The following is a 55,235-nucleotide window of genomic DNA, read 5'->3' on the forward strand; positions in this document are numbered from 1 at the left end:
GGGGCTTTCCTCCGGGCTTTTCCCTTCGGTCTTGCGTTTCCGACTCTATCAGACTCTTTCGTGTCCGATTCCCGGTCGAAGCGGGATCCTGCTTTCCGCTTTCCAGTTCTTCGCTTTCGCGTTTCCCTTTCCGGCGGTTCCAACCCTACCAGACTCTTTTCCGTTCCGTTTCCGGTCCGAATTTGAATTCCGGTGGCCTTGGAGGGGCCTTGCCTTTCGGCGTGTCCACTACATTAGCCGATTTCCTTGGCGACTCATAATCGAGCCGAAAGGGATTGAATTACGGCACGCCGAATTCGCACCCGCCAGGGTGATTCGTAGGTAGTGGTTGGCCGCTCAGGGATGCTCGGATTCGGTCCGATGGACCTCATCGACAGCAGCAACCGTCTCAAGCGGCTCGGGCCACATTAGGCGTCCCTCAAGGGCGAGTCAAGTTGCGCGGCGGCGTGGCACATGGGCCCGGTAGGGGCTCACCGTGGGGTCGCCGTCGATCCAGAAGCGCCAGGGATGTGTGGCGCCGTCGCCGCCCACTCCGGTGCGGGGGCCGTTGCGTACCTGGTCGCGTGGGGGCGGGGTGCCGTGCAGTACGGACAGTGGGCCGCCGGGATGGGCGATGGCGTCGGTGCCGTTCAGTGCTCGATCGACGTCGAGGGCGGTGGCCAGGCGGGCCGGGCCTTTGGCCAGTTCCTTGTCATTGCGGGCCGAGTTTCGACGTTCGCGGGTGAGTTCGGCGCCGACCTGGATGTCGCCGGCGCGGAGCAGGACCCCGCCGGCCCGGCCCTCGGGCCCGCACACCAGGTTGAGGCAGTGCCACATGCCGTAGGTGAAGTAGACGTACGCGTGGCCGGGTGGGCCGAACATGACGCTGTTGCGTGCGGTGCGGCCTCTGAAGGCGTGCGAGCCGGGGTCGATCTCACCGGCGTACGCCTCCACCTCGGTGAGGCGGAGCTCGATGGGTCCGTCCGGCGTGGCTCGCACCAGGGTCCGGCCCAGGAGGTCGGGTGCCACGTCCAGTACGGGGCGGTCGAAGAAGTCGCGTGTCAGCGGCGTACGGTCCAAGCCCTCGATCATGGCGGTCGAGGGTACCGGGAACCGACTACGGTCGTGGCGCGTATCTAGGGGTCAGGACCAAGGAGGAGTAAACATGGGCTTCAAGCGGCTGCTCGCGAGCATGGGTGCCGGTGGCGCTTCGGTGGAGACCGAGCTTTCCGAGCTCAACGTCGTACCGGGTGGGGTCGTCCAGGGTGAGGTGCGGATCCAGGGCGGTTCCGTGGATCAGCAGATCGAGGGACTCTCCGTGGGCCTGCAGGCCCGGGTCGAGGTCGAGGGTCAGGACACGGAGACCAAGCAGGACATCGAGTTCACCAAGCTGCGGCTCGGTGGCGCGTTCGAGGTGCGGGCCGGTGCCGTCCACGTCGTACCCTTCGGGCTCGAAATCCCGTGGGAGACGCCGATCACGATGTTCGCCGGTCAGCACCTGCACGGCATGAACATCGGCGTGACCACGGAGCTGGAGATCGCGCGGGCGCTGGACTCGGGCGACCTGGACCCGATCAATGTGCACCCGCTGCCGGCGCAGCAGGCCATCCTCGACGCCTTCGGCCGGCTCGGCTTCGGCTTCCGCAGCGCCGACATGGAGCGCGGTCACATTCGCGGTACGCGCCAGCGGCTGCCGTTCTACCAGGAGATCGAGTTCTTCCCGCCGCAGCAGTACCGCGGGCTGAACCAGGTGGAGCTCACGTTCGTCGCGGACGACCGCGAGATGGACGTCGTCCTGGAGATGGACAAGAAGCCGGGGCTCTTCAGCGAGGGCAGCGACTCCTACCGCGCGTTCAAGGTGGGGATGCACGACTTCCAGGGGACCGACTGGGCGGCGTACCTCAATCAGTGGCTGGCGCAGGTCGGCGGTCAGCGCAACTGGCTCTAGGGTCGGTGGGAGACCTGCTGACAGCAGTAGAGCGATCAGGAGAGGTGCTGACGTGACCGAGCCGAAGAGGGCGCCGCTGCCGCACGACTTCCATCCGGAGGTGCCGTCGTTCACGGTGGTGAGCGAGGATCTCGCTCCCGGTGCCGTGCTGGCGGACGCTCAGGTGTTCGCGGCCGGGAACACCTCGCCGCAGCTGCGGTGGGAGGGGTTCCCGGCGCAGACCAAGAGTTTCGCCGTGACCTGCTTCGACCCCGATGCCCCCACCGGCAGCGGGTTCTGGCACTGGGTGCTCTTCGACATCCCGGCGACGGTCACGGAGCTGCCGGCCGGCGCGGGCAGCGGGAGGTTCGAAGGGCTGCCCGCCGGCGCCGTCCAGGTCCGTAACGACTACGGCTCGAAGGAGTTCGGCGGTGCCGCTCCGCCGGCCGGGGAGAACCACCGCTACGTGTTCACGGTGTACGCGGTGGACACCGAGAAGCTGGGTGTCGACAGTGATGCGTCGCCCGCGGTCGTCGGTTTCAATCTGCGGTTCCACACGCTGGGCCGTGCTCAGCTGATCGGCGAGTACACCGGTCCCGCGTAGTACCCGGTGAGCCGAGAGTTCCCCTGCTGTTTGCCCTGCCCTGGTCCTGGAGAGATCAGGGCAGGGCATTTTTATTGCGTTGTCCATCACGGCTCGCCCGGCCAGAGTTGATCCGGGCCTGCCAGGGGGCGGCCGGCACACGGGAGGTGGGCGAGATGCGGGACACGCTGGTACTGAATGCGAGCTTCGAGCCGCTGTCGACGGTGACGCTGAATCGTGCGGTGGTGCTGATTCTGCAGGACAAGGCCGTCGTCGAGCAGTCGCATCCCGATCTCCGCATGCGTGGCGCCGCCGTGGACATTCCGGTGCCCCGGGTGATCAGGCTCTGCCGGTACGTACGGGTGCCGTTCCGAAGACATGCCCCCTGGTCCCGGAGGGGTGTGCTGATACGGGACCAGCACCGGTGCGCGTACTGCGGGCGGCGGGCGAGCACCGTCGACCACGTGGTGCCGCGCGCCCAGGGGGGTCAGGACACCTGGCTCAACACGGTGGCGTCCTGTGCCGAGGACAATCACCGCAAGGCGGCCCGGACGCCGGAGCAGGCGGGGATGCCGCTGCTGCGCCAGCCCTTCGTACCGTCTCCCGCGCAGGCGATGCTGCTGGCGATGGGGTCCGGCGACCGGTCGGCGCTGCCGGAGTGGCTGGAGACCACCGCGGCGTAGCCGGCGTACGCATTTCGTCGTGGTGAAGCCCGTCTCCGTGGGGAGGCGGGCTTCGCCGTGTCAGCGGAGCAGCAGCTGGACGATGGCGGCCGTGCCGACCGCGACGATGAGGACGCGCAACACGGTGGGGCTGAGGCGGCGGCCGACCTTGGCGCCGATCTGGCCGCCGAGGGCGGAGCCGACCGCGATCAGTACGACGGCCGTCCAGTCGAAGTCGGCGACGAAGAGGAAGAAGAGCGCGGCGATGCTGTTGACGACGGCGGCCAGGACGTTCTTGACGGCGTTGAGACGCTGCATGGTGTCGTCGAGCAGCATGCCCATCAGGGAGAGGTAGATGATCCCCTGGGCGGCGGTGAAGTAGCCGCCGTAGACGCTGGCGAGCATCAGGCCGACGAACAGCAGCGGTCCGCCGTCGGGGCGGGCGGGGGTGCCACTGTGCTCGCGTCGGCGCTGGACCGCTTTGCTGATGCGTGGTTGCAGGATGACCAGGACGAGGGCCATGGCCACCAGGATCGGCACGATGGTCTCGAAGGCCGTCGAGGGCAGGGCGAGCAGGAGGGTGGCGCCGGTGAGGCCGCCCATGAGAGCGCCGACGGCGAGCTTGAGTACGCGGCTGCGCTGTCCCTTGAGTTCTTCGCGGTAGCCGATGGCGCCGCTGACGGAACCGGGTATCAGGCCGAGGGCGTTGGAGACGGTGGCCGTGACCGGTGGAAGGCCGGTGGCGAGCAGCACGGGGAAGGTGATCAGCGTTCCCGAGCCGACGATCGTGTTGATCGTTCCTGCGCTGATGCCCGCGACGAAGACGGCGAGCATCTCCCAGATGTTCATTGCGTACCCCCCGTGCATGATCGGTGCTTGGTGCATTGATCATGCACGGGGCGTGTACGCGTCAGTCGACCGGGGGCTGTTCCCGGCGTTCCTTGCTCGTGTCGAAACCGGGGAGGCCGTTGCCGAGGTTGCCGAAGGCGCCGCTGAGGCCCTTGAGGGCGTCGCCGATCTCGCTGGGCACGATCCAGAGCTTGTTGGCGTCGCCCTCGGCGATCTTCGGGAGCATCTGGAGGTACTGGTACGAGAGGAGCTTCTGGTCCGGGTCGCCGGCGTGGATCGACTCGAAGACCGTACGGATCGCCTGGGCCTCGCCCTCGGCGCGCAGGGCCGATGCCCTGGCCTCACCCTCGGCGCGCAGGATCGCGGACTGCTTCTCGCCCTCCGCGGTGAGGATCGCGGACTGGCGTGTTCCTTCGGCCTGGAGGATCGCGGCGCGCTTGTCACGGTCGGCGCGCATCTGCTTCTCCATCGAGTCCTGGATGGAGGTGGGCGGCTCGATCGCCTTGAGCTCGACGCGGTTGACGCGGATGCCCCACTTGCCGGTGGCCTCGTCGAGGACGCCGCGCAGGGCCGCGTTGATGTCCTCGCGGGAGGTCAGGGTCCGCTCCAGGTCCATGCCACCGATGATGTTGCGGAGGGTGGTGACGGTGAGCTGCTCGATCGCCTGGATGTAGCTGGCGACTTCGTAGGTCGCGGCCCGCGCGTCGGTCACCTGGTAGTAGATGACGGTGTCGATGTTGACGACCAGGTTGTCCTGGGTGATCACCGGCTGGGGCGGGAACGGCACGACCTGTTCACGGAGGTCGATGCGGTTGCGGATGGAGTCGATGAATGGAACGACGATGTTCAGGCCTGCGTTGAGCGTGCGGGTGTAACGGCCGAAGCGCTCCACGATGGCGGCGCTGGCCTGCGGGATGACCTGGATCGTCTTGATCAGGGCGATGAAGACGAGCACCACCAGAATGATCAGAACGATGATGATCGGTTGCATCGTGTTCCTCGTTGCCCTTCGGTTGCCGACGGATCGCGATGATCGAGGTCGAGTTCGCGGGAGGGGCCGGAAGCTGTGCCGGCCCCGATCTCATGATGATCGACTTCGAGTCTGACAGAACTCGCTCTGCCTTGTGGGTGGTTCGGTCACATGACGACTGCCGTTGCTCCGTCGATGTCGACGACATCGACCTGTTGGCCGGGATCGAAGCTCTGGCCCTCGTCGAGTGCGCGGGCGGACCAGATCTCGCCGGCCAGCTTGATCCGGCCGCCGCTGCTGTCGACCCGCTCCAGGACGACTGCCTGACGGCCTTTCAGCGCATCGATGCCGGTGGCGAGTTGGGGCCTGTCGGTACGGTGTCTGGCGGCGATCGGACGGACCACCGCGATGAGTGCCACGGAGACCACGACGAACACCAGCACCTGGGCCACGATGCCGCCGCCTAGTGCCGCGACGACAGCCGCCGCGACCGCACCGACGGCGAACATGCCGAACTCGGGCATCGCAGTCATGACGAGTGGGATGCCCAGTCCCACCGCGCCGATCAGCCACCACACCCACGCATCGATGTCCACGGGGTCATGGTAGAACCGCGAACGCCCTCGCGGACAGGGCGCAAGCCGGCCGCTGCGCCCATTGCGGCCGGGAGTCCGCTTCGGTGGCGGTTACGAGAGCGGCAGTCCGTGGGCCGTGTAGCGGTCGCCGGTGTGCTCGACGACGAGCGGCAGTCCGAAGCAGAGGGAGAGGTTGCGGGAGCTGAGTTCGGTCTCCATGGGGCCCGCGGCGAGCACCTTGCCCTGGCGGATCATCAGGACGTGGGTGAACCCGGGGGCGATCTCCTCGACATGGTGGGTGACCATGATCATGGAAGGGGCGTACGGATCGCGGGCCAGCCGGCCGAGGCGGCGCACCAGGTCCTCGCGGCCGCCGAGGTCGAGTCCCGCCGCCGGCTCGTCGAGGAGCAGCAGTTCGGGGTCGGTCATCATGGCGCGGGCGATCAGGGTGCGCTTGCGCTCGCCCTCGGACAGGGTGCCGAACTTGCGGTCGAGGTACTCGGTCATGCCGAGCCGGTCGAGGAAGGCGCGGGCGCGCTCCTCGTCGACGGCCTCGTAGTTCTCGTGCCAGGTGGCGGTCATGCCGTACGCGGCGGTGAGCACCGTCTGCAGGACGGTCTGGCGCCGGGGCAGCTTCTCGGCCATGGCGACGCCCGCGATGCCGATGCGGGGGCGGAGCTCGAAGACATCGGTGCCGACGCCGCCGAGCTGCTCGCCGAGGACCTTGGCGGTACCGGTGCTTGGGAAGAGGTAGCTGGAGGCGATGTTGAGGAGGGTGGTCTTGCCGGCGCCGTTGGGGCCGAGGATGACCCAGCGCTCCCCCTCCTTGACCGACCAGGAGACGTCGTCCACCAGAGCGCGTCCGTCGCGGACCACGGATACGTCCACCAGCTCCAGTACATCGCTCATGGCGCGTTGTCTCCCCATGCAGTGTCGAGATCGTCGGTACCTGTGGGCACAGCTCCCAGGGAAATCTACGCCACCGCGCGAGTGCTCCCGGCGCTGGGCCCGAGTGACGACAGCCCCCGGGCCCGTTCCCTAGGGTGTTCCCATGCTTTCGGAACCACGCTCAGGACTGTTGGCCGCTTGGGGAAACGCACTTCTGGCGGGACTGGTGTCGCCGGACGAGGCGGCGCTCGCCATTGTCGGGGAGGACGCGGTGCACCGCGTCGAGGGACTGCCGGGCGAGGCGGGGCCGGTCGGGCTCACGCTGGCGCTCGGGCGGCTGCGGGGTCTGGGGGTGACGGGTTTCCGGGTGGCGCTGCCGGCGCCGGGCCATCCGCTGGGGCTGAGCGGTCCGCCGGATTTCAACGCGCGGGCGTTGGAGGCCGAGGAGGCGGTGGTGGCCTTCGGTGCGCCGTACGGGCTGGTTCCCGAGGTGCGTGAGGTGGGGCCGGCCGGGGATCTGCGCATCGAGGTGGTGTGGCGTTGTCTGGCGGTGCGGGAGGCGCCGCCGGCCGATGTGCCGTCGCTGGGCGAGGCGGAGCGGGAGCTCGCCGAGGCGTTGCGGGACGCCACGGCGGTGCTGTCGCGGTTGGACGTGGCCGGTTCGGGGCCGGTGGCCGATGCCGCGGTGGACGCCTACCGGGCGCGGGCGGAGCGGGGGCGCGAGGTGCTGGCTCCGGGGTATCCGCCGCGGGCGGTGCGGGTGCTGGAGCTGGCGCAACGGGTGGGGCTGCTGATCTCGGTGGCGTACGAGAACGGGCACGGCGGGGCGGTGAGCGCCTCGGAGATCGCGGCCCGGGGCGAGGCGCTGAGGCCGGTGGAGCGGGTGGCCCGGCGGGCGCAGGTCGCCGCGTACAACGCGTACGTGGAGGAGCGCGAGCGGGAGCGGTAGTTCTTTGGGCGGGCGGATGACGGGGGCCGCCGGACGGGCTCGATGCGCCCGTCCGGCGAGGTGTGACCGTGGAGCCGGCTACGTATGACCGTGCAGCCGGTCAGCCGGCCGCGGGGTCGGTCAGCCGGTGGCGGGGTCGGTCAGCCGTTCAGGCCGAGGTTGCCGAAGGCCGGATTGAGCAGGCCGATCACGTTGACCGTGTTGCCGACCACGTTGACCGGGACGTCCACCGGGACCTGGATCACGTTGCCGCTGACCACGCCCGGGGAGTGGGCCGCGACGCCGTCGGCGCCCGCGCCGTGTCCGGTGGCGGAGGCGGCGCCCGCGCCGGCGGCGATGATCCCACCGGCGATCATGGTGACGGCAGCGGCCTTCTTCAGGTTCTTCACTTCAGGATCCTCCTAGCGTGGCTGCGGCCGGCCGCCGCAGCACCCTGGAGAACGCCCCGGGGCCGAGCAGGTTGCGCCGTCCGGGTGACATACACCCGACAGTATGAATCTCAGCCCGGAGGAAGACGGTCCGCTTCGTCGCCGGTCAGCCCGCCGCCCCGTGTCGTACCGCCCACAGGGCCGCCTGGGTCCGGTCCGAGAGGTCCAGCTTCATCAGGATGTTCGAGACGTGTGTCTTGACGGTCTTCTCGGAGAGGACCAGCGCTCGCGCGATCTCGCGGTTGGAGCGGCCGTCGGCGATCAGGCCGAGCACCTCCCGCTCCCGTTCGGTGAGGGTGCTCCCCCGGCCCGTGCCGCTGCCTGAGTCCTCCTGGGCGAGCAGCGCCCCCGCGACCTCCGGCTGGAGCAGGACGTGGCCCGCGTACACCGAGCGGATCGCGCCGGCCAGGGCGTCGGGGTCGACGTCCTTGTACACGTAACCGAAGGCTCCGGCGCGCAGGGCGGGGACCACGGTGCGCTGCTCGGTGAAGCTGGTGACGATGAGGACCTTGGCCGGGTTCTCCAGCTCGCGCAGCCTGCGCAGCGCCTCGATGCCGTCGGTGCCGGGCATCTTGATGTCCATCAGGACGACATCGGGGCGGAGCTCCTCGGTCCTGGCCACCCCCTCGGCGCCGTCGGCCGCCTCGCCGACCACCTCTATGTCGTCCTGGATCTCCAGGAACGTACGCAGACCGCGGCGGACCACCTGATGGTCGTCGACCAGCAGCACCCTGATGATCTTGTCAGCCACCGGGTACCTCCATCTCGATCGTGGTGCCCTTGCCGGGCGCCGATTCAACGATGAGCCTTCCGCCGACGCCGTTCGCGCGGTCCCGCATCGACACCAGGCCCAGATGCCGGCCCGCCTGCCGGGTCGCCGCGGGCTCGAAGCCGCAGCCGTCGTCGGTGATCCGCAGCCGCGTGCCGCTGCCGTGCCGGGCCAGCGTGACCTCGACGTGCTCCGCCCCGGAGTGGCGCAGTGCGTTGTGCAGGGCTTCCTGGGAGACCCTCAGCAGCGCCTCCTCCTGGGCGGCGGGCAGGGCCCGTATGCCCAGGCTCCCGAAGGTGACCCGGGCGGTGTGGGCCCGGTCCAGGACCTGGATCTGGGTACGGAGGGTGGCGACGAGGCCATCCTCATCGAGCGCGGCGGGGCGCAGCTCGACGACGGCGGCGCGCAGTTCGTCCACGGCTTCCGCGGCGAGCGCGGCGACCTGCTGGAGCTCGCCCTTGGCGCGGGCCGGGTCGCGGTCCACCAGGGCGGCGGCGGCCTGGGCCGTCAGCCGCAGCGAGAAGAGCTTCTGGCTCACCGCGTCGTGCAGCTCGTGGGCGAGCCGGGAGCGCTCCTCGGCGATGGTGAGCTCGCGGCTGCGTTCGTAGAGCCGGGCGTTGGTGAGTGCGATGGCCGCGTGCTGGGCGAGGATCGACAGCAGTTCCTCGTCCTCGGCGGTGAAGCCGCAGCTGCCCTCGGGTTTGGGGCAGCGTTTGTTGGCGAGGAAGAGCGCGCCGATGGTCTCCTCGCCGTCCCTGATGGGCATGCCGAGGAAGTCGGACATGTCGGGGTGGGCAGCCGGCCAGCCCTCGAAGCGGGGGTCCTTGCGGACGTCGGCGAGGCGTTCGAGCTTCGCCTCGTGGAGCATCGACGCGAGGATGCCGTGCTGTCTGGGCAGCGGGCCGATGGCTTTCCACTGCTCGTCACTGACACCGTCGACGACGAACTGGGCGAAGCCGCCGTGGTCGTCGGGGACGCCCAGCGCGGCGTACTCGGCGTCCAGCAGCTCGCGGGCCGAGGCGACGATCTTCTTCAGGACGTCGCGCACTTCGAGATGCCGGCTCATGGCGAGCAGCGCGGCGCTCACGGCGGCGAGACCCGACGGTGGGCGATGGCTCATGGCCTCACCGTACCGGCGTGGTTCGAACGCCGTATCGGCCTGTGGACGGCCGCCGGTTAGGGCGCAGGGACTAGGTCCATGCGCCGACCGGGGCGCAGGGGACCGGGACCGGATCCGTCCGTCTGCCGGCGACAACGGCCCTGTACGGGCGACAACGGCCTCGTACACGGGAGCGGCCCTGTGTGCGGGAGCGACGGGAGCGGCCCCGTACACAAGGGTGGCGACCGCGTCAGGCACCCTCGACCGCCCCGGAATCTCACACTCCGAATTGCTTGAGCAACGGTTGGTGAGGTTGCCGTCCGCCCGGTGTGAGGCCGCGCATAGGACCCACGTCACTTACGAAGCCTGCTAGTGGACACATAAGCACCACATCAGTGGTTATGAGCGCGGGCCGACACGTTCGAGCGGGGCCCGGTCCACTAGCCGGGTTCGTACGTCACACCTTTGCCACCAGATTTTGCTGGCGCTAAGAATTGCACTCGTCCCCGACGGGGATGCGAGACCGCTTCCCGTCTTCGTCCTCCGTGAGGACTCCCGCGATACGAAGAGGTACGTCTGCATGTCCGCGTCCAGCACCCCCGGCCGTCGTCGTCGCCTGAACAAGACCCAGAAGCTCTCCGTCGCGGGAATCTCCGCCATGGCCGTCGCCGCGCTCTCGTTCTCGCTCGTCCCCGCCAACGCCGACCCCAAGCCCGAGGCCGAGACCCCCGTGTCCGCCGCCCCCGTGGTCCTCGCGTCGGCCGCCGGTACTCCGCAGGCCAAGGCCGTGCAGGCCAGCATCATCGAGCAGCACTCCACCGCCGAGAAGCTGGTGAAGGCGGCCGACCTCGCCAAGGCCAAGAAGGCCGCCGCCGCGAAGGCCGAGGCCGCCAAGGTCAAGGCCGCCGAGGCCGCCAAGGTCAAGGCCCGGGCCGAGGCAAAGGCCAAGGCCGCCGCCAAGGTGCGGGCGAAGGCCGTCGCCGCCGAGCGCACCGCGCCGCAGGCCGCCAGCCGCTCCGAGGCCCGTACCCCGGTGTACGCCAACAACCTGAACGGCTGGATCAACGAGGCCCTGGACATCATGCGGGCCAAGGGCATCCCCGGCTCGTACGACGGTCTGCACCGCAACATCATGCGCGAGTCGACCGGCAACCCGAACGCGGTCAACGGCTGGGACGTCAACGCCCAGAACGGCACCCCGTCCTGCGGCCTGCTCCAGGTCATCCAGCCGACGTTCAACGCGTACCACGTCGCGGGCACCTCGTCGAACATCTACGACCCGGTCGCCAACATCACGGCCGCGGCCAACTACGCGGCCGACAAGTACGGCTCGATCGACAACGTCAACAGCGCGTACTGACCGGCGGCGCGCATCGCCGGACGGCATCCGCACACGCCGAAGGGCGGCACCCCGCGCGGGGTGCCGCCCTTCGGCGGTCGTGTGCCGGGGCCCGCGCTACTTGCGCATGACCTCCGGCTCGTGGCGGCGCAGCAGTCGCGCGACCACGACGCCGCAGATGATGCCGAGCACCAGGAGTACCGAGATGTTGATCCCCCACTGGGCGGCCGAGTGCTCCCACAGCGGGTCGAGATCGGTCGGGCTCTTCGGGTCCCACGGCGCCATGAGGTGCGAGAGGTCGAGCGTGGTGCCCGCGCCGGCGATGGCCCAGCGGGACGGCATCAGCCAGGCGAACTGTTCCAGGCCGGGCGAGCCGAACACCTGGAAGAGGATGCCGGTGAAGACGACCTGGACGATCGCGAACATGACCAGCAGCGGCATGGTCTTCTCGGCGGTCTTCACCAGCGAGGAGATCACCAGGCCGAACATCATCGAGGTGAAGCCGAGCGCGATGATCGTCAGGCAGATCTCGACGGCCGGCGGCATGATCAGGCCCTCGGCCGGCAGCTCACGGGTGGCGAAGCCGATGCCGCAGATGATGACGCCCTGGATGGCGGTGATCACGCCGAGGACGATCACCTTGGACATCAGATAGGCGGAGCGGGACAGGCCGGTGGCCCGTTCCCGTTCGTAGATGACGCGTTCCTTGATCAGTTCTCGTACGGAGTTGGCCGCGCCGGAGAAGCACATGCCGACCGCGAGGATCAGCATGATCGTTCCGGCGGCGCTGTTGAACCGGGACGGCGGGTCCGGCGGGGCCAGGCCGAACTTGGCCGGGATGACCACACTGACGACGCCGAGCACGGCGGGCAGGATCACCATCAGGCCCATGAAACCCTTGTCGGACGCGATCACCGAGACGTAGCGGCGCATCAGCGTCCACAGCTGGGCCGACCAGCTCTGCGGCTTCGGCGGGCGCATCTGCTGCGGGGGCGGCATGTGTACGGACTGCGCGGCGACGGCGTCGATGTCCGCGGCGTACATCTGGTAGTGCTGCGATCCGCGCCAGCGGCCCGACCAGTCGTAGTCGCGGTAGTTCTCGAACGCGGAGAAGACATCGGCCCAGGTGGTGTAGCCGAAGAAGTTGAGCGCTTCCTCCGGCGGGCCGAAGTAGGCGACGGAACCGCCCGGCGCCATGACCAGCAGCTTGTCGCAGATCGCCAGCTCGGCGACGGAGTGCGTGACGACCAGGACGGTGCGGCCGTCGTCCGCCAGACCGCGCAGCAGCTGCATGACGTCGCGGTCCATGCCCGGGTCGAGGCCGGAGGTCGGCTCGTCCAGGAATATCAGCGACGGCTTGGTGAGCAGCTCCAGGGCGACGGAGACGCGCTTGCGCTGGCCGCCGGAGAGCGAGGTGACCTTCTTGTCCTTGTGGATGTCGAGCTTGAGCTCGGCGAGGACTTCGAGGATCCGGGCCTGGCGCTCGGCCTCGGTGGTGTCCGCGGGGAAGCGGAGCTTGGCTGCGTACTTGAGCGCCTTGGTGACGGTGAGTTCCTTGTGCAGGATGTCGTCCTGCGGGACCAGACCGATGCGCTGGCGCAGCTCGGCGAACTGCTTGTACAGGTTCCGGTTGTCGTAGAGGACGTCGCCCTGGTTGGCGGGCCGGTAGCCGGTGAGCGCCTTGAGCAGGGTGGACTTGCCGGAGCCGGACGGGCCGATGACCGCGACGAGCGACTTCTCCGGGACGCCGAAGGAGACGTCCTTGAGGATCTGCTTCCCGCCGTCGACCGTCACCGTGAGGTGGCGGGCGGAGAAGGAGACCTCACCGGTGTCGACGAACTCTTCTAGCCGGTCGCCGACCAGCCGGAAGGTCGAGTGACCGACGCCGACGATGTCGTTGGGGCCGATGAGCGCGGAGCCGGACTTGGAGAGCGGCTGACCGTTGACGTACGTGCCGTTGTGGGATCCGAGGTCACGGATCTCGAAGCGGCCGTCGGGGGTCGCGTGGAATTCGGCGTGGTGGCGCGAGACCTGGAGGTCGGAGACCACCAGTTCGTTCTCCAGCGCACGACCGATGCGCATGACGCGACCGAGGTCCAGCTGGTGGAACGTGGTCGGGCTGCGGTCTCCGTACACCGGCGGAGCCCCCGCGGCTCCGCCCGCGCCGGGCATCTGCGCCATGCCCTGCTGTTGCGGGACCCGCGGTTGTGCGGGCTGCTGCTGCGGCACTCCCTGGGGGGCCTGCTGCGGCCAGCCCTGCGGCTGGTGCGGAGCGGGTGCCTGCCCGGCGGGCCAGCCGGCGCCGCCCTGCTGGGGCTGCTGGACCGGTGCCTGCTGGGCACCCGCGCCCTGTCCGCTGTACGCGCCGGCACCCGCCGCGGCGGTGAGGCTCAGCCGCGGGCCGTCAGTGGCATTGCCCAGGTGCACGACCGAGCCGGGGCCGATCTCCAGCTGCTGGATCCGGTTGCCCTGCGTATAGGTTCCGTTGGTGCTGCCGTGGTCCTCGATGAACCAATTCCGGCCCCCCCAGCTGATCGTGGCGTGCCGCCACGACACTCTGGCGTCGTCGATCGTCAGGTCGCCCTGCGGATCGCGACCCAAGGTGTACGACCTGGACGGATCGAGCGTCCAGGTCCTGCCATTCAATTCCAGTACGAGTTCCGGCACTCCGCGCCCCACTAGTTGTCCCCCGAGTTACCCCCATCACAGGGAGTCTAGGGATGCTGAACATCGTGGGGAACTATTCCAGGAGCAGTCCCCGATACGAAAGTCGAGCGGGCTGAAGACCCGGCCTGGACCTGCATCGTTACGGTGCCGACACGAACTGCGGAAGCGGCGCGCGGCCAAAGGGAGCAGGGCGCGGCAAGCGACCCGAGTACGTACGAATCGCCAGCTACCGGAACATTCCGGCCACTCCGCGCCGGCGTTCTCCCGGGCCCGCCGGACACCGGCCGGATCCGGACGCGCGCGGTCCGTCACCACGCGCGGGTGCCGGGCGGGGGTGCGTGTCCGACGCGCTGTCCGGTCCTCGGGACGGACCTCCGGAGCGCCGGGGCGGACCGATACGGTGGAAGCACCATGAGCGCATCTCAGCCACCTCGGTCCTCCTCGTCTCCTGAGTCCCCTGAGTCCCGTACCGAGCCCCCCGAGTCCTCTCGGGGCGCCGGCACCCCCACCCTTCTCGTGAAGATCTTCGGGAAGGACCGCCCCGGTATCACCGCCGGGCTCTTCGACACCCTCGCCGCCTACTCGGTCGACGTCGTCGACATCGAGCAGGTCGTCACCCGTGGCCGCATCGTCCTGTGCGCACTGGTCACCGCCCCGACCGCGGGCGGCACCACCGAGGGCGATCTGCGGGCGACCGTGCACAGCTGGGCCGATTCGCTGAAGCTCCAGGCCGAGATCATCTCCGGTACCGGTGACAACCGGCCGCGTGGTGACGGGCGTTCCCATGTGACGGTGCTCGGGCACCCGCTGACCGCGGAGTCGACCGCTGCCATAGCGGCCACGATCACCTCCACCGGCGGCAACATCGACCGCGTCTTCCGGCTCGCGAAGTACCCGGTCACGGCAGTCGAGTTCGCGGTCTCCGGCACCGCGACCGAGGAGCTGCGCACCGCGCTGGCGACGGAGTCCGCCGGCATCGGCGTCGATGTCGCGGTGGTGTCGGCCGGACTGAGCCGCCGGGCCCAGCGCCTGGTCGTCATGGACGTCGACTCGACGCTCATCCAGGACGAGGTCATCGAGCTCTTCGCCGCCCACGCGGGCTGCGAGGACAAGGTCGCCGAGGTGACCGAGCAGGCGATGCGCGGCGAGCTCGACTTCGAGCAGTCGCTGCACGCGCGGGTGGCACTGCTGGCCGGGCTCGACGTGTCGGTGGTGGACAAGGTGCGCGCCGAGGTGCGGCTGACGCCGGGCGCGCGCACCCTGATCCGTACGCTGAAGCGGCTCGGCTACCAAGTCGGTGTGGTCTCGGGCGGGTTCACCCAGGTCACCGACGATCTGAAGGAACGGCTCGGGCTCGACTTCGCCTCTGCCAACACGCTGGAAGTGGTCGACGGGAAGCTCACCGGCCGGGTCGTCGGCGACATCGTCGACCGGGCCGGCAAGGCCCGGCTGCTGCGCAGCTTCGCCGAGCAGGCCGGGGTGCCGCTGGCGCAGACCGTCGCGATCGGTGACGGTGCCAACGACCTGGACATGCTGAACACCGCCGGGCTCGGCGTGGCCTTCAACGCCAAGCCGGTGGTCCGCGAGGCCGCGCACACCGCGGTGAACGTGCCGTTCCTGGACACCGTGCTGTATCTGCTCGGCATCACCCGCGAGGAGGTCGAGGCCGCCGACGGCCTCGTCGACTGACGCGTTCACACAGGTACGACGCAGGGCCCTGGTGCTCCCGCGCCGGGGCCCTGCGTCGTACGGGAACGACGTCAGTCGTTGGGCGTCCAGTACTCGACCAGCTTGCCCACTCCGTGCTCCACGCCCTTCCAGGAGCCGGTGAACTCGACGACGGCGAACGCGGCGGTGGGGAAGCCGCCGCGGGTCATCCGGGCCAGGGCGTCGCCCCCGGACGACTCCGAGAGGGCGTCGGCGACCGCGTGCATACCGGGGTTGTGGCCGATGACCAGGAGGTTGTGCACATCGTCGGGGGTCTCGTTGATCAGCGCAATCAGCTCACCGAGGGACGCCTCGTACAGCCGGTCCTCGTACACGGTCCTGGGGCGCTGTGGCATCTCGTGGACGGCCAGCTTCCACGTCTCGCGGGTCCGGGCCGCGGTGGAGCAGAGGGCCAGATCGATGGCGATCCCGGAGTCGACGAGTTTGCGGCCCGCGACGGGGGCATCCTTGCGGCCGCGCTCCGCGAGCGGTCGCTCGTGGTCGGAGTCCTGCGACCATTCCGCCTTTGCATGCCTGAGAAGGACGATCCTGCGAGGTGTATCGACGCTCATACACCTCAGCTTCGCATGAAATGTGCCGCCCGGCGCAGGGTGTTGACGGGCTTCCGCGGGGTGCGCGGACGACGTCAGCCGGTCACCAGGGCCATGATTCGCGTGAGCAACCGGCTGATCGCCGGGTCGGTGGCCGCGGCCTGCGCCTCGCCGGATCCCACGATCAGCAGCAGGAGCGCGGCGAACGCGATCGCGGGCAGCGCGATGGCCCACCACGGCAGCCGGACCTCGACGCTGCCGGTGGCCGGGTGGGTGGTCGGGGTGTGTGTTCGGGCCGGCATGTCCGCCTCCGCGGGTCTTCGGTGCTGATACCGCAAACCTACGGATCCGGGGCGGCCGGCCCCATCCGGCGAGCCACCCACTTCACCCTGACCCTGGCCCCCTAGGGGACACGGGGGCCAGCCCCACCATCGGCGGCCGTACGGCTCCGAGGTCGCGTATGCCTCAGGGGGTGCGTACGGCTCCGAGGGCACGACGCCTCAGGGGCCCGGCGCACCGGTCATGACGGACTCGGCAGGGGACGCATACGGCTCAGGGGGACGCGATCGAGGCGATCACCGCGACGATCACGGTGATCAGCAGCATCGCGCCGAGCACCATGAGGAGCTTCTTCTGACCGTTCTGGGGATTCGGGTCGAGCACAGGAGACATGGGGTCAGTCTCGCACTTCAGCATTCGTCCTCGATGGTCCGGTCCCGCCCGGCGAGGATTCCGAACGCCATCTGCGGCACCATGAGGCCCGCCATCAGCGCGATCGGCAGCTCCCAGCCGCCGCTGTGCTGGTAGAGCACACCGATCAGCAGCGGTCCCGGGATCGAGATCAGATAGCCGACGGACTGCGCGAACGCGGACAGCCGGACCACTCCGGCGCCGCTGCGGGACCGCATGCCGATCATGGTCAGGGCGAGCGGGAAGGAGCAGTTCGAGATGCCCAGCAGCAGCGCCCAGGCCCAGGCGCCGCCGGCCGGTGCGAGGTAGAGGCCCGCGTAGCCGAGGAGGCCGCAGCTGCCGAGGAAGACGACGATCGCGCCCTGGTTCTTCATCCGGGTCGCGACCCGCGGGATGACGAAGGCGAGCGGCACGCCCATCGCCATGGTCACGGCGAGCAGCACACCCGCCGTACCGGCCGAGACCCCGGCGTCGCGGAAGATCTGCGGCATCCATCCCATGGTGATGTACGCGGCGGTGGCCTGCAGCCCGAAGAAGCAGGCGAGGGCCCAGGCGGTACGGCTGCGGGTGATCCGCAGGGCGGGGGCGTCCGGCTGCTGTGCGGCCGGCTTCCCCGGGGCGCCGCTGCGGTCCCGTACCAGCGGGATCCAGGGCAGGATCGCGGCGGCGGCGAGCACGGCCCAGACCCCGAGCCCGAGCCGCCAGCTGCCGCCCATCGCACTGGTCATGGGCACGGTCACGGCGGCGGCCAGCGAGGTGCCGAGGGCCAGGGCCATCGAGTAGAGACCGGTCATGGAGCCGACCCGGTCCGGGAACCAGCGCTTGACGATCACCGGCATCAGGACGTTGCTGACGGCGATGCCCATGAGGGCGAGGGCGCTCGCGGCGAGGAAGCCGGCCGTCCCGCCGACGAGCGGCCGGATCACCAGACCGGCGGTGATGGCGGTCATGCCGGCGCAGACGACCGCGCCCGCGCCGAAGCGGCGGGCGAGGCGCGGTGCCATGATGCCGAAGACCGCGAAGCAGAGCGGCGGTACGGAGGTCAGGACACCGGCGACACTGCCGCTCATGTGGAGCCCGTCGCGCACCTCTTCGAGGAGGGCGCCGAGGCTGGTGATGGCGGGGCGGAGGTTGAGCGCGGTGAGGACCAGCCCGACAACGACCAGCCGGAGCAGCCAGGGGGAGGCCCCGTCGGCGGCCGGTGCCGTCCGGGGGGCCCGCGGGGTCTGCACGGCCGCGGATTTCGTGGGGTCGTCCACCGTGGTGGCGGGGGTCAGGGTCCGGGTCTGGGGCCGGCTCTCGTCGTCGGGCATGAGGCCCATCATAGAATCATGGGATGATTGATTGTCCAATCAGGCGGGAGCCGCTCTGAGACGATTCGCTCCGGGCACCGCAACCGCAGCGACTCCCGCCCCCTCACCCCACCTCGTCACCCCCAGCAATTCGACCAAGGAGCACCATGACGCTGACGTCTCCGCGGCGTTCGGCCCTCGCCGACCAGGTGATCGCCCAGTTGAGGAACCAGATCACCTCGGGCGAGTGGCCCGTGGGTTCGCGCATCCCCACCGAGCCCGAGCTGGTGGAGCAGCTGGGGGTGGCCCGCAACACCGTGCGCGAGGCCGTGCGCGCCCTCGCGCACAACGGCCTGCTCGACATCCGGCAGGGTTCGGGCACCTATGTCGTGGCCACCAGCGAGCTGGCCGGGGTGATGCACCGCCGTTTCGCCTCCGCCGATCCGCGCCATGTCGCCGAGCTGCGCTCCACCCTGGAGTCCTCGGCGGCGAGACTGGCGGCCGCCCGGCGTACCGAGCGGGATCTGAAGCAGCTGGACGCGCTGATGGCGCGCCGGGAGGAGACCTGGGCCGAGGGTGACGCCGAGGCGTTCGTCGCGGCGGACGCGACGCTGCATCTGGCCGTGGTCGCCGCCTCGCACAACGACGTGCTGACCGGTCTCTACGCCGACCTGGGCGATCTGCTGCGCGACTATCTCCGCGGCGACATCGGTCGCGAGCTGCGGCCGGAGAACCACATGGACCACGGCAGGCTGGTCGAGGCGATCCGGGCGGGGGACGGGGAGACGGCGGCGGCCGAGGCCGCGAGCCATGCGTTGAGCTGTTCGGTGGACCGGGTATAGGGCGTATCCGGCCGCTGCGAGGTCTCAGGCCGTCGACGGGGCCCGCACCCGGTGCGTGACCCAGACGGCGCCGACTTCCTTCCAGCAGCGGTCGTCGATCCGTACGGTCCGGCCGGGGCCCACCTCGACCGGGGCGGTGTCGGCGTCTATGTCCCACCAGCGGCGGCACTCGGTGTGCAGCTGTACGCGGTCGGTGGAGGGGTACGGGTTGTGGCAGTACGCGACGACCCGGGAGCCCCGGACCGTCGTACGGCATTCGGCTCCGGCGGGGTCGGGAGTGGGAGCGGCGGGGGTGGATGCCCCGGCTCCCATCCGCCCCGCCACGGATATCCCCACCGGGGCGGCGAGTCCGGCGACGGCTATGGAGGCCGCCAGCAGGGCGCAGGTCCGGCGGCGTGTGGCGCGCACGGCGGCCTCCTCCCCGTAGCCTGACCCGAAGTCCGGTTCACCACATTCTGCGGTGGATCGACCGTCTTTTCGACTTGAGCGGGCCGGGGCCGGGGCCGGACGCACATGAGCCGCGTACCACCTGCTCGGAGGTGGTACGCGGCCCTGTCCGTGCCCGTCCCGCGAGGTCAGGCACCCATCATGTGCACGCCACCGTCGACGTGGATGATCTCGCCCGTGGTCTTCGGGAAGAAGTCGGAGAGCAGCGCGACGATGCCGCGTCCGGCCGGCTCCGGGTCCGTCATGTCCCAGGAGAGCGGGGAGCGGGTGTTCCACACGTCGGCGAGCTCGGTGAAGCCCGGGATGGACTTCGCGGCCATGGACTTGAGCGGTCCGGCCGAGACCAGGTTGCAGCGGATGTCGTCCTTGCCCAGGTCACGGGCGAGGTAGCGGGAGGTGGCCTCCAGCGCGGCCTTGGCCGGGCCCATCCAGTCGTACTGCGGCCAGGCGAACTGCGCGTCGAAGGTGAGGCCGACGATCGAGCCGCCGTCGTTCATCAGCGGCTTGCAGGCCATGGCGAGCGACTTCAGCGAGAACGCCGAGACGTGCATCGCGGTGGCGACGGACTCGAACGGGGTGTTGAGGAAGTTGCCGCCGAGCGCGTCCTGCGGCGCGAAGCCGATGGAGTGGACGACGCCGTCGAGCGAACCGAGCTCGTCCCGGACCAGGCCCTCCAGCCGGTCCAGGTGCTCGGTGTCGGTCACGTCCAGCTCGATGACCTTGGCCGGCTTCGGCAGCTTCCTGGCGATGCGCTCCGTCAGCGTGGGGCGGGGGAAGGCGGTCAGGATGACTTCGGCACCCTGCTCCTGGGCCACCTTGGCAGCGTGGAAAGCGATGGACGACTCCATCAGCACACCGGTGATGAGGATGCGCTTGCCGTCGAGAATTCCGCTCATGGTGATCAGTGACCCATGCCCAATCCGCCGTCAACGGGGATGACGGCTCCAGTGATGTACGACGCGTCGTCGGAGGCGAGGAAGCGCACCGCGGCGGCGATCTCCTCGGGCTGCGCGTAGCGGCCGAGCGGCACCTGGGACACGATGCCCTTGCGCTGCTCCTCGGTGAGCACCTGCGTCATGTCGGTGTCGACAAAACCGGGCGCGACGACGTTGAAAGTGATGTTCCGCGAACCGAGTTCACGGGCCAGCGACCGGGCGAAGCCGACCAGACCCGCCTTGGACGCGGCGTAGTTCGCCTGCCCGGCCGAGCCGAGCAGGCCGACGACGGAGGAGATGAGGACGACGCGGCCCTTCTTGGCGCGCAGCATGCCGCGGTTGGCGCGCTTGACGACCCGGAAGGTGCCGGTGAGGTTGGTGTCGACGACGGACGTGAAGTCGTCCTCGGACATCCGCATCAGCAACTGGTCCTTGGTGATACCGGCGTTGGCGACCAGTACCTCGACGGGACCGTGCTTCTCCTCGATCTCCTTGTAGGCCTGCTCCACCTGTTCGGCGTCCGTGATGTCGCAACGGACCGCCAGGCAGCCCGCCTCGGTGAGTTCCCGGGGCGGCTCGCCGGAGCGATAGGTGATCGCGACCTTGTCGCCGTTGTCGGCGAAAGCGCGGGCGATGGCGAGGCCGATGCCCCGGTTTCCTCCGGTGACGAGAACCGAGCGGCTCAACGGATCACCCTTTCCTTGGCGGTCTGGTACGTCGAAAACCTATCGGTACCAGGTGCTCCACGAGGAATCGGCCCCTGACAGCGCCTTCCCCCGGGCACTGTGGGGTTCCTACAGAGGGATACCGGCCGGGCCGCGCCGTGTCCGGACCGCGGCGGTCGGCCTCCGGGATCCCCGGTGTGGGCACCGTCCGGCGTGATTCACTTCCGTGGTGCATCGAGAAGGGAATTTCCTGTGCCCCACGAGGTAGATCAGTCATTCCTGGCCCTCCCGCTGCGGGCCCTCGCCGACGCGGCGCTCGCCCGCGCGCGGGCGCTGGGTGCCGTGCACGCCGACTTCCGTCTGGAGCGGGTGCGCAGCGCGTCCTGGCGGCTGCGCGACGCCCGGCCCGCCGGGTCCTCGGACACCACCGATCTGGGCTACGCGGTACGGGTGGTGCACGGCGGGGCGTGGGGGTTCGCGTCCGGCGTGGACCTGACGATGGACGCCGCGGCGAAGGTGGCCTCGCAGGCCGTGGCCATGGCGAAGCTGTCGGCGAAGGTGATCGCGGCGGCCGGCTCGGACGAGAGGGTCGAGCTGGCGGACGAGCCGGTGCACGGCGAGCGGACCTGGGTCTCGGCGTACGGCATCGACCCCTTCGACGTACCGGCCGAGGAGAAGGCGGGGCTGCTCGCCGAGTGGAGCGGCCGGCTCCTCGGTGCCGAGGGCGTCGCGCATGTGGACGCCTCGCTGATGACCGTCCACGAGAACAAGTTCTACGCGGACACGGCGGGCACCGTCACCACCCAGCAGCGGGTGCGGCTGCATCCGCAGCTCACCGCGGTGGCCGTGGACGCGACGACCGGTGAGTTCGACTCGATGCGGACGATCGCCCCGCCGGCGGGGCGCGGCTGGGAGTACCTGACCGGGACCGGCTGGGACTGGGACGACGAACTGGCCCGGATCCCCGGGCTGCTGGCCGAGAAGATGCGGGCGCCGAGCGTCGAGGCGGGCACGTACGACCTGGTCGTCGACCCGTCCAACCTCTGGCTGACCATCCACGAGTCGATCGGCCACGCCACCGAGCTGGACCGGGCGCTGGGGTACGAGGCGGCGTACGCCGGGACCTCGTTCGCCACCTTCGACCAGCTGGGGAAGCTGACGTACGGCTCCCCCGTGATGAACGTGACCGGTGACCGCACCGCCGAGCACGGGCTCGCGACCGTCGGGTACGACGACGAGGGCGTCGAGGCGCAGTCCTGGGACCTGGTCAGGGACGGGACGTTGGTCGGGTACCAGCTGGACCGGCGGATGGCGAAGCTGACCGGGCTGGGCCGTTCCAACGGCTGCGCGTACGCGGACTCGCCCGGCCATGTCCCCGTCCAGCGGATGGCCAATGTGTCGCTGCGGCCCGATTCGGGCGGGCTGTCCACGGAGGACCTGATCGGCGGGGTGGAGCGCGGTATCTACGTGGTCGGCGACCGGTCCTGGTCGATCGACATGCAGCGCTACAACTTCCAGTTCACCGGTCAGCGGGCGTACCGGATCCGTAAGGGCCGTCTCGCGGAGCAGGTTCGCGACTTCGCGTACCAGGGGGTCACGCCCGAGTTCTGGGGGTCCATGGAGGCCGTGGGCGGACCCTCCACCTATGTGCTGGGAGGGGCTTTCAACTGCGGCAAGGCCCAGCCGGGGCAGGTCGCCGCCGTCTCCCACGGGTGCCCCACGGCGCTGTTCCGGGGTGTGAACATCCTGAACACGACGAACGAGTCGGGGCGCGACTGACGAAGCGGCCGTCGGGGCCGGGAGCTGCCGACCGGGTCGTGCCGGGGCTCGCGGGCCCGGCACGGCCGCTCGTCGCGACCTCGTGAACACCGGGTTCCGGCGGCGTACGACGGCGTATGGTCGGGGACGAAAATTTCCGTGGTGACCGTTCGGGGGACGTCGATGAGTGCTGGACCAGGTCCATGGGGACCGTACGGCGGTGGACCACAGCCGGCGGGAGGGCAGCCCGGGTGGCCGCCCCGGCCGCAGGGCCCGGGAGTGCCGCCGCAGGGCCACCCGCCGCACGGGGGTCCGCAGCCGGCGTGGGGGCCCCAGCCCGGCCGGGGGCCGCAACCGGGCTGGGGGCCGCAGCCCGGACCGCCGCGGCCGCCGTCGCGGATGCGGCGGGCGTTCCGGCTGCTCAACCCGATCGCGGCCGGGCGCCAGGTGTGCAAGCCGTCGCGGCCGGACCGGGTGGACGATCCGGCGGTGCAGAAGATCCAGGTCCTGCGCATGGTGGTCGGTCTCGCCGCGATGGTGTGGATCGCGGTGTCGTACCGGATCACCTCGGGCGCCAAGTCCTTCGCCTATCAGCGGCTCGACCAGACCGTGACGTCCGCGGCCCTGCTGGCGGCCACGTTCCCGGTCGCCGTCGGCGCGTTCGTCCTCGCGAGCCGTTCGCACCACCGGCGCCTGTATCTGCGACGGGCCCTGAAGCCGCTCGGGGCGCTGCTGGCGCTGGGCGGCACGATTCTGTACTTCGTCCTGCTCACCCGCGGCACGCTGACCGGCGGCCCGTTCGGGCAGATGCCCGAGAAGCCGTCCACGGCCGACTACCTGCGCCTCATGTACGAGCTCTTCCTCGTCCTCGTGATGCTGTGGGGATTCGTGTTCGTGATCTACGGTGCCGTGCTGGCGGTGGTGCACGTGTTCCGCACCACCGACATCCACGAGGTGCTGCCCCCGGTCATCGCGATCGTGCTGGTCTGGGAGCTCGCGATCGCTGACCTGTTCTCGAACGCCTACGACGGCGTTCCCGCTCTGGTGCGGGGCGCGGCGGTCTTCGGCGGTCCGCTCTCGGTCACCGCGGTGAGCCTCTGGGAACTGCGGCGTCTCAGGACCCGGCACGGCCTCACCCTGCGCCGGGCGCTCGGCCGCTGACCCGGTCGGCAACCGGGTGGCGGGGCCGGGCCGCTGGATAGTGTGTGTGATCTCAATACGACCCAGGAGGCCGGACGATGAGCCGCTTCAGCAAGCCGCACGAGATCGTCGAGCGGGCGCTCGAACTGTCCACCGCCGACGGCTGTGTGGTCATCGCCGACGAGGAGTCGTCCGCGAATCTGCGCTGGGCCGGCAACGCGCTCACGACGAACGGGGTGACGCGGGGGCGGACCCTGACCGTCATCGCCACGGTCGACGGTGCGCGGGGCACCGCCTCGGGCGTGGTGTCGCGGTCCGCGGTCACCGCCGACGACCTGGAGCCGCTGGTGCGGGCCGCCGAGGCCGCCGCGCGGGGGGCCGGTCCGGCGGAGGACGCGCAGCCGCTGGTCACCGGGGTGCCCACGTCCCCGGACTTCACGGACGCGCCGGCCGAGACGGGCTCGGACGTCTTCGCGGAGTTCGCCCCGGCGCTCGGCGACGCCTTCGCCCGCGCCCGCTCCGGCGGCCGTGAGCTGTACGGCTTCGCCAACCACGAGCTGACCTCGACGTACCTCGGTACGTCGACGGGGCTGCGGCTGCGCCACGACCAGCCGACCGGGAAGCTGGAGCTCAACGCCAAGTCCCCCGACCGCACCCGTTCGTCCTGGGCGGGCCGCTCGACGCGCGACTTCAAGGACGTCGACCCGGCCGGGCTGGACGCCGAACTGGCGCAGCGGCTGCGCTGGGCCGAGCGCCGTGTCGCGCTGCCCGCCGGGCGGTACGAGACGCTGCTGCCGCCTTCCGCCGTCGCGGATCTGCTGATCTACCAGCTGTGGTCGTCGGCCGCGCGGGACGCGGCGGAGGGCCGGACGGTGTTCTCCGCGCCGGGCGGCGGGACGAGGCTCGGCGCGACGCTCTCCGGGCTGCCGCTGACGCTGAGCAGCGATCCGTACGCTTCCGGTCTGGAGGCCGCGCCGTTCGTGATCGCCCACGCGTCCGGGGACAGCTCCTCGGTCTTCGACAACGGGCTGCCGCTGGCCCGGACCGACTGGATCCGGGACGGCAGGCTGGAGCATCTGACGACCACCCGGCACACGGCGGAGCTGACCGGGCAGCCGGTCGCGCCGACCATCGACAACCTGGTGCTGGAGGCCGGCGGTGAGCGGTCCCTGGACGAGATGGTGGCCGCGACGACCGGGCGCGGGCTGCTGCTGACCTGTATGTGGTACATCCGGGAGGTCGACCCGGCGACGCTGCTGCTGACCGGGCTGACCCGCGACGGGGTGTATCTCGTCGAGGACGGCGAGGTCGTCGGCGAGGTGAACAACTTCCGGTTCAACGAGTCGCCGGTGGACCTGCTGTCGCGGGCCACGGAGGCGGGCCGTACCGAGAAGACGCTGCCGCGCGAGTGGAGCGACTGGTTCACCCGGGCCGCGATGCCCGCGCTGCGGATCCCGGACTTCAACATGAGCTCGGTGAGCCCGGGCGTCTGACCCGCCTAGACTGGGCGGGAAAACTTCTTTCCCCATTCACCATGAGGAGCACCGGAACCGTGACGGACATCGTCGACGAGCTGAAGTGGCGCGGGCTGTTCGCCCAGTCCACTGACGAGGACGCACTGCGCAAGGCTCTCGCGGACGGTCCCGTCACCTTCTATTGCGGCTACGACCCCACCGCGGCCAGTCTGCACGTCGGCCACCTGGTGCAGGTGCTCACCATGCGCCGGCTCCAGCAGGCCGGTCTGCGGCCGCTCGCCCTGGTGGGCGGGGCCACCGGTCAGATCGGTGACCCGCGGCCGACCGCGGAGCGCACGCTGAACGATCCGGAGACGATCGCCGGCTGGGTGGCGCGGCTGCGGTCCCAGATCGAGCCGTTCCTGTCCTTCGAGGGCGAGAACGCGGCGGTCATGGTGAACAACCTGGACTGGACCTCGGGCATGTCCGCGATCGAGTTCCTCCGGGACATCGGCAAGCACTTCCGCGTCAACAAGATGCTGACCAAGGAGTCCATCGCCCGGCGGCTGGAGTCCGACGAGGGCATCAGCTACACCGAGTTCAGCTACCAGCTGCTCCAGAGCATGGACTACCTGGAGCTGTACCGGCGCTACGGCTGCACCCTCCAGCAGGGCGGCAGCGACCAGTGGGGCAACCTCACCGCGGGTCTCGACCTGATCCACCGTCTGGAGCCGGGCGCCGAGGTGCACGCGCTGGCGACGCCGCTGATGACGAAGGCGGACGGGACCAAGTTCGGCAAGTCCGAGAGCGGGGCCGTCTGGCTGGACCCGACGATGACGACGCCGTACGCGTTCTACCAGTTCTGGCTGAACGTGGACGACCGGGACATCTCGCGGTACATGCGCGTCCTCAGCTTCCTCGCACCCGCAGAGCTGGAGGAGCTGGAGAAGGTCACCGAGGAGCGGCCGCAGGCCCGGACGGCGCAGCGCGCGCTGGCCGAGGAGCTGACGACGCTGGTGCACGGCGCGGATCAGTGCGCCGCGGTCATCGCGGCGTCGAAGGCGCTCTTCGGTCAGGGTGAGCTCGGCGAGCTGGACGAGGCGACGCTGAGTGCCGCGCTGTCCGAGGTGCCGCACGCGCAGGTCACCGAGCTGGGCCCGCTGGTGGACCTCCTGGTGGAGGTCGGTCTGGCGCCGAGCAAGTCGGGTGCCCGCCGCACGGTGAAGGAGGGCGGTGCGTACGTGAACAACGTCAAGGTCACGGACGGCGAGAGCGCGCCGGCCCGCGAGGAGCTGCTGCACGGGCGCTGGCTGGTGCTGCGCCGGGGCAAGAAGAACCTCGCCGCCGTCGAGGTCACCGGCTGATCCCGGACCGCGTCGACACTGTGGCCGGACACGCGTGACGCGTGTCCGGCCGCAGTTCTCTGTGTGCCCGAGTGGTTCAGGTCTTCTGTTTGGTGCCGCGGATCGAGGCCCACAGCATGTCGCCGACGCCGACCACCACCACCGCACCGATCAGCTGGAGCAGATGGCGGATCCAGTCGATGCCCTTGGTGTCGTTGACACCGATCCAGGTGGCGACGGCATTGCCGAGGACGCTGCCGATGATGCCGAAAATGATCGTCAGCCAGAGTGGGATGTTCTGCTTGCCGGGCAGGATCGCCTTCGCGATCAGACCGAGCACCAGACCCACGATGATTGCCCACAACCAGCCCATGTCGCCTCCTCGTGCGACGCGATGTCGCGCATGTGCGCCCAGTCTCGGCCCGCGCGCCGTGCCCCGCATGCCGGAGTGGGCCGTACGTGGGGCGCGGATACCGATATGTACGAACAGAGTGCGCCCCGGTCTCGAAGCCTCGGGCCGCCGGGCGTACCGTGGTTCGCGGTCCGGTCCGGGGCGCGTCCGGTGCGGGAATGAGGTGTCCCCTGGCCCGCGAGACGCTGGGGGAAGGGTGAGGGAGACGTGATGCGGAAGCAGAGCGGCGGCGAGGTCTTCCGGATCACGGGGGCCCGGCAGGGGCTCGCGGACGATGTGCGCGGCAGACAGCGGCGCTATGTGATCTCGATGTCCGTACGGACGGTTTCGGTGGTCCTGGCCGCGGTGCTGTGGAACGTGGAGCGGTACGTCGCGATCGTGGCGCTCGCGCTCGGGGTGCTGCTTCCGTACGTGGCCGTGGTCATCGCCAACGCGGGCCGGGAGAACACCCCTTCGCTGCCCTCCACCTTCGTACCGGCGCCGATGCGGCCGGTGCTCGACGCGGCGCCGGTGGCCGGTGGAGCGGAACCCGGTCCGGAGGGCGACGAGGCGCGCCGCGGCGGGGCGTCGGCCTGAGCCCGGTTGGGTGCGCACTGCACCGTAGGCTCAAGAAAACCTCAGATCAATCATGAAGTTACGGTGCACCGCACCCCGGTCTGCGTGACATACTTCGTAGGCGCTCCGCATCCCCCGTCGGAGCGACGGACCGACGCCGGGCAGCTCCCCCCGTGGCTGCTCGGCGTCGTTTTTTCTCCGGCCGAGGATGCGTCGGGGCGACCGCGTGAGCCAGGCCTGGCCGAGGGCCCGCATCCGCGCTGACCTAGGGTTGAGTCCGTGAACTCCCCTGAATCCGCGGCCGGGAACACCGCCGCCGCACCGATCTGTTCCGCCAAGGGCTGCCGGGCCGACGCCGTATGGGTGCTCGCCTGGAACAACCCGAAGCTGCACACCCCGGAGCGCCGCAAGACCTGGCTGGCCTGTGAGGAACACCGGGAGCACCTCTCCTCGTTCCTCGATGTCCGGGGATTCCTCAAGGATGTCGTGACGCTGGCGGCGTGGGAGTCCCGCGGACCGGGACCGGACGCTCCCTAGGGCCTGGCCGCCCCTGATCCGGCCTGATCCAGACGAAGGACCCTAGCCGCCGATCGCCGACATCGGCCGGTCCGGTTGCAGGAAGGACGGGTCGTCCAGGCCGGATCCGGCCTTCTTGCCCCACATCGCGAGCGTCCAGATCCGGGCGATCTCCTCGTCCGGCGCTTCCGAGCGCAGGGCGCCGCGCAGGTCGGTCTCCTCGCGGGCGAAGAGGCAGGTGCGCACCTGGCCGTCGGCCGTGAGCCGGGTGCGGTCGCAGGCCCGGCAGAAGGGGCGGGTGACGGAGGCGATGACGCCGACCCGGTGGGGGCCGCCGTCGACGAGCCAGCGCTCGGCGGGGGCGGAGCCGCGCTCCCCGGCGCCCTCCTCGGTGAGGGTGAAGCGGGTGCGCAGCGAGCGCAGTATGTCGCCTGCCGTGATCATGCCGTCGCGCTTCCAGCCGTGCTGGGCGTCGAGCGGCATCTGCTCGATGAAGCGGAGCTCGTACCCGTGCTCGACGGCCCAGGCGAGCAGCTCGGGGGCCTCGTCGTCGTTGAGCCCCGGCATCAGGACGGTGTTGACCTTGACGGGGGTGAGCCCGGCTTCGCGGGCGGCTTCGAGGCCGGCCAGCACGTCGTGGTGGCGGTCGCGGCGGGTGAGGGTCTTGAAGACGTCGGGGCGCAGGGTGTCCAGCGAGACGTTGACCCGGTCGAGCCCGGCGGCCTTGAGGGCGGCGGCGGTGCGGCCCAGGCCGATGCCGTTGGTGGTGAGCGACATCCGGGGGCGCGGGGCGAGGGCGGCGCACCGCTCGACGATGGAGACGAGCCCGGGGCGCAGCAGCGGCTCGCCGCCGGTGAAGCGGACCTCCGTGATGCCGAGCCGGGTGACGGCGATGCCGATCAGCCGGACGATCTCGTCATCGGTGAGCAGATCGGGCTTGGCCAGCCATTGCAGGCCCTCTTCCGGCATGCAGTACGTGCACCGCAGATTGCACCGGTCGGTCAGCGAGACCCGCAGGTCGGTGGCTACTCGGTCGTAGGTGTCGATGAGCACGTGGGCCCCCTCCCCCGATTGCTTACCGGGTGCCGATTCCGCTCTGTGTCCGGCCCTTCCGGCTGACTCTTCCGAGACTACGCGAGAGCTGTGACATCGGCGGGGCCCGTTTGGCACGAGGTGCGGCGCGGCCGTGTCGTAGGACCCTACGACACGGCCGCGGTGCGGGAGGGCGCCCGGGGCGCCGCTCGCTCAGTGTGCTCCGACGCCGGTGAGGGACTTGACCTCCAGCTCGGCGTACTTGCCCTTGTCCGGCTCCTCCTTCGAGAGGAGGGAGCCGACCCAGCCGAGCAGGAAGCCCAGCGGGATCGAGATCAGGCCGGGGTTCTCCAGCGGGAACCAGGCGAAGTCGACGCCCTTGAACATCGACGTCTTCGGGTTGCCGGAGACGACCGGCGAGAACAGCACCAGGATCACCGAGCTCGCCAGGCCGCCGTAGATCGACCAGAGGGCGCCCTGGGTGGTGAACCGCTTCCAGAAGAGGCTGTAGAGGATGGTCGGCAGGTTGGCGGAGGCGGCGACGGCGAATGCCAGTGCCACCAGTCCGGCGACGTTCATGTCGCGGGCGAAGGCGCCCAGGACGATCGCGACCGCGCCGATGAGGACCGTGGCCCAGCGGGCCGCCCGCATCTCCTCCTTCTCGGTGGCCTTTCCCCTGCGGATGACGTTGGCGTAGATGTCGTGCGCGAAGGAGGACGAGGAGGCGAGGGTGAGTCCCGCGACGACGGCGAGGATGGTGGCGAAGGCGACGGCCGAGATCACGGCGAGCAGTACGGCGCCGCCGGTGGTGCCGACCCCGCCGAGGTATTCGGCGAGCTGTGGTGCGGCCGCGTTGCCGGCCGGGTTCTTCGCCTTGATCTCGTCGGGGCCGATGAGGGCCGCGGCGCCGAAGCCGAGGGCGATCGTCATCAGATAGAAGGCGCCGATGATGCCGATGGCCCAGTTGACCGACTTACGGGCGGCCTTGGCGGTCGGCACCGTGTAGAAGCGGATCAGGATGTGCGGCAGGCCGGCGGTGCCGAGGACCAGGGCGATGCCGAGCGAGAGGAAGTCCAGCTTCGAGGTACTGGTGGCACCGTACTTGAGGCCGGGCTCCAGGAACGCCGCTCCGTGGCCGCTCTTCTCGGCGGCCGTGCCCAGCAGGTCGGAGATGTTGAAGTCGAACTTCAGCAGCACCAGGAAGGTCATCAGGATGGCACCGGCGATGAGCAGTACGGCCTTGACCATCTGTACCCAGGTGGTGCCCTTCATTCCGCCGATGGTGACGTAGACGATCATCAGTACGCCGACGAGGGCGACGATGAGGATCTTGCCCGCGTCGCTGGTGATGCCGAGCAGCAGGGAGACCAGGACGCCCGCGCCCGCCATCTGGGCCAGCAGGTAGAAGATCGAGACGACGATGGTGGAGACGCCGGAGGCGGTACGGACCGGGCGCTGGCGCATCCGGTAGGCGAGGACGTCGCCCATCGTGTAGCGGCCGGAGTTGCGCAGCGGTTCGGCGACCAGCAGCAGGGCGACGAGCCAGGCGACGAGGAAGCCGATGGAGTACAGGAAGCCGTCGTAGCCGAAGAGGGCGATGGCCCCGGCGATGCCGAGGAAGGACGCGGCGGACATGTAGTCGCCGGAGACCGCGAGTCCGTTCTGGAAGGCGGTGAACTGGCGGCCGCCCGCGTAGAAGTCGGACGCGCTCCTGGTCTGCCGGCCGGCCCAGACGGTGATGCCCAGGGTCGCGGCGACGAACACGGCGAAGAGCGTGATGATCAGCGGCCGGTGCTCGGTGGTCGAGGAGGTGGCGGCGAGTTGGACGGCGGTGTGCGAGTGGTACGCGGCGCTCATGCGTCGGCCTCCATGCGGGACTTGATGGCCTCGGCCTTCGGGTCGAGCTTCGCGGCGGCGTGCCGGGAGTAGAGCCAGGCGATGAGGAAGGTGGTGACGAACTGGGCGAGGCCGAACACGAAGGCCACGTTGATGTTGCTGTACACCTTGGTGCCCATGAAGCCGCCCGCGTAGTTGGACAGCAGCACGTAGAGCAGGTACCAGAGGACGAACGCGATGGTCAGCGGAAAGGCGAACGAGCGGTAGGCGTGGCGCAGTTCGCCGAACTCCCCGCTCTCCTGCATCGCGACGAACACCTCGGTGGCGGGCTGGGCAGGGGGCGTGTCCGTACTGACCTCGGGCGGCGGTGCATCGGTAGCCACGGAATCTCCTCGCGACGCGGGTGGGTGGTGTCGGTGACGGTGAATCTCGCTGGGAACGCCGGGTGTCGGGTGGTGTCGGTGCACCTCTCCCGACAACGGCACGGAGGGCGCGCCGGAGCGGTTCACCGCGGGGCCGTACTTCTCCCACGCGCCGTTTCCCGCCCGTCCGGCCGAACCCGGCCCCGCGAACTCATTGAAGAGCGGGGATGATCAGCGATAACTTCACTCGTCATGTACGCGACTGGGCACGTCCGGTGTCCGGTCGACCGGCACGGATGATGTGGAGACCCCATGGCTCATCTGGGATCCAGACGGACGCGCGCACTGTCGTTGCCCGTCGGATTGGCACTCACGGCTTCGCTCGGCTTCCTGCCGACGGCGGCCGCCTCTGCCGAACCCATGGACGCACAGCCCACGGCTGCGGTGTCGACGGACGGCCCGAAACTCTCGTACGTGGTCAACACGCGGGGCGGTCACGGGACCGTCAAGCAGGTGAAGAAGGCGATAGCCGCGGCCGGCGGCACGGTGGTGATCGCCTACGACCAGATCGGCGTCATCGTCGTCCACTCGCAGAACCCGGACTTCGCGCAGTCGATCCGCCGGGTCCGGGGCGTCGATTCGGCGGGGGCCACCCGCACCAGCCCCATCGTTCCGCAGGCCACCACGGACACCGGGGTCGAGCAGCCGCTCACCGCCGCGCAGGCGAAGGCCGCGTCGGCGAAGGCGACGGGTGACCAGGACCCGATGGAGCCCCTGCAGTGGGACCTGCCCGCCATCAAGGCGGACCAGGCGCACAAGCGGACGCTGGGCAGCAGCAAGGTCACGGTCGCGGTCATCGACACGGGTGTCGATGACACCCATCCGGACCTGGCGCCGAACTTCGACCGCCGGGCATCGGCGAGCTGCGTCTCCGGGGCGCCGGACACCACGGACGGCGCCTGGCGCTCGAAGCCCGGTGAGAGCAACCACGGCACCCATGTCGCGGGGACCATCGCCGCCGCGAAGAACGGCATCGGGGTGACCGGGGTCGCGCCGGGCGTCAAGGTCGCCGGGATCAAGGTGGCGAACCCGGACGGCTTCTTCTACACCGAGTCGATCGTCTGCGGCTTCGTCTGGGCCGCCGAGCACGGTGTCGATGTCACCAACAACAGCTATTTCACCGACCCGTGGATGTTCAACTGCAAGAACGACCCGGACCAGGGAGCCCTGGTCGACGCGGTCGCCCGTGCCACCCGGTACGCGGAGCGCAGGGGCACGGTCAACATCGCCTCGTCCGGCAACAGCAGCTTCGACCTGGCCTCCGACGCGATCGAGGACACGGGGAGCCCGAACGACAGCACGACCGTCACCCGGACGATCAACCCGCGCGAGTGCCTCGACATCCCGGTGCAGCTGCCGGGCGTCGTGACGGTCTCCGCGACCGGTGCCAAGGGACTGAAGGCCTCCTACTCGAACTACGGGAACGGCGTCATCGACGTGGCGGCCCCGGGCGGTGACTCCACGGCGTACCAGACGCCCGCCCCGCCGGCCACGAGCGGTCTGATCCTGTCCACGCTGCCGAACGGCGAGTACGGCTACAAGGCCGGTACGTCGATGGCCTCCCCGCACGTCGCGGGCGTCGCGGCCCTGATCAGGTCGACGCACCCGCACGCCTCGGCGGCGGCGGTGAAGGCGCTGCTGAGCGCGGAGGCCGACGCCACCGCGTGCGGCGCACCGTACGACATCGACGGTGACGGCACGATCGACGCCGTCTGCGAGGGCGGCAAGAACCGCAACGGCTTCTACGGCGCCGGTGTGGTGAACGCGCTGAACGCGGTCCGCTGGTAGTCGGAACGCGGTGCGGCGGGAGGGCCGGTCCGGAGTCTTCGGCCGGTCCCTCCCGCCGCCTTTCCGGGCCGCTGCCCGTACCGTGCCGGGGGCTCCCCTCCCGTGCCGACCCCGGAGCCCCCTCCCGCCCGGTGGCACTCAGTGCCATAGTGCGGGGATGAACCAGGCACACAGCTCCGGCACCGAACAGGCGTGGGCGGCACTCGGCGGCGACGCCACGCTCCTCACGCACATCGAGCCTCCCTCGCGGGGCGGCCCCGGCGGGCTGCTCCCCGCCCGGCTGCCCGTCATGGAGCTGGCCCGCTCCGCCGTCGCGGTCTGCTCGCTGGCCGCCGCCGAACTGGCCGCGCGCCGCACCGCGCGCCCCGTGCCGCGGGTCCGGATCGACGACGGCGCGGTGGCCACGGCGTTCACCGGCGAGCGCCATCTGCGGATCGACGGGCGCGCGGCGACCACCTTCGCCCCGCTGTCCCGGTTCTGGCGCACGGCCGACGGCTGGGTGCGCACGCACGCCAACTACCCGCACCACCGGGCCCGGTTGCTCGCCACGCTGGGGCTGCCCGCGGACACCCCGGACGACACGGCCGTGGAGACCGCCGCCGCCTCGTTCGCCGGGCGCCGGAGCGACGAGATCGAGCGGACGGTGTACGCGGCGGGCGGCCTGGCCGTGGCCGCCCGTACGCCCGGCCGGTGGGCGGCCGACCCCCGGGGCGCGGCGCTCGCGGGCACGCCACTGGTGGGCAGGGACCGTATCGACGGCGCTCCGGTGCGCCGGACGGCGGCGCTCGCCGGGGAACCGCTGCTGCCCGCCGCCGGGTTGCGCGTGCTGGACCTCACCCGGGTCATCGCCGGGCCGGTCGCCACCCGTACGCTCGCGCTGCTCGGCGCGGACGTCCTGCGGATCGACGCCCCGCGGCTCCCGGAGAGCCAGGACGCGCACTGCGACACCGGTTTCGGGAAGCGGTCGGTGGACCTGGATCTCGGCAGCCGCTCCGGTGCGGCCGCGTTCGACGGGCTGCTGGCCGACGCGGACGTGGTCGTCATCGGCTACCGGCCCGGTTCGGTCGAGCGGTTCGGGCTCACGCCGCAGGCCCTGGCCGCACGCAGGCCGGGGCTGGTGATCGGGCGGCTCTCGGCCTGGGGGCACGGTCCGTAGGCGGGGCAGCGCGGCTTCGACAGTCTGGTCCAGGTGGCCACCGGCATCGCCTCGGCCGAGGCCGCCGGTCCCGGGGGCCCGCCCGGGGCGCTGCCCGCCCAGGCGCTCGACCACGGCACCGGCTATCTGCTGGCCGCCGCCGTGCTGCGGGCGCTGACCGAGCAGCATGACGAGGGCGGCTCCCGGCTGGTCACGCTCTCGCTGGCCCGTACCGCCGGCTGGCTGCTCGACGAGCTGCCGGCCCGCCGGGAGCCGGACGCGGATGCCTCGTACGACCCGGAGAAGTGGCTCAGGGAGACGGACGGCCCGCTGGGCCGGCTGCGGCACGCGGTGCCGCCGGTCGCCTTCGACGGCTCCCCCGCCGACTGGTCGCGCCCGCCCGGCCCACTGGGGGCGGACGCGGCCGTCTGGCTCACGGCTTGATGAGCACCTTCAGCGCGGTGCGCTCGTCCATCGCCCTGTAGCCGGCCGGGACGTCGTCGAGGCCGACGGTCAGGTCGAAGACGGGCGACGGGTCGATCGTGCCGGCCAGGATGTCGGGGAGCAGCTCCGGGATGTACGTGCGCACGGGGGCGACGCCGCCGCGCAGGGCGATGTTCCGGTCGAACATGACGCCGAGGTCCAGGCCGGTGCCGCTGCCGTGCGGCACGCCGACGTAGCCGATGGAGCCGCCGTCGCGGGTGATCCCGACGGCGGTGCGCATCGACTGTTCGGTGCCGACGGCCTCGATCACGGCGTGCGCGCCCTCGCCGCCGAGCAGTTCCCGTACGGCTTCGACGGCCGCCTCGCCGCGCTCGGCGACGACGTCCGTGGCGCCGAAGGTGCGGGCGATGTCCGTGCGTGCCCGGTGGCGGCCGAGCGCGATGATCCGCTCGGCGCCGAGCCGCTTGGCGGCCATGACGCCGCAGAGCCCGACCGCTCCGTCGCCGACGACCGCGACCGTGGAGCCGGGCTTCACGCCCGCGCCGACGGCGGCGTGGTGTCCGGTGCCGAGCACGTCGGACAGGGCGAGGAGCGCGGTGAGCAGGTGGTCGTCGGCGGCCGCGGCGGCGGGGAGCTTGATCAGCGTGCCGTCGGCGAACGGGACGCGCACGGCCTCGCCCTGCCCGCCGTCGGAGCCCACCGAGCCCCAGAATCCGCCCTGCGGGCAGGAGGTCGTCAGCCCCTCGGCGCAGTGGGCGCAGGTGCCGTCGGACCAGACGAACGGGGCGACGACGAGGTCACCGACGGCGAAGCCGGCCACCTCGGAGCCCGCCTCCTCGACGATCCCGGGGAACTCGTGCCCGATGCTCCCCCAGAGCCTTAACGGCCTGGGGGGACCCCCTCGCCCGGCTGCCGGGCGGACTCGCCGCGGTAGGCCCACAGGTCGCTGCCGCAGATGCAGGCCCGCAGGACCCGCAGGACCACATCGGTGGGCTGCTGGATCGCGGGGTCGGGCACCTCCTGCACGCGTATGTCGTGGGGGGCGTGGATGACGGTGGCGCGCGTGCGTGGGGGGTCCTTGCCGGTCTCAGCTGCTGGTACTCCGTTCACGGTACGCCCCGGCGGTGACACCACCCCGTTCAGGCCCTGGTGCGAGCGCTCCGACGGTCAGCAGGAACTGCGCGGCGATGTAAGTGAGCATGACCCAGAAGTCGGGGGCGGGCAGCTGCGGCCAGTCCGCGATGCCGGTGGCGATCAGTGCGTCGGAGAGCAGGAAGAGCGCCCCGCCGGCGGCCGCGTACCGGCCGAGAGTGCCGGCGCGGTACGCCATCGCCGTGAGCAGCAGGCTGTAGCCGGTCATCGGGATCCGCATCTCCGCGGGCAGCCCGGGCCAGAGCAGTGCGACGAAGGTGACCAGGACGACGGCGTACGCGACCCCGGCGGGCAGCGGGCCGCGGGCCCGTCCGAAGAGCCACAGGTAACAGACGTGCCCAACGGCGAAGGAGCCCATCCCGACGAGGAAAGCGGCATCGGCGTCGGCGAGCAGGAACGTGTCGCCGCCCCAGCCGAACAGCAGCGCCGCGACGAGCAGCCGGGGTCCGCGCCGGGCGGCGGCGTACCCCGCCAGCAACGGCATCAGCAGCGGCTTGGCGACGAGGTGGGCGACGGGTACGTCGGCGAGCAGGCCGACGAGGTCGACGGCCGCTGCCAGCAGGAAGGCGATGAACAGCGGTCGTACGAGACGCTCCCGCCGGTCCGGTACGGCGTCCGCGCTCATCCGGTGCGCTCCTGGGCGGGGGCGGCCGGTCCGCCCGGCTGCCAGCCGGGCCCGCGGAAGATCCGCCCGGCCCGCTCGCTCCAGCTGTCCGCGTTCCGCACGTCACGGGCGATGGCGGCGTACTCGTGGGTGGCGACGCGGAGCGGATTGAAGGTGTCGATGTTCTTGGTGAGTCCGAACACGGGCCGCTCGGTCTCGGCGGTGAACGACCCGAAGAGCCGGTCCCACACGATCAGGATGCCGCCGAAGTTCTGGTCCAGGTAGCCGCCCTGCGACGCGTGGTGCACCCGGTGGTGGGAGGGCGTGTTCAGTACGTACTCGAAGGGCCCGGGCAGCTTGTCGATGCGCTCCGTGTGCACCCAGAACTGGTAGACGAGGTTGGCCGACGAGCAGAAGGCGAGCGCCGCCGGATGGACCCCGCACGCGATCATCGGCAGGTAGAACGGCCAGACGGTCAGTGAGGTCCAGGGCTGGCGCAGCGCGGTGGAGAGGTTGAACTTCCGGCTGGAGTGGTGGACCACGTGGCAGGCCCAGAGGATCCGGATGACGTGGTGGCCGCGGTGGGACCAGTAGTAGAAGAAGTCCTGTGCGAGCAGCGTCAGCAGGACGGTCCACCACAGCACGGGGACGCGGAGCGGGGTCAGTTCGTAGACCGCGGTGTAGATCGCGACGATGGGCACTTTCCACAGCAGGTCGAAGACCAGGCTGCCCAGCCCCATGGTGATGCTGGTGGCGGCGTCCTTCGTCTCGTATCCGGCGGCGTCCTCGTCCGGGTGGAAGTGGTGGAGGGCCACTTCCAGAACAGTGAGCAGGACGAAGGCCGGTATGGACCAGAGCACTACATCGGGCAGGTTCGGCGGCATGCGAGCACCGTAGAGCCGCAGGTCGGCCGGGGACTAGACGTTGTTACCAACAAGTATGCGAGACACGGTGTCAGCAGTATTTGGTGACTTCTGCCAAACGCGGGTGGCGCACCCCGTCCAGGGGGCTTCCGTGGTGTGGCAGGCGCTACACCCCCACCGCCCCCAGCAACTCCCCCGCCCCATAGGTCACAGCCATCGCCAGCGCTCCCCCGCCCATGTTCCGCAGCACCGCCGGCCCCACCCTCGCCTCGCCCAGCCGGGCGCTCCACCAGCCCGTCAGGGCCAGCGCGGCCAGTACCGACAGCACCGTCACGAGCAGCCGCAGCGACGCCGGGGGCAGCACGATCGCCAGCAGCGGCAGCAGTGCGCCGACCGTGAAGGCCAGGCAGCTCGCGCCCGCCGCGTGCCAGGGGTTCGCCAGCTCGTTCGGGTCGATACCCAGCTCGACCACCGCGTGCGCGCGCAGCGCATCGCGCTCGGTGAGCTGGAGGGCGGCCTCGTGAGCGACCTCGTGACTCAGGCCCTTGCCCTCCAACAGGCCCGTCAATTCTGCGAGTTCCGCCTCGGGAGCCTCCGCGAGTTCCTGTTTCTCCGTCGCCAGTGCGGCCTTCTCCGAATCGCGCTGGGTGGAGACCGATACGTACTCGCCCGCGGCCATCGACATGGAACCGGCCAGCAGTCCGGCAAGGCCCGCCGTGAGCAGAGCACCGCGGTCACTGGTGGCGCCGGCCACGCCAACGACCAGGCCGGCGGTGGAGACCACCCCGTCGTTGGCGCCGAGGACCGCGGCACGCAGCCAGTTCAGCCGCGTGCCGAGCCCGTTGCCGTGCGGTTCGTCGTGCGCCCGGGTATCCGTCACCCGGGGATGTTCTCACCCCGCCCGGTCACCAGACGCGTACCGACCCGCCCGGGGCGAAGGCGGGGCTGGTCGCGCCTGCCGGGACCTCCTTCAGCGGCTCGGCGATCTCCTCGACCGTCGGCCCGGTCTCCGCCGCGATGCGGTCGAGCACCGCGAGGTCGAAGCCGTAGACGCGGGCCGCGTTGCCGCCGGTCATCGCCGCGACCTCCTCGGGCTCCACTCCCGCGTACGCGATCCGCAGGGCTTCCCTCGTGTACGGGGCGGTGCCCTCGTCGTGCGGGTAGTCGCTGCCCCACATGATCTTGTCGAGGCCGATCCGGTCGCGCAGCGGCACCTCGTGGGGGCGCATGAAGCTGGCGCCGACGTAGCAGTTGTCGCGCCAGACCTCGCCGGGGCTCGCGCCCATCGAGGCTGCCAGGCCCGCACCGAACCTGGATTCGGCGGTGGTCGCCCGGGTCGCCGCCGCGACCAGGCGGCCGTGGTAGTAGTCCAGCATCTCCACGACGCCCGGGATCCAGCCGGATCCCTGTTCGGTGAGGACCAGTTTCAGTCCGGGGTGGCGGCGGAAGGCCCCGCCGAAGATCAGGTGCCACAGCGCCCGGTGGGAGAACCAGGTCGTCTCCACCATGAAGACGGCGCGGGCCGCCGGTTCGTCGCCGAGCGGCGGGGAGGCCGAGCCCCCGTGGTGGTTCACCGGTACGTCCAGCTCCTCGCAGACCGCCCACAGCGGGTCGTACGTCTGCGAGTACAGCTCCGGGACGCCCGAGCCGGGCGGGGCGCCGGGCAGCAGGATGCCGCCGGTGAGCCCCGCCTCCTTGGTGCGGCGGACCTCGCGGACCGCCTCGGCCGGGTCGTTGAGGAGGATCTGCGCGACACCCGCCCGCCGGCCCGGCGCCCGCGCGCAGAAGTCGGCGAGCCAGCGGTTGTGGGCGCGCAGACCGGCCCAGCGCTGTCCGTACTCCTGCTGGGAGGGCGCGGGGGCCATCAGGGAGGCAGAGGGGAAGAAGGGCGGGATGGTGTTGGGGAAGACGACCTCCGCGACGATGCCGTCCGCCTCCAGTTCGGCGAGGCGGCGCTCCGAGTTCCAGTTGCGGTCGGCGGTGTCGGCGAGCAGGTCCTCGTACGGGTTGACGTAGGCCGCGGCCCAGGCGTCGAAGTCGTCGTGGTGCTTCGACTCCAGGTAGGGCTTGTAGTCCAGGAGGTCGGCCCCGGCATGGCAGTCGGCGGAGATGACGGTGTAGCGCTCGCGGGGCATCAGCCGGCCCCCAGGACCGGGAAGTCGTGGCCGGTCAGCCAGTGCCGGCCGGTCTCGCGCGAGCGGGCCCAGGACGCCTCGACCGCCGTCTGGTCTGCGCTCTGGCCGAGGTCCTGCGGGGTGGGGCCGATGCGTTCGGCGATCGGGGCGAGCTTTTCCGTGTCGAAGCCGAACACCTCGGCGGCGGCGAGGCCCAGCATGCGGCGGGTCTCGGCGACGGGGATGTCGTGGAAGGTGTCGCGCAGCCACTGGGCGGTGTTCGGCCAGGTGCCTTCGGGGTGCGGGAAGTCGCTGCCCCACAGGATGTTGTCGACGCCGATCTCGTACCGCTGGGCGAGTTCGCGGCGCTTGGTGTTGGTGGCGCAGATGAAGACCTGGCGGTCCAGGTACTCGTGCGGGGGCCGCTTCAGTTCGGCGAACGGGGAGAGCTTCTTGCCGCCGTGGGCGCCGAGGTAGAGCCGGTCCATGAACCAGAGGAGGTTCGGCAGCCACCAGCAGCCGGACTCGGCGACGCCGAACCGCAGCCCGGGGTGGCGTTCGAAGGCGCCCGACCACAGCAGGAACCAGAGCGGGCGGGACGGCCACCAGGTGACCTCGGAGACGTAGATCCCGAGGTGGTCGCCGTACTCGTGGCGCGGGGCCGCGCCGGAGTGGGTGACGACGGGCATGCCCGTCTCGGCGGCGGCCGCCCACACCGGATCGTAACGCCGGTCGTGGTAGGGGGCCTTGTCCACCCACATGGAGGGGATCATCAGCGCGCCGAGGCCGGATTCCTTCGCCCGGTGGATCTCCGCGACGACCCGGTCGGCCTCGCCGGTGACGGGCAGCAGGGCGACTCCGCAGTGGCGTTCGGGGTTCTGCGAGACGAAGTCGGCGAGCCAGCGGTTGTGGGCCTGCGCGCCCGCCATGCCCAGCTCCGGGTCCTGGTCGCCGGAGAGGCCGAGGCCCACGCCGAACGGGGCGGCGGTCCGGCTGTCCACGGCGTCCGCGTCGGGGAAGACGACCTCGGCGGCCACCCCGTCACCGTCCAGTTCCTTCAGGCGCCGGGCGGCGTCCCAACCGCCCTTCAGGCCCTCCTCGTTGTCGTGGAACCACTTGTCGGCGAAGGCCTCGTTGCGCACACCGAGGCGGGTCATCTCCTCGCGGCGGCGGTCACGCCCGGCGAGGAAGTCGTCGAACTCCCGGTGGAAACGGGGATCGAGATAGGGCCGGTACTCCTCGGTGGGCAGCCCGGCGTGGCAGTCGGAGGAGATGATCAGGTACGGGGCGTCGTCGGACATCGCTCGCTCCTCAGTCGAGTATGAAACTCTCCAGGTACGACGGGTTGGCCCGGTCCAGCATCGACTGCGACCTGGCGCGGATCTGCCGGTCGCTGTGCTCGCTGTCCGGCAGCATCCAGAAGCGGTCGGCGCGGATCCCGTCCACGACGGTCGCCGCGACGTCCTCCACCGGGGTGAACTCCACCTCGTGGCCCGCCTCCCGCATGGCGGACTCCCACTGTCCGAGGCTGTGGTACGGGGTCCTGCGCGGGCGTTCCTTGGCGTACCGCTCCGGCCGGTTGCGGTGCGACTCCCACAGTCCGGTGCGGAGCATGTGCGGGCCGGGGAAGAGCACCGAGGCGCCGACCGCCGCGCCCTCCGCCCGCAGATGCGCGTACAGCGACTCGGTCATCGTGACGACGGCGGACTTGGTGACCGCGTACACGGAGGCGGTCGGCAGCGGGGCGATCCCGCCGTCCCCGGACGAGGTGTTGACGACATGGCCGGGGCCGCCGTCCGCGATCATGCGCGGCACGAACGCCTGGATGCCGTGGAAGACGCCCCAGACGTTGACGGCGAACGCCCACTTCCAGTCGTTCGGCTCGTGCTCCCACATCCGGCCCTCGGCCCCGGAGCCGACCCCTGCGTTGTTGCACAGCACGTGCACGGCGCCGAAGGTGTCGTACGCGGCTTCGGCCAGCGCCTGCACGGAGTCGCGTTCGCCGACGTCGACGACTCTGGCCAGTACCTGCGCACCGTCCTGGCCCAGTTCGCCCGCCGCCTTGCCGAGCGCGCCCTCCTCCACGTCGGCGAGGACGACCTTCAGTCCCTCGGCGGCGAACCTGCGTGCCATCGCGAGGCCGATGCCGCTCGCGGCGCCGGTGACGACGGCGACCTGCCCCTCCTCCAGCCTCATCGGACGCTCCCTTCCGGCGGTCCGTCGTGGATCTGCTGCGGATCGTCGTAGCGCTGGTGGATGTACGGCAGCAGCGCCCCGGCGCTCACCCGGGCCACGGCCCTGCCGCGCTGGTCGCTGGTCTTCTCGCCGATGGTGAGCTCGACCAGCCGGCGTACGGGGAGGTCGGCGACCGGGTCGTACACCGACTCGCGCAGCACCACGTCGCCCGAGATCCGTTCCAGTCTGCGGACCTTCTCGTGGCGGGTGCAGTGGACCAGGACTGGGTCGGAGTCGAAGCCCTCGCCGTCCACCGCGGGCAGGCACTTGAAGTAGAAGTCGAGCTTGGCCGTCGGTGCGGGCAGCGGGAGCGGGCCGTCGACCGCGCCGCGCACCTCGACGAACGCGATGCCGTGCCGGGCGAGCGCGGCGCGGACGACGAGGCCGTCGCGTTCGACGGTCACCTCGCCGAGCTTCTTCGGTTCGCCGAACACCTCACGGCCGCCGGTCAGCGCCCGTTCATGGGTCATCGGCATGACGAGCGGATACCAGCCCTCGTGGCCGTCGTGGACGGCGGCGACGGCGACGGAGCCGGCGCCGAGCGGATAGCCGGGGAGTTCGACCGTACTGATACCGGCCCGGACGAGCGGGCGCTCGGCGGGCTTGAGAGGTGGCGGGAGGACGGCCGCCACCGCGTCGGGGTCGCTCTCCCAGAGGGCCACCACGCCGGTGGACCAGATGTCGGGGAGCTGGGAACGGGCCGTGCGGGCCGCCGTGATCTCGGCCTCGGTGCGCGCGCCGTACCGTACACGTGCCATGTCGTACCACCCTTCTCGGTCGTCCGTGTCTCGCGTTCTCCGCGTCTCGCGTTCTCCGTGCCGGGTTCTGTAACACAGTTACACCGGTGCGGATGAAGGGTAAATAGGCGTGCACGTAACGGAATCCGAGAATCGGGGAGCGCTGTGGCGCGATCGTCGCTGACCCGCGAAGAGGTACTGGACACGGCCGCCGCCCTGCTGAAGCGGCACGGCCCGCAGGCCCTCACCATGCGCGCCCTCGCCGCGGAGCTGGGCACCGCGGTCACGTCGATCTACTGGCACGTCGGCAACCGTGAGTCGCTGCTGGACGCCCTCGTCGAGCGCACCGTGCGGGAGATGGGCACCCTGCGCCCGGCCGGCCGGACCCCGGCGGCCCGCATCGTCTCCGTCGCCCGCGCCCTGCGCCGCGAGCTGCGGGCCAGGCCGCATCTGATCGCGATGGTCCACGAACGGGGGCTCACCGAGCGGATGTTCCTCCCCGCGCAACAGGCTCTTGTCCACGAGGTGCACGCCGCGGGGCTGCGCGGGGCGCGGGCGGCCGCGGCGGTGCGGGCGGTGCAGTTCCAGACCGTCGGCTTCCTGCTCGTCGAGCGCAACCGGGAGCGGTCCCCCGTCCAGTCCCCCGGCGAAGGCGATCTGTGGACCGCCTCCGCCGCGGACGACGACCCGGCGCTGGCCCGCGCCCTGGCCCGGCCCGCCGACCCGGACCGGCTGTTCGCCGATTCCGTACGGGCCCTGGTGGAAGGGCTGCTGGCGGGCCCCGTACGACAGGGGCCGGGCGGCGGAACCGGGACGCGGGGGCGGGGGACGGCCGAATAGGAGACTGTCAGTCGCGGCCCGTATTCTCTGTGACCATGCTCGACGACCGCCAGACCGCAGCACCGTGGCCGACCGCCTACCCGCAGGGGTACGCGGTCGTCGACGTGGAGACCACCGGACTCGCACGGGACGACCGGATAGTGTCCGCCGCCGTCTACCGCCTGGACGCGCAGGGCAACGTCGAGGACCACTGGTACACGCTGGTCAACCCCGAGCGCGATCCCGGCCCGGTCTGGATCCACGGCCTGACCAGTGAGGTGCTCGAAGGCGCCCCGCTCTTCCCGGAGGTCGCGGCCCAGCTCTCCGAGCGGCTCGCGGACCGCGTCCTCGTCGCGCACAACGCGGCCTTCGACTGGTCGATGCTGGCCCGGGAGTACGCCCGGGCCTCGGTCGTCGCCCCCGTCGAGCAGCGGCTGTGCACCATCGCGCTGGCCAAGGAGCTGCGGCTGCCGCTGCCCAACCACAAGCTGGCGTCGCTGGCCGCGCACTTCGGCGTCGTGCAGCAGCACGCCCACCACGCGCTGGACGACGCCCGGGTGCTGGCCGAGGCGTTCCGGCCGAGCCTGCATGCCGCGGCGCGGGGCGGGGTGCGGCTGCCGTTGCTGGAGTGCCGGCCGCTGACCGAGTGGTCGGAATCCCCAGTCACGCCGCGGATCGGCTATCAGCCTTCGTACGGTCAGAACAGCTGGCGCGCCTCGCGCAAGCGCCCCGCGTGCCCGTATCCGAACCCCGGGCGGTACGAGAAGGAGAAGCCCCTGATGCAGGGCATGCGGGTGGCCTTCTCCGGGGACACCTCCGTGGACCGCGAGCTGCTGGAGGACCGGGCCGTGGAGGCCGGGCTGCACGTGGCGACCAGCGTCTCCCGGCTGACCAGCCTGCTGGTCACCAACGACCCGGACGCGGCGACGTCGAAGACGGTCAAGGCGAAGTCGTTCGGCACCCCGATCCTGGACGAGAGCGCCTTCACCCATCTGCTGCGCGATGTGGCACCCGCTTCCGGCCAGGTGCCCGCGCCGTCATCGGAGTGAACCGGCGGCGACTCGCCCGTCCGCGCTCGCCCGCCGCGGTCCCCGCGTCCCACCCTGTGGCGCATGGCACGTTGTGAGGTTTGCGGAAACGACTACGGGATGTCCTTCGAGGTGCACGCGCAGGGCGCGGTGCACGTCTTCGACTGCTTCTCCTGCGCCATCCACCGCATGGCACCCATCTGTGAGCACTGCCGGGTCCAGATCATCGGCCAGGGCGTCGAGGTCGAGGGGCACTGGTTCTGCGGCGGCCACTGCGCCCGCGCCGAGGGGAAGGTGGGCATCATCGACAAAGTCTGAGCGGCGGCCGCCCCGGCCTCTTCCCCGACCCCTGCGCGATGCGCCCCACGGCACAGTTGTACCGTCGTGGGGTGTACCGCTTCCTGTTGACCCGGCAGTGGCTGATCCTCGCCCTCCTCGCCCTCGTCCTGATTCCCACCATGGTCGAGCTGGGCTTCTGGCAGCTGCACCGACATGAGCACAAGGTCGCGCAGAACGCCCTGATCTCCCGCAATCTCAAGGAGCCGCCGGTTCCGGTCGCCTCGCTCACCGCCCCGGGCCACACGGTCCCGCGCTCCGACTACTGGAGGACGGTGACGGCCACCGGCACGTACGACACCGCGCATCAGGTGGTCGTGCGCCGCAGGACCGCCACCGACGGCCGGATCGGCGTCCACGTACTGATCCCGCTCGACCTCAAGGGCGGCGGCACGGTCCTGGTCAACCGGGGCTGGGTGCCCTCCGCCGCGAGTCAGCAGGCCTTCCCCGACGTGCCGGGCGTGCCCGGGGGCGAGGTGACCGTCACCGGGCGGCTCAAGGCCGACGAGACGACGAGCGCCAGCGGCATCAAGGATATCTCGGACCTGCCGGACCGCCAGGTGATGCTGATCAGCAGCGCCCAGGAGGCCGAGCGGCTCGCCCGGCCGGTGCTCGGCGGCTACATCGAGCAGACCGCGCCCGAGTCCGTCGGCGACTCCCCGGAACTGATCGAGGCCCCCGACGACGGCTCGATCGGCCCGCACATGGCGTACGCCGTGCAGTGGTGGCTCTTCGCCGCCGGGGTTCCGGTCGGGTTCGTGGTGCTGGCCCGCAGGGAGAAGCGCGACCGGGTGGAGGCGGCGGCGAAGGCCGCTGCCGGGGAGCAGCAGCCCGCCGGGCCGGAGAAGCCGGAACCCGCCACGGCCTGACGCCGTGTCCGCCGGATGCGGGCTGGGACGTTCCCGGCCGGGTGACCCCCGTGGGCCGGGATTGCTTAACGTGGCCCGGGTTCGGGAACACGCCAGAACGTGACCCCACGCATCGAGGACTACGCCCTCATCGGTGATCTCCAGACGGCCGCCCTGGTCGGCAGAAACGGTTCTGTCGACTGGCTCTGTCTGCCCCGCTTCGACTCGGGCGCCTGCTTCGCCGCCCTGCTCGGCGACGAGGACAACGGCCACTGGCGGATCGCCCCGAAGGGCGCGGAAATCTGTACCCGGCGCGGCTACGCGGGTGAATCCCTCATCCTGGAGACGTTCTGGGAGACCCGCACCGGCACAGTCAAGGTCATCGACTTCATGCCGCAGCGCGACCGGGAACCCGACGTCATGCGGATCGTCGAGGGCATCAGCGGGACCGTCGAGATGGCCTCCGTGATCCGGCTGCGCTTCGACTTCGGCTCGGTCGTGCCGTGGATGCGCCGCTCGCAGGGGCACCGGGTGGCGGTCGCGGGGCCGGACTCGGCCTGGCTGCGCAGCGAGCCGCCGGTCAAGACCTGGGGCCAGCAGTTCTCCACCTGCTCGTCGTTCAGCGTCTCCGCGGGCGAGAAGGTGGCGTTCGTACTGACCTGGCACCCCTCGCACTCGCCCCGCCCCGAGCTGGTCGACCCGCACGAGGCGCTGGAGAACACCCTGTCCGACTGGGCCGAGTGGTCCGCCCGGTGCAAGTACCGGGGGCCCTACCGGGAAGCGGTGATCCGCTCGCTGATCACGCTGAAGGCGCTGACCTTCGGCCCGACCGGCGGCATCGTGGCGGCGCCCACCACCTCGCTGCCGGAGGAGATCGGGGGCGTACGGAACTGGGACTACCGCTTCTGCTGGCTGCGGGACTCCACGCTGACCCTCGGCGCCCTCGTCTCGGCCGGTTATCTGGAGGAGGCGGCCGCCTGGCGGGACTGGCTGCTGCGGGCGGTCGCCGGGGATCCGGCCGACCTCCAGATCATGTACGGACTCGCGGGCGAGCGCAGACTGCCCGAGGCGGAGCTGTCGTGGCTGCGCGGCTACGAGAACTCCGCCCCGGTCCGGATCGGCAACGCCGCGGTCCGCCAGCGTCAGCTCGATGTGTACGGGGAGGTCATCGACTCCTTGCGACTCGCCCGCGAGGCCGGACTGGACGACAAGCCGCACGCCTGGAATCTGCAGCTCAGCCTGCTCGGCTACCTGGAGTCCACCTGGCGCGAGCCGGACGAGGGGCTGTGGGAGATCCGGGGCCAGCGCCGTCACTTCGTGCACTCCAAGGTGATGGCCTGGGTCGCCGCCGACCGCGCCGTACGCACCTTGGAGAACAATCCCTCGCTGGCCGGCGACCCCGACCGGTGGCGGGCGATGCGGGACGCCGTGCACCGGGAGGTGTGCGAGAAGGGGTACGACCCGGAGCGGAACACCTTCACCCAGTCCTACGGCTCACGGAACCTGGACGCCGCGACGCTGCTGATCCCCCGGACCGGTTTCCTGCCGCCGGACGACCCCCGGGTGATCGGTACCGTCGACGCGGTCCGGGCCGAGCTGGGCAGGGACTGCCTGGTCCGCCGCTACAGCACGGACGGCGCCTCGATCGACGGACTGCCCGGCAGCGAAGGGGCCTTCCTGGCGTGCTCGTTCTGGCTGGCCGACGCCCTGCGCCTGACCGGGCGCGGCGAGGAGGCCCGGGACCTCTTCGAACGGCTGCTGGCGCTCCGCAACGACGTGGGGCTGCTCGCCGAGGAGTACGACACCGTCGGCCGCCGCCAGCTGGGCAACTTCCCGCAGGCGTTCAGCCACATCGGCCTCGTGGGCACCGCCATGGCACTGGCCGGGGAGGACACGCTGGAGCCCGACGCGGCAGGATAGGGCCATGGATCTTGGACTGAAGGACCGTGTGTACATCGTCACCGGAGCGACCCGGGGGCTCGGCAACGCCACGGCGCGGGCGCTCACCGACGACGGGGCGCGGGTGATCGTCACCGGCCGGGACGAGAAGCGGGCCGAGGCGGCCGCCGCCGGACTGGGGCCGGACGCGGTCGGCCTCGCCGCCGACAACGCCGACCCCGCGTCCGCGCGGCGCCTGGTGGACGCGGCGCACGAGCGGTTCGGCCGACTGGACGGCATTCTCATCAGCGTCGGCGGGCCGGCCCCCGGTTTCCTCGCCGACAACACCGACGAGCAGTGGCAGTCGGCCTTCGAGTCGGTGTTCCTGGGGGCGGTCCGGCTCGCCAGGGCCGCGGCGGAGGCGCTCGGCGAAGGCGGTGTGATCGGCTTCGTGCTCTCCGGTTCCGTGTACGAGCCGATCGCCGGGCTGACCATCTCCAACGGGCTCCGTCCCGGCCTGGCCGGTTTCGCCAAGTCGCTGGCGGACGAGCTCGGTCCGCGCGGCATCAGGGTGGTGGGCGTGCTGCCGGGCCGGATCGACACGGACCGGGTGCGTGAACTGGATGCCCTCTCGGGCGACGCGGAGGCCGCCCGGACGGCCGGCGCGGCACAGATCCCGCTGCGCCGCTACGGCGCTCCGGAGGAGTTCGGCCGGACCGCGGCGTTCCTGCTCTCGCCCGCGGCCTCGTATCTGACGGGCATCATGGTGCCGGTCGACGGCGGCTCCCGGCACGGCTTCTGAGCCGGGGCCCGGACCCGGTCGCCGGACGGAGACGTCCGGCGGCCGGGAGGGCCACGGCAGCGGCGGTCAGCTCACCCGCTCCGGGCGGTGCCTGACCGCCCTCAGCCGCACCTCGGCCGGCAGCTCGGCCAGCCCCGCCGAATCCCGCGCATGGGCCAGCGCCTCGTCGCTGAGGCGGCCGAGCGCCTCGTCCGGCGCCGCGTGCGGCTCCATCAGCAGGCGGATCCTGGCGTGCGGCGAGCTGCGCCGCCCGGTGAGCGCGACCTGGGCGCGGGCCACCCCGTCCAGCGTCCCCGCCTCACCGGCGAGCACCCCTTCCAGGGCCCGGCCCCGCAGCAGCGCCCCCTCGCCGTCCCCGCTGTCCACCAGGACCTCGGAGAGGCGGGCCCGGCGCAGCTGGGCCAGCAGCCACCACAGGGCGAGCACGACCACGACGGCGAGGACGGCGATGACCGCCGGCCACCACCAGCCCTGGTCGCGCCAGCGGTACCGGTCGGCCGCGCTGATGAGCACATCGCCCTTGCCGTACCAGGGCCACCAGGACGGCACGGCGAGGCCGAGACCGGCGGCGAGCACCGCGCCGCCGCCGCAGATCAGTACCAGCCCGGCGAGGCCGAGCAGTACCCGGTTGACGGTCCTGAGCAACGGGTTCACCCCTTCTTCGCGGGCCGGCGGACATGCACGGACAGGCTCGGCGGCCGGGCCAGCCCCAGTTCCCTGATGCCGGTCCCGAGCACGGTGTCCAGATCGGTCCGTACGTCGTCGAGTTCGCGGAAGTGCGACACGGCGCGCACCACCGCCCTGCCCCGGCCCATCCGGACCCGCACCGACTGCACCCCGGACACCTCGACGGCCCGGTCGCGCAGCACCAGTGCGGCCGCGGACCGGTCGAGTGCGGCGCGTACGCCGGGGCGGTCGCGGCGCATGGGCAGCAGGGCGCGGAGGCCGGGGGTGACGGCGAGCACCAGCAGCCACAGGCCGATCGCGACGGCCGCCGCGGCCGCGCCGAGCAGCCAGGCGCTCTGCAGCGGGCGCTCGGCGAGCTGGTCGGCCAGCGACCGGCGCCAGCGCATCGCCGGGTGGCCGGCCCGCACCGCCGCCACGTCGTAGAGCAGCAGTCCGGTGCCGCCGAGGACCAGCAGTGCGAGGACCGCCGCGGGGATCCGGCGCGCCGACCAGAAGCGGCCCGCCCCGGCGGCGCCCGCCTGCCGGGCGGGCACCGGGTCGTACGCGGCGGAGGAGGCGGACTGGTCGAGTTCGAGCGCGTCCCCCTCTTCGACGGGGCCGGTGGCGGGCAGCCCCGGAGTCGGCCGCTCCGGTCCGTGGGGCTCGGTCACTGGATCCTCCCCTGTGCCGCGGCGCTCGCTCCCGTCGGGTGCAAGCGCTCGACCTGTACGGCCACCTCGGGCACTTCCATCCCCGCCAACGCCCTTACCCGCTCGGCGACATGCCGACGCACGCCGCCGCACTGGCGGCCGATGTCGCAGGGGTATCCGAGCTCCAGGCTCACCCGTACCCGGGCGGTGTCCCGGTGCACCGTGACGGTGGCACGCGGCGGGGCACCGTGCTCCGGCGGCTCGTCGATCGCCTCCTTCGCGGCCTGCGCGGCGATCTTCGCGACCACCCGGTCGGCGATCCGGGTCTCCCCGCGCTCGCCTGCGGCGATCCGGTCCTTCACCCCCGACAACGCCGTCACCGCCGTCGGTCGCCGCGCCCGCGACTCCGGAAGAAGTCGCCGAGCTCCAGGTCGCCCTCCAGGAGGCGACCGGCGACGAAGCCGACCGCCCCGAGTGCGGCCACCAGCAGGAAGGCCCCGAAGCCGCCGAAGTACCCGGCGAATGCGAGCGCCATGCCGGCCACCATGCCGACCACAGCCATACTCATCGTGCGCTCCTCAACTGCCTCTCGCCGGAGGCCTACTGGAGACGTGGCTCCGGCTGGTCCTCGTCGTCGACCTCGTCGGGCAGTTTCACGTCGCTCACCGCGATGTTGACCTCGACGACCTCCAGGCCGGTCATCCGCTCGACCGCCGCGACCACGTTCTCCCGCACGTCACGGGCCACGTCGGAGATCGACACGCCGTACTCGACGACGATCTCCAGGTCGAGCGCGGTCTGCGACTCACCCACCTCCGCCTTCACCCCGCGGGTGACGGACTTGCCGCCACCGGGTACCCGGTCGCGCACCGCTCCGAAGGTGCGTGAGAAGCCGCTGCCCATCGCATGGACGCCGACCACGTCGCGGGTCGCCATTCCCGCGATCTTCTCGACCACGCCGTCGGCGATGGTCGTACGGCCGCGGGTGGCGGGTGCTCCCCCGCCGCGCTTGGTCAGCGGGCTCGATTCCTTGTCGGGGCTCTCGGGGCGGTTCCGCTGCGTGGTGTCGGTCATCGCCATCTTTCCCTTCTGGCCAGATTGAACCTCTTTGCCCACATTAGGTGCGCTTCCTCCGTAGCGCGCCGTGGATGCGGCAGGCTGGGGTAATGACGACGGCTGACGGCCCACGCGGGGCGGACGGATGGACAGCGGCGGTCCGGCAACGGCTCGGCCTCGGCCGGCTGCTTCCGCTGGGCGGTCCGGCGGACGGGGCCTGGATCTCCGAGCGGGCCGCGGTCGCGGTGCTGCGCCGCGCGGTGACGGGGTCCGGCCCCGTGCTCGGGGAGCTGCGGATCTCGGTGGCCGATCCGGACGGGGCGCCGGAGGCGGAGGTGGAACCGCCGCCGAGCGCGCTGCGGCCGGGCCCGCTGCGGATCGAGGCGGCGATGTCGGCCGTTTCCGGTCAGCCGCTGCCCGCCGCGGCCGAGGCGCTGCGCTCGGCACTGCTGACGGCGGCCGGCCGGCGGCTGGGCCTGGTGGTCACGGCGGTGGACGTCCGGGTGACGGAACTGCTCGACGCGGCGCCCGAGCCGCCGGCTCCCGTCCCGGCCGAGGTGCGCGAGGCGGCGGCGGAGGGGGCCGCGGGGTCCGCGGCGGCGGGTGTCGCGGGTGTGGTGACGCTGACCCGGGTGCTGGGGCATGCGGTGCACGCGCGTCCGGGCCATGTGCGGGTCGAGCTGGCGACCGCCGCCGACCACCGGGCGCTCGACGTGGCCCGTGCGGTGCGGGGCGCCGTGGCGGCCGCGGTGGAGGGCGATCCCTCGGTCGCGGTGCTGGTCACGGCGGTGGTGGAGCAGGGCTGAGCGCGGGGCGGGTCCGCGGTCCGGGCCCGCCCGCGATCGCCGGACGGTCTCAGTCGGTGATGCCCGCCAGATCGCGCAGCCGACGGCCCTGCGCGGCGCGTTCGGCGACGCGCTGCTCCTCGTAACCACGCGAGACGGCACCGCTCAGCAGCGCCTTGGTCTCCACGACCGCGTCGCGCGGCGCGGCCAGCAGCGCGCCGGCCAGATCGCGGGCCGCCGCGTCCAGCTCAGCGGCGGGGACGACGAGATTGGCCAGGCCGGTACGCTCGGCCTCCTCGGCGTGCACGAAGCGGCCCGTGGCGCAGATTTCGAGCGCGCGGGCGTACCCCACCAGGTTCACCAGGGGGTGCGTACCCGTGAGGTCGGGCACCAGACCGAGGCTGGTCTCGCGCATGGCGAACTGCACGTCCTCGGCGACGATCCGCAGATCGCAGGCGAGGGCGAGCTGGAAGCCGGCACCGATCGCATGCCCCTGGACGGCCGCGACCGACACGATGTCGTTGCGGCGCCACCAGGTGAACGCCTCCTGGTACTCGGCGATGGTCGCGTCGAGCTCGGCCTCCGGGCCGCGCGCCATGTCGAGGAAGGACGGCTCGCCGTCGAACCCCTCGGGGGTGAACGCCTGCCGGTCGAGTCCCGCGGAGAAGGACTTGCCCTCGCCGCGGAGCACGACGACCCGCACACTGCCGGGCAGAGCCCGTCCGGCCTCCGTCAACGCCCGCCACAGAGCGGGGGACTGAGCGTTGCGCTTGGCCGGATTGGTGAGGGTCACCGTGGCGACCGCGTCGTCGACGGTGAGTCGTACGCCGTCCTTGTCGAGCACAGAGTCGAGCGAGGTCATGGGGCGCCTCCGGATCGGTTCAGTCAGCATGCAGAGCTAAGTGACTGAACAGTAACCACCCGGTCGACATCGCTGCCGACCGGGTGGCCACCGCCGAAAGCCGGTGAACCCCGGGGCGGGCCTTACGGCCTGCCCCGACCGCCCGGACCGTCAGGCCGTGGCGGCCTTCTTGCCCCGCGTCGCTCCGCCGCGTCCCCGCAGCGTGACTCCGGACTCACTGAGCATCCGGTGGACGAATCCGTAGGAGCGGCCGGTCTCTTCGGCCAACGCCCGGATGCTCGCACCGGAGTCGTACTTCTTCTTCAGGTCTGCCGCGAGCTTGTCGCGCGCGGCGCCGGTAACCCGGCTGCCCTTCTTCAGAGTCTCGGCCACCCGTGCCTCCTCATGGGAAGTGCGCTCTGGACTCTCATGATCACCCCTCGGGAGCTTCCTGGCCACCCATTCGGCAAGGTCCGTGCAACCCGGTTCCCCGCCGGAGAACGGGCCGACACGACCGGAATCCCGCATTCCGCAGGGCTGTGGCGGCGGACGGAACGGGGCCCGGGACGAACCGGCAGGTCAGGGCCACACGGGGAACAGGACCCCCGTACGGGTGCGCCCGGCAGGTATCTGCCGGGCGCCGCGCCGAGGTACGAGACGCACTCACGCAGATGATGGATCACGCGTAGGCCGAATGATCCAGACGGAGTGGATCAGAGGGGCGGCGGGCCCGGTCAGGCCAGCGTGACCAGGTCCTGGTAGTCCGCGCCCCACAGGTCCTCGACACCGTCCGGCAGCAGGATGATGCGCTCCGGCTGAAGGGCCTCGACCGCTCCCTCGTCGTGGGTGACGAGGACGACGGCGCCCTTGTACGTGCGCAGCGCGCCGAGGATCTCCGCGCGGCTGGCCAGGTCGAGGTTGTTGGTCGGCTCGTCCAGCAGCAGCACATTGGCGGAGGAGACCACCAGGGTCGCCAGGGCGAGACGGGTCTTCTCGCCGCCGGAGAGGACACCGGCGGGCTTGTCGACGTCGTCGCCGGAGAAGAGGAAGGAGCCCAGCGTCTTGCGGACCTCGACCAGGTCGAGGTCGGGCGCCGCGGAGCGCATGTTCTCCAGGACGGAGCGGTCCGGGTCGAGGGTCTCGTGCTCCTGGGCGTAGTAGCCGAGCTTGAGACCGTGGCCCTCGATCACCTTGCCGGTGTCGGGCTCCTCGGCGCCGCCGAGGAGCCGGAGCAGGGTGGTCTTGCCCGCGCCGTTGAGGCCGAGGATGACGACCCGGGAGCCCTTGTCGATGGCGAGGTCCACATCGGTGAAGATTTCCAGCGAGCCGTACGACTTGGACAGGCCCTCCGCCATCAGCGGGGTCTTGCCGCACGGTGCGGGCTCGGGGAAGCGGAGCTTGGCCACCTTGTCGGAGACCCGGACGGCCTCCAGGCCGGAGAGCAGCCGCTCGGCACGCTTGGCCATGTTCTGCGCGGCGACGGTCTTGGTGGCCTTCGCGCGCATCTTGTCGGCCTGCGAGTTGAGGGCCGCGGCCTTCTTCTCGGCGTTCTGCCGCTCGCGCTTGCGGCGCTTCTCGTCGGCCTCGCGCTGCTGCTGGTAGAGCTTCCAGCCCATGTTGTAGATGTCGATCTGCGAGCGGTTGGCGTCGAGGTAGAAGACCTTGTTGACGACCGTCTCGACGAGCTCGGCATCGTGGGAGATCACGATGAAGCCGCCGCGGTAGGTCTTGAGGTAGTCGCGCAGCCAGACGATCGAGTCGGCGTCGAGGTGGTTGGTCGGCTCGTCGAGCAGCAGGATGTCGGCGTCCGAGAAGAGGATGCGGGCCAGCTCGACGCGGCGGCGCTGACCGCCGGAGAGCGTATGGAGCGGCTGCCCGAGCACCCGGTCGGGCAGGCTGAGCGCGGCGGCGATGGTGGCGGCCTCGGCCTCGGCGGCGTACCCGCCCTTGGTGAGGAACTCCGTCTCCAGGCGCTCGTACTTCTTCATCGCCTTCTCGCGGGTGGCGCCCTTGCCGGTCGCCATCCGCTCCTCGTTCTCCCGCATCTTGCGCAGGATCTCATCGAGGCCGCGGGCGGAGAGGATCCGGTCGCGGGCCAGCACGTCGAGGTCGCCGGTGCGGGGGTCCTGCGGGAGGTAGCCCACCTCGCCGGAGCGGGTGATGGTGCCGCCGACGGGGTTGCCCTCGCCCGCGAGGCACTTGGTGAGGGTGGTCTTGCCCGCTCCGTTGCGGCCGACGAGGCCGATGCGGTCGCCCTTGGCGATGCGGAAGGAGGCGGACTCGATGAGGATGCGGGCGCCGGCACGCAGCTCGATGCCGGAAGCGGTGATCACGGTAAAACTCCAGGGCGGTTGGACGGCGGACGGGACGAGGGCGGAGGTGTCTCGACGCCGCTAATGCACAAGGAGAATTGCCATACGGGCCATTCTACTGGCGGTGTGCAACTGCTTTTCCGCATGCGTCCATGACACTCGCCGGACGGTCGCCCGGCGTCGCCGCCCCACTCCACCGCGCGACCAAAAAGGGCATCACGGTTTGAACCGGCCGATACTCGGCGGAGGTGGCGAGACCACCGCGGCCGGAGCGGAGGGTGGTGCCCCATGCAGTTCGACGACGACGCCGACCTGGACACGTCCGAGGTCCAGGATGTGCGCGGCAGCCGGATCCCGGGCGGCAGGGCCACCGTGGGCGGCGGCATCGCCGGTCTCGTCGCACTGATCCTGGGACTGCTCTTCGGCGTCGGCCCCGAGCAGCTCGGCCTGTCGGACGGCGGTCCGGACACGACGCCGACCGCGTCGACGGCGGCACAGGTGCAACAGTCCTGCCGGACCGGGCAGGACGCGAACACCAGGGACGACTGCCGGGCCGTGGCCGTGGTCAACAGCGTGCAGGACTTCTGGCGGCAGGAGTTCCAGCGGCGCCAGGGCACGTACACGCCGGCGCGCACGGTCCTGTTCAGCGACCGGATCGGCACCGCGTGCGGCTCCGCGACCTCGGCGGTCGGGCCGTTCTACTGCCCGGGTGACCGGCAGGTCTACCTGGACCTGGGGTTCTTCGACGAGCTGCGGACGAAGTTCGGTTCCAGCGGCGGCCCGTTCGCCCAGGCCTATGTCGTCGCCCACGAGTACGGCCACCATGTGCAGGACCTGATGGGGACGCTGAACCGGTCCCAG

General features: G+C 71.0%; 57 protein-coding genes and 2 pseudogenes (1 of these 59 running past the window's edge). 23 read left to right on the forward strand and 36 right to left on the reverse strand.

The features are described 5' to 3' along the window. Nucleotides 1-429: 429 nt before the first annotated feature. Nucleotides 430-1,071, reverse strand: a complete 642-nt coding sequence (locus ABZ622_RS04465; RefSeq protein WP_360540301.1) for a DNA-3-methyladenine glycosylase — start codon at nt 1,069-1,071, stop codon at nt 430-432. 73 nt (nt 1,072-1,144) lie between these two features. On the opposite strand from ABZ622_RS04465, the gene ABZ622_RS04470 reads away from it, so the two are divergent. From ABZ622_RS04470 to ABZ622_RS04480, 3 genes are all read left to right on the forward strand, one after another. Next, entirely contained in the window at nt 1,145-1,927 is a 783-nt protein-coding gene (locus ABZ622_RS04470) for a sporulation protein (protein ID WP_360540303.1), read from the forward strand. A gap of 52 nt (nt 1,928-1,979) precedes the next feature. Further along, nucleotides 1,980-2,510 carry a YbhB/YbcL family Raf kinase inhibitor-like protein gene (locus ABZ622_RS04475; RefSeq protein ID WP_360540305.1) on the forward strand — a complete coding sequence of 177 codons (531 nt, stop codon included), beginning with the start codon at nt 1,980-1,982 and terminating at the stop codon, nt 2,508-2,510. Nucleotides 2,511-2,665: 155 nt separating this feature from the next. Further along, nucleotides 2,666-3,172, forward strand: coding sequence for an HNH endonuclease (locus ABZ622_RS04480; protein WP_360540307.1), 507 nt, complete (start codon nt 2,666-2,668; stop codon nt 3,170-3,172). Nucleotides 3,173-3,232: 60 nt separating this feature from the next. Here the strand turns inward: ABZ622_RS04480 and ABZ622_RS04485 are convergent, their stop codons facing one another. The 4 genes from ABZ622_RS04485 to ABZ622_RS04500 all read right to left on the reverse strand — a co-directional run bounded on the left by ABZ622_RS04485 (nt 3,233) and on the right by ABZ622_RS04500 (nt 6,454). Further along, nucleotides 3,233-4,000 (reverse strand): sulfite exporter TauE/SafE family protein, encoded by a 768-nt coding sequence (locus tag ABZ622_RS04485; RefSeq protein ID WP_360540309.1) that lies wholly within the window; start codon nt 3,998-4,000, stop codon nt 3,233-3,235. A gap of 61 nt (nt 4,001-4,061) precedes the next feature. Continuing rightward, the gene (locus ABZ622_RS04490) at nt 4,062-4,991 is read right to left on the reverse strand and encodes an SPFH domain-containing protein (RefSeq protein ID WP_360540311.1); all 930 of its coding nucleotides are present in this window, start codon (nt 4,989-4,991) and stop codon (nt 4,062-4,064) included. A 146-nt stretch (nt 4,992-5,137) separates the two neighbouring features. Further along, complete coding sequence (locus ABZ622_RS04495) at nt 5,138-5,566, reverse strand: NfeD family protein (RefSeq protein ID WP_266421208.1); 429 nt, start codon at nt 5,564-5,566, stop codon at nt 5,138-5,140. Nucleotides 5,567-5,656: 90 nt separating this feature from the next. Next, nucleotides 5,657-6,454, reverse strand: coding sequence for an ABC transporter ATP-binding protein (locus ABZ622_RS04500; RefSeq protein WP_124718429.1), 798 nt, complete (start codon nt 6,452-6,454; stop codon nt 5,657-5,659). Between the two features lie 142 nt (nt 6,455-6,596). On the opposite strand from ABZ622_RS04500, the gene ABZ622_RS04505 reads away from it, so the two are divergent. Next, a complete protein-coding gene (locus ABZ622_RS04505; protein ID WP_266691635.1) occupies nt 6,597-7,382 on the forward strand; it encodes a hypothetical protein in 786 nt (261 codons plus the stop codon). Nucleotides 7,383-7,522: 140 nt separating this feature from the next. On the opposite strand, the gene ABZ622_RS04510 is transcribed toward ABZ622_RS04505, so the two are convergent. The 3 genes from ABZ622_RS04510 to ABZ622_RS04520 form a co-directional block, all read right to left on the reverse strand. Further along, complete coding sequence (locus tag ABZ622_RS04510; RefSeq protein ID WP_124718427.1) at nt 7,523-7,771, reverse strand: chaplin; 249 nt, start codon at nt 7,769-7,771, stop codon at nt 7,523-7,525. Nucleotides 7,772-7,916: 145 nt separating this feature from the next. Continuing rightward, complete coding sequence (locus ABZ622_RS04515) at nt 7,917-8,561, reverse strand: response regulator transcription factor (RefSeq protein ID WP_360540315.1); 645 nt, start codon at nt 8,559-8,561, stop codon at nt 7,917-7,919. Continuing rightward, on the reverse strand, nt 8,554-9,699 hold the full coding sequence (locus ABZ622_RS04520; RefSeq protein WP_360540317.1) for a GAF domain-containing sensor histidine kinase: 1,146 nt from the start codon (nt 9,697-9,699) through the stop codon (nt 8,554-8,556). The genes ABZ622_RS04515 and ABZ622_RS04520 overlap by 8 nt, the downstream gene beginning before the upstream one ends. Before the next feature lie 559 nt (nt 9,700-10,258). Here ABZ622_RS04520 and ABZ622_RS04525 point away from each other — a divergent pair. After that, nucleotides 10,259-11,038: a transglycosylase SLT domain-containing protein gene (locus ABZ622_RS04525; RefSeq protein ID WP_360540319.1), complete on the forward strand. Its 780-nt coding sequence runs from the start codon at nt 10,259-10,261 to the stop codon at nt 11,036-11,038. Nucleotides 11,039-11,134: 96 nt separating this feature from the next. Here ABZ622_RS04525 and ABZ622_RS04530 read toward each other — a convergent pair whose 3' ends face one another. Next, the gene (locus tag ABZ622_RS04530) at nt 11,135-13,696 is read right to left on the reverse strand and encodes an FHA domain-containing protein (RefSeq protein WP_360540321.1); all 2,562 of its coding nucleotides are present in this window, start codon (nt 13,694-13,696) and stop codon (nt 11,135-11,137) included. Nucleotides 13,697-14,095: 399 nt separating this feature from the next. Here ABZ622_RS04530 and serB point away from each other — a divergent pair, with 399 nt between their 5' ends. Next, nucleotides 14,096-15,373, forward strand: coding sequence for a phosphoserine phosphatase SerB (gene serB / locus ABZ622_RS04535; protein WP_360540323.1), 1,278 nt, complete (start codon nt 14,096-14,098; stop codon nt 15,371-15,373). Between the two features lie 71 nt (nt 15,374-15,444). On the opposite strand, the gene ABZ622_RS04540 is transcribed toward serB, so the two are convergent. From ABZ622_RS04540 to ABZ622_RS04555, 4 genes are all read right to left on the reverse strand, one after another. Beyond that, nucleotides 15,445-15,963 (reverse strand): histidine phosphatase family protein, encoded by a 519-nt coding sequence (locus ABZ622_RS04540; protein ID WP_360540325.1) that lies wholly within the window; start codon nt 15,961-15,963, stop codon nt 15,445-15,447. Between the two features lie 74 nt (nt 15,964-16,037). After that, a complete protein-coding gene (locus ABZ622_RS04545; RefSeq protein ID WP_360540327.1) occupies nt 16,038-16,244 on the reverse strand; it encodes a hypothetical protein in 207 nt (68 codons plus the stop codon). A gap of 250 nt (nt 16,245-16,494) precedes the next feature. Further along, nucleotides 16,495-16,605, reverse strand: coding sequence for an SGM_5486 family transporter-associated protein (locus tag ABZ622_RS04550; protein WP_259931089.1), 111 nt, complete (start codon nt 16,603-16,605; stop codon nt 16,495-16,497). A gap of 26 nt (nt 16,606-16,631) precedes the next feature. Further along, nucleotides 16,632-17,945, reverse strand: a complete 1,314-nt coding sequence (locus ABZ622_RS04555; protein ID WP_360540329.1) for an MFS transporter — start codon at nt 17,943-17,945, stop codon at nt 16,632-16,634. Between the two features lie 146 nt (nt 17,946-18,091). Between ABZ622_RS04555 and ABZ622_RS04560 the strand changes: the two genes are divergently transcribed. After that, the gene (locus ABZ622_RS04560; protein WP_360540331.1) at nt 18,092-18,766 is read left to right on the forward strand and encodes a FadR/GntR family transcriptional regulator; all 675 of its coding nucleotides are present in this window, start codon (nt 18,092-18,094) and stop codon (nt 18,764-18,766) included. A gap of 24 nt (nt 18,767-18,790) precedes the next feature. On the opposite strand, the gene ABZ622_RS04565 is transcribed toward ABZ622_RS04560, so the two are convergent. The 3 genes from ABZ622_RS04565 to fabG form a co-directional block, all read right to left on the reverse strand. Then, nucleotides 18,791-19,174 carry a hypothetical protein gene (locus ABZ622_RS04565; protein WP_360540333.1) on the reverse strand — a complete coding sequence of 128 codons (384 nt, stop codon included), beginning with the start codon at nt 19,172-19,174 and terminating at the stop codon, nt 18,791-18,793. A gap of 167 nt (nt 19,175-19,341) precedes the next feature. Further along, complete coding sequence (gene fabI, locus ABZ622_RS04570) at nt 19,342-20,109, reverse strand: enoyl-ACP reductase FabI (RefSeq protein ID WP_360540335.1); 768 nt, start codon at nt 20,107-20,109, stop codon at nt 19,342-19,344. Nucleotides 20,110-20,114: 5 nt separating this feature from the next. Continuing rightward, on the reverse strand, nt 20,115-20,834 hold the full coding sequence (fabG, locus tag ABZ622_RS04575; protein ID WP_266916794.1) for a 3-oxoacyl-[acyl-carrier-protein] reductase: 720 nt from the start codon (nt 20,832-20,834) through the stop codon (nt 20,115-20,117). Nucleotides 20,835-21,065: 231 nt separating this feature from the next. Between fabG and ABZ622_RS04580 the strand changes: the two genes are divergently transcribed. The 4 genes from ABZ622_RS04580 to tyrS all read left to right on the forward strand — a co-directional run bounded on the left by ABZ622_RS04580 (nt 21,066) and on the right by tyrS (nt 26,529). Next, the gene (locus ABZ622_RS04580; RefSeq protein ID WP_360540337.1) at nt 21,066-22,592 is read left to right on the forward strand and encodes a TldD/PmbA family protein; all 1,527 of its coding nucleotides are present in this window, start codon (nt 21,066-21,068) and stop codon (nt 22,590-22,592) included. A gap of 378 nt (nt 22,593-22,970) precedes the next feature. Continuing rightward, on the forward strand, nt 22,971-23,732 hold the full coding sequence (locus tag ABZ622_RS04585; protein ID WP_360540339.1) for a hypothetical protein: 762 nt from the start codon (nt 22,971-22,973) through the stop codon (nt 23,730-23,732). 77 nt (nt 23,733-23,809) lie between these two features. Then, nucleotides 23,810-25,204, forward strand: a complete 1,395-nt coding sequence (locus tag ABZ622_RS04590; RefSeq protein ID WP_360540341.1) for a metallopeptidase TldD-related protein — start codon at nt 23,810-23,812, stop codon at nt 25,202-25,204. Nucleotides 25,205-25,263: 59 nt separating this feature from the next. Next, nucleotides 25,264-26,529, forward strand: coding sequence for a tyrosine--tRNA ligase (gene tyrS, locus ABZ622_RS04595; RefSeq protein ID WP_360540343.1), 1,266 nt, complete (start codon nt 25,264-25,266; stop codon nt 26,527-26,529). Between the two features lie 76 nt (nt 26,530-26,605). Here tyrS and ABZ622_RS04600 read toward each other — a convergent pair whose 3' ends face one another. Continuing rightward, nucleotides 26,606-26,881, reverse strand: coding sequence for a GlsB/YeaQ/YmgE family stress response membrane protein (locus tag ABZ622_RS04600; protein ID WP_317861297.1), 276 nt, complete (start codon nt 26,879-26,881; stop codon nt 26,606-26,608). A 249-nt stretch (nt 26,882-27,130) separates the two neighbouring features. Here ABZ622_RS04600 and ABZ622_RS04605 point away from each other — a divergent pair, with 249 nt between their 5' ends. Then, complete coding sequence (locus tag ABZ622_RS04605) at nt 27,131-27,496, forward strand: DUF3099 domain-containing protein (protein ID WP_360540346.1); 366 nt, start codon at nt 27,131-27,133, stop codon at nt 27,494-27,496. A 258-nt stretch (nt 27,497-27,754) separates the two neighbouring features. Further along, complete coding sequence (locus ABZ622_RS04610) at nt 27,755-28,012, forward strand: hypothetical protein (protein WP_360540348.1); 258 nt, start codon at nt 27,755-27,757, stop codon at nt 28,010-28,012. Between the two features lie 42 nt (nt 28,013-28,054). On the opposite strand, the gene moaA is transcribed toward ABZ622_RS04610, so the two are convergent. The 3 genes from moaA to ABZ622_RS04625 form a co-directional block, all read right to left on the reverse strand. Continuing rightward, complete coding sequence (gene moaA / locus ABZ622_RS04615) at nt 28,055-29,044, reverse strand: GTP 3',8-cyclase MoaA (protein WP_360540350.1); 990 nt, start codon at nt 29,042-29,044, stop codon at nt 28,055-28,057. A gap of 192 nt (nt 29,045-29,236) precedes the next feature. After that, a complete protein-coding gene (locus ABZ622_RS04620) occupies nt 29,237-30,880 on the reverse strand; it encodes a cation acetate symporter (RefSeq protein ID WP_360540352.1) in 1,644 nt (547 codons plus the stop codon). Next, a complete protein-coding gene (locus tag ABZ622_RS04625) occupies nt 30,877-31,242 on the reverse strand; it encodes a DUF485 domain-containing protein (protein ID WP_360540354.1) in 366 nt (121 codons plus the stop codon). Before ABZ622_RS04625 ends, ABZ622_RS04620 begins: the two co-directional genes overlap by 4 nt. A gap of 291 nt (nt 31,243-31,533) precedes the next feature. Between ABZ622_RS04625 and ABZ622_RS04630 the strand changes: the two genes are divergently transcribed. Both ABZ622_RS04630 and ABZ622_RS04635 read left to right on the forward strand, forming a co-directional pair. After that, on the forward strand, nt 31,534-33,069 hold the full coding sequence (locus ABZ622_RS04630) for a S8 family serine peptidase (RefSeq protein WP_360540356.1): 1,536 nt from the start codon (nt 31,534-31,536) through the stop codon (nt 33,067-33,069). A gap of 157 nt (nt 33,070-33,226) precedes the next feature. After that, nucleotides 33,227-34,648, forward strand: a pseudogene (locus ABZ622_RS04635) (CoA transferase). Here ABZ622_RS04635 and ABZ622_RS04640 read toward each other — a convergent pair. The 8 genes and pseudogenes from ABZ622_RS04640 to ABZ622_RS04675 form a co-directional block, all read right to left on the reverse strand. After that, nucleotides 34,638-35,758 (reverse strand): annotated as a pseudogene (locus ABZ622_RS04640) (zinc-dependent alcohol dehydrogenase family protein). The pseudogenes ABZ622_RS04635 and ABZ622_RS04640 overlap by 11 nt on opposite strands. Then, nucleotides 35,736-36,425, reverse strand: a complete 690-nt coding sequence (locus ABZ622_RS04645) for a lysoplasmalogenase (protein ID WP_360540358.1) — start codon at nt 36,423-36,425, stop codon at nt 35,736-35,738. Before ABZ622_RS04645 ends, ABZ622_RS04640 begins: the two are co-directional and overlap by 23 nt. After that, nucleotides 36,422-37,288 carry a sterol desaturase family protein gene (locus ABZ622_RS04650; RefSeq protein ID WP_360540360.1) on the reverse strand — a complete coding sequence of 289 codons (867 nt, stop codon included), beginning with the start codon at nt 37,286-37,288 and terminating at the stop codon, nt 36,422-36,424. Before ABZ622_RS04650 ends, ABZ622_RS04645 begins: the two co-directional genes overlap by 4 nt. Before the next feature lie 145 nt (nt 37,289-37,433). Beyond that, the gene (locus ABZ622_RS04655) at nt 37,434-38,147 is read right to left on the reverse strand and encodes a VIT family protein (RefSeq protein ID WP_360540362.1); all 714 of its coding nucleotides are present in this window, start codon (nt 38,145-38,147) and stop codon (nt 37,434-37,436) included. A gap of 25 nt (nt 38,148-38,172) precedes the next feature. After that, nucleotides 38,173-39,402 carry an amidohydrolase family protein gene (locus ABZ622_RS04660; protein WP_360540364.1) on the reverse strand — a complete coding sequence of 410 codons (1,230 nt, stop codon included), beginning with the start codon at nt 39,400-39,402 and terminating at the stop codon, nt 38,173-38,175. Next, nucleotides 39,402-40,682 (reverse strand): amidohydrolase family protein, encoded by a 1,281-nt coding sequence (locus ABZ622_RS04665; protein WP_360540366.1) that lies wholly within the window; start codon nt 40,680-40,682, stop codon nt 39,402-39,404. The genes ABZ622_RS04660 and ABZ622_RS04665 overlap by 1 nt, the downstream gene beginning before the upstream one ends. Before the next feature lie 10 nt (nt 40,683-40,692). Then, nucleotides 40,693-41,577 (reverse strand): SDR family NAD(P)-dependent oxidoreductase, encoded by an 885-nt coding sequence (locus ABZ622_RS04670; RefSeq protein ID WP_360540368.1) that lies wholly within the window; start codon nt 41,575-41,577, stop codon nt 40,693-40,695. Then, nucleotides 41,574-42,374 (reverse strand): acetoacetate decarboxylase family protein, encoded by an 801-nt coding sequence (locus ABZ622_RS04675; protein WP_360540370.1) that lies wholly within the window; start codon nt 42,372-42,374, stop codon nt 41,574-41,576. Before ABZ622_RS04675 ends, ABZ622_RS04670 begins: the two co-directional genes overlap by 4 nt. 144 nt (nt 42,375-42,518) lie before the next feature. On the opposite strand from ABZ622_RS04675, the gene ABZ622_RS04680 reads away from it, so the two are divergent. The 6 genes from ABZ622_RS04680 (at nt 42,519) to ABZ622_RS04705 (ending at nt 48,064) form a co-directional block, all read left to right on the forward strand. Beyond that, nucleotides 42,519-43,193 carry a TetR family transcriptional regulator gene (locus ABZ622_RS04680; RefSeq protein WP_266916766.1) on the forward strand — a complete coding sequence of 225 codons (675 nt, stop codon included), beginning with the start codon at nt 42,519-42,521 and terminating at the stop codon, nt 43,191-43,193. 29 nt (nt 43,194-43,222) lie between these two features. Further along, nucleotides 43,223-44,221: a DEDDh family exonuclease gene (locus tag ABZ622_RS04685; protein ID WP_360540372.1), complete on the forward strand. Its 999-nt coding sequence runs from the start codon at nt 43,223-43,225 to the stop codon at nt 44,219-44,221. Nucleotides 44,222-44,284: 63 nt separating this feature from the next. Then, nucleotides 44,285-44,518, forward strand: coding sequence for a hypothetical protein (locus tag ABZ622_RS04690; protein WP_078532401.1), 234 nt, complete (start codon nt 44,285-44,287; stop codon nt 44,516-44,518). Nucleotides 44,519-44,589: 71 nt separating this feature from the next. Next, nucleotides 44,590-45,405, forward strand: coding sequence for an SURF1 family protein (locus ABZ622_RS04695; protein ID WP_360540374.1), 816 nt, complete (start codon nt 44,590-44,592; stop codon nt 45,403-45,405). A 99-nt stretch (nt 45,406-45,504) separates the two neighbouring features. Beyond that, a complete protein-coding gene (locus tag ABZ622_RS04700) occupies nt 45,505-47,304 on the forward strand; it encodes a glycoside hydrolase family 15 protein (protein ID WP_360540376.1) in 1,800 nt (599 codons plus the stop codon). Nucleotides 47,305-47,308: 4 nt separating this feature from the next. Beyond that, nucleotides 47,309-48,064 (forward strand): SDR family oxidoreductase, encoded by a 756-nt coding sequence (locus ABZ622_RS04705; protein ID WP_360540378.1) that lies wholly within the window; start codon nt 47,309-47,311, stop codon nt 48,062-48,064. A gap of 66 nt (nt 48,065-48,130) precedes the next feature. Here ABZ622_RS04705 and amaP read toward each other — a convergent pair whose 3' ends face one another. The 5 genes from amaP to ABZ622_RS04730 are packed head-to-tail and all read right to left on the reverse strand — an operon-like array spanning nt 48,131 to nt 50,454. Beyond that, nucleotides 48,131-48,718 carry an alkaline shock response membrane anchor protein AmaP gene (gene amaP, locus ABZ622_RS04710; protein ID WP_360540380.1) on the reverse strand — a complete coding sequence of 196 codons (588 nt, stop codon included), beginning with the start codon at nt 48,716-48,718 and terminating at the stop codon, nt 48,131-48,133. Beyond that, nucleotides 48,715-49,362 carry a DUF6286 domain-containing protein gene (locus ABZ622_RS04715; protein WP_360541002.1) on the reverse strand — a complete coding sequence of 216 codons (648 nt, stop codon included), beginning with the start codon at nt 49,360-49,362 and terminating at the stop codon, nt 48,715-48,717. Before ABZ622_RS04715 ends, amaP begins: the two co-directional genes overlap by 4 nt. A 35-nt stretch (nt 49,363-49,397) precedes the next feature. Continuing rightward, the gene (locus ABZ622_RS04720) at nt 49,398-49,751 is read right to left on the reverse strand and encodes a hypothetical protein (RefSeq protein WP_360541004.1); all 354 of its coding nucleotides are present in this window, start codon (nt 49,749-49,751) and stop codon (nt 49,398-49,400) included. 5 nt (nt 49,752-49,756) lie between these two features. Then, complete coding sequence (locus ABZ622_RS04725) at nt 49,757-49,948, reverse strand: hypothetical protein (protein WP_360540382.1); 192 nt, start codon at nt 49,946-49,948, stop codon at nt 49,757-49,759. A 32-nt stretch (nt 49,949-49,980) separates the two neighbouring features. Continuing rightward, nucleotides 49,981-50,454: an Asp23/Gls24 family envelope stress response protein gene (locus ABZ622_RS04730; protein ID WP_360540384.1), complete on the reverse strand. Its 474-nt coding sequence runs from the start codon at nt 50,452-50,454 to the stop codon at nt 49,981-49,983. A gap of 92 nt (nt 50,455-50,546) precedes the next feature. Between ABZ622_RS04730 and ABZ622_RS04735 the strand changes: the two genes are divergently transcribed. Then, complete coding sequence (locus ABZ622_RS04735) at nt 50,547-51,242, forward strand: hypothetical protein (protein ID WP_360540386.1); 696 nt, start codon at nt 50,547-50,549, stop codon at nt 51,240-51,242. 49 nt (nt 51,243-51,291) lie between these two features. Here ABZ622_RS04735 and ABZ622_RS04740 read toward each other — a convergent pair whose 3' ends face one another. The 3 genes from ABZ622_RS04740 to ABZ622_RS04750 form a co-directional block, all read right to left on the reverse strand. Continuing rightward, nucleotides 51,292-52,083: an enoyl-CoA hydratase/isomerase family protein gene (locus tag ABZ622_RS04740; protein ID WP_360540388.1), complete on the reverse strand. Its 792-nt coding sequence runs from the start codon at nt 52,081-52,083 to the stop codon at nt 51,292-51,294. 150 nt (nt 52,084-52,233) lie between these two features. Continuing rightward, the gene (locus ABZ622_RS04745; RefSeq protein WP_018518904.1) at nt 52,234-52,455 is read right to left on the reverse strand and encodes a helix-turn-helix domain-containing protein; all 222 of its coding nucleotides are present in this window, start codon (nt 52,453-52,455) and stop codon (nt 52,234-52,236) included. 341 nt (nt 52,456-52,796) lie between these two features. Next, nucleotides 52,797-54,395 carry an ABC-F family ATP-binding cassette domain-containing protein gene (locus ABZ622_RS04750; RefSeq protein WP_360540390.1) on the reverse strand — a complete coding sequence of 533 codons (1,599 nt, stop codon included), beginning with the start codon at nt 54,393-54,395 and terminating at the stop codon, nt 52,797-52,799. Nucleotides 54,396-54,662: 267 nt separating this feature from the next. Between ABZ622_RS04750 and ABZ622_RS04755 the strand changes: the two genes are divergently transcribed. Continuing rightward, nucleotides 54,663-55,235, forward strand: partial view of a neutral zinc metallopeptidase gene (locus ABZ622_RS04755; RefSeq protein ID WP_360540392.1) — the 5' portion only. Its footprint extends 318 nt past the window's final position; the window shows 573 of its 891 coding nt (coding positions 1-573); the start codon lies at nt 54,663-54,665; its stop codon lies beyond the right edge, outside the window.

This window comes from Streptomyces sp. NPDC007164, assembly GCF_040634135.1.
Lineage (GTDB): Bacteria > Actinomycetota > Actinomycetes > Streptomycetales > Streptomycetaceae > Streptomyces > Streptomyces sanglieri.

Bases quoted from the DNA above. Each gene is read 5' to 3' on its own strand.
- ABZ622_RS04465 (WP_360540301.1), bottom strand. From the start codon at position 1,071: ATGATCGAGGGCTTGGACCGTACGCCGCTGACACGCGACTTCTTCGAC.
- ABZ622_RS04470 (WP_360540303.1), top strand. From the start codon at position 1,145: ATGGGCTTCAAGCGGCTGCTCGCGAGCATGGGTGCCGGTGGCGCTTCG.
- ABZ622_RS04480 (WP_360540307.1), top strand. From the start codon at position 2,666: ATGCGGGACACGCTGGTACTGAATGCGAGCTTCGAGCCGCTGTCGACG.
- ABZ622_RS04485 (WP_360540309.1), bottom strand. From the start codon at position 4,000: ATGAACATCTGGGAGATGCTCGCCGTCTTCGTCGCGGGCATCAGCGCA.
- ABZ622_RS04490 (WP_360540311.1), bottom strand. From the start codon at position 4,991: ATGCAACCGATCATCATCGTTCTGATCATTCTGGTGGTGCTCGTCTTC.
- ABZ622_RS04500 (WP_124718429.1), bottom strand. From the start codon at position 6,454: ATGAGCGATGTACTGGAGCTGGTGGACGTATCCGTGGTCCGCGACGGA.
- ABZ622_RS04505 (WP_266691635.1), top strand. From the start codon at position 6,597: ATGCTTTCGGAACCACGCTCAGGACTGTTGGCCGCTTGGGGAAACGCA.
- ABZ622_RS04520 (WP_360540317.1), bottom strand. From the start codon at position 9,699: ATGAGCCATCGCCCACCGTCGGGTCTCGCCGCCGTGAGCGCCGCGCTG.
- ABZ622_RS04525 (WP_360540319.1), top strand. From the start codon at position 10,259: ATGTCCGCGTCCAGCACCCCCGGCCGTCGTCGTCGCCTGAACAAGACC.
- serB (WP_360540323.1), top strand. From the start codon at position 14,096: ATGAGCGCATCTCAGCCACCTCGGTCCTCCTCGTCTCCTGAGTCCCCT.
- ABZ622_RS04540 (WP_360540325.1), bottom strand. From the start codon at position 15,963: ATGAGCGTCGATACACCTCGCAGGATCGTCCTTCTCAGGCATGCAAAG.
- ABZ622_RS04545 (WP_360540327.1), bottom strand. From the start codon at position 16,244: ATGCCGGCCCGAACACACACCCCGACCACCCACCCGGCCACCGGCAGC.
- ABZ622_RS04555 (WP_360540329.1), bottom strand. From the start codon at position 17,945: ATGCCCGACGACGAGAGCCGGCCCCAGACCCGGACCCTGACCCCCGCC.
- ABZ622_RS04560 (WP_360540331.1), top strand. From the start codon at position 18,092: ATGACGCTGACGTCTCCGCGGCGTTCGGCCCTCGCCGACCAGGTGATC.
- fabI (WP_360540335.1), bottom strand. From the start codon at position 20,109: ATGAGCGGAATTCTCGACGGCAAGCGCATCCTCATCACCGGTGTGCTG.
- ABZ622_RS04585 (WP_360540339.1), top strand. From the start codon at position 22,971: ATGCGGCGGGCGTTCCGGCTGCTCAACCCGATCGCGGCCGGGCGCCAG.
- ABZ622_RS04590 (WP_360540341.1), top strand. From the start codon at position 23,810: ATGAGCCGCTTCAGCAAGCCGCACGAGATCGTCGAGCGGGCGCTCGAA.
- ABZ622_RS04600 (WP_317861297.1), bottom strand. From the start codon at position 26,881: ATGGGCTGGTTGTGGGCAATCATCGTGGGTCTGGTGCTCGGTCTGATC.
- ABZ622_RS04605 (WP_360540346.1), top strand. From the start codon at position 27,131: ATGCGGAAGCAGAGCGGCGGCGAGGTCTTCCGGATCACGGGGGCCCGG.
- ABZ622_RS04620 (WP_360540352.1), bottom strand. From the start codon at position 30,880: ATGAGCGCCGCGTACCACTCGCACACCGCCGTCCAACTCGCCGCCACC.
- ABZ622_RS04630 (WP_360540356.1), top strand. From the start codon at position 31,534: ATGGCTCATCTGGGATCCAGACGGACGCGCGCACTGTCGTTGCCCGTC.
- ABZ622_RS04645 (WP_360540358.1), bottom strand. From the start codon at position 36,425: ATGAGCGCGGACGCCGTACCGGACCGGCGGGAGCGTCTCGTACGACCG.
- ABZ622_RS04650 (WP_360540360.1), bottom strand. From the start codon at position 37,288: ATGCCGCCGAACCTGCCCGATGTAGTGCTCTGGTCCATACCGGCCTTC.
- ABZ622_RS04660 (WP_360540364.1), bottom strand. From the start codon at position 39,402: ATGCCCCGCGAGCGCTACACCGTCATCTCCGCCGACTGCCATGCCGGG.
- ABZ622_RS04665 (WP_360540366.1), bottom strand. From the start codon at position 40,682: ATGTCCGACGACGCCCCGTACCTGATCATCTCCTCCGACTGCCACGCC.
- ABZ622_RS04670 (WP_360540368.1), bottom strand. From the start codon at position 41,577: ATGAGGCTGGAGGAGGGGCAGGTCGCCGTCGTCACCGGCGCCGCGAGC.
- ABZ622_RS04675 (WP_360540370.1), bottom strand. From the start codon at position 42,374: ATGGCACGTGTACGGTACGGCGCGCGCACCGAGGCCGAGATCACGGCG.
- ABZ622_RS04690 (WP_078532401.1), top strand. From the start codon at position 44,285: ATGGCACGTTGTGAGGTTTGCGGAAACGACTACGGGATGTCCTTCGAG.
- ABZ622_RS04705 (WP_360540378.1), top strand. From the start codon at position 47,309: ATGGATCTTGGACTGAAGGACCGTGTGTACATCGTCACCGGAGCGACC.
- ABZ622_RS04725 (WP_360540382.1), bottom strand. From the start codon at position 49,948: ATGAGTATGGCTGTGGTCGGCATGGTGGCCGGCATGGCGCTCGCATTC.
- ABZ622_RS04730 (WP_360540384.1), bottom strand. From the start codon at position 50,454: ATGACCGACACCACGCAGCGGAACCGCCCCGAGAGCCCCGACAAGGAA.
- ABZ622_RS04735 (WP_360540386.1), top strand. From the start codon at position 50,547: ATGACGACGGCTGACGGCCCACGCGGGGCGGACGGATGGACAGCGGCG.
- ABZ622_RS04740 (WP_360540388.1), bottom strand. From the start codon at position 52,083: ATGACCTCGCTCGACTCTGTGCTCGACAAGGACGGCGTACGACTCACC.